Genomic DNA, 56999 nt, shown 5'->3' on the forward strand with positions numbered 1-56999 from the left:
AGGTATTTTTCTTGCAAGAATTTCTTGAATCGAAAGATAAATATGTGCTGCAATATTGATTGGATCAACACCCGTCTCTGGTAATGCTCCATGACATCCTGTTCCATTTACAAGAATACGAAATCTATTACATCGGTCGATATTTGTCAACAAAGTTTTTCAAATATTGCTCAAATATAAAAGAGGTAGCCACCATTTTGTAGTAGCTACCTCTAATCTTATCTATTTACTTGTCATAATTTATAAGCCTTATCGTTTCTTTTTTTACATCTACTTTCACAATATCATACCCTGCGTTATAAATAGAATTTCCCATAGGTCTGTCATCACTTGCATACCAATAACTTGGATATGTTTTTGCTGATTTACAAAGTTTTCTGCCTATAAGTTCTTCTACCTTTGAAAAATCAATTTCTATTTCTCTACCTTGTTGTTTCAGATAGTCTGTTATCGGTAAAAATCTGCTGTCTTTGTGAATATACTTTTTATCTTCCGTTTTCTCTATTTCAACATCTTCCTTTATTTCATCATCTTTTTCTATCTCAAACTTGCCGATAAAGTTAAAGTAAATGTCTATTCTTTGGGTAAACTTATATCTTTTAAGTTTCTGCTTTTGATATATCACTATTTTATCAATCAGTTGATTTATCATTGATGTTGTAAGTATAGAAAAGTCGGTAAAACTCTTGATAGTTTTAATAAACTGTTCTGTGTTATCACTAACAGACTGTAATTTCTCCGTTACTTCCTCAAGCTCAACTATTCACTATTTAGGATATTTTGCTCATCTGTATACTGAACAGCTATCTTATTAAAGGTTTCATCATTTATTCTTCCACTTGCATTGTCCTCATACAGTTTTACAAACAGCCTATCTATTATAGCTAATCTATTCTTATCAGCCTTTAATTTCTTTATATTTTCCTTTTGACTTTTTTCTCTTTCTTCAAGTCTTGCAAATATAACGATATTTTTAAATTCTTCCTCGTTATTCTCAATGTATTTACTAATATCTTTTAGGGCTTCTAAAATAAGTTCCCTAACTACTTTAGACCTAATATAATGTGCAGAGCATTCATTTTTATGCTTCTGATAGGTTGAGTATATATAATTATCATATCGCACATCTTCTTTGTAATGTCCTGTGCCCTTTCGATTTATTCCTCTTGAATTATATAACTTTTCTCCACAAAACAGCTTACCTGTGAGTGGATTTACTGTCCCCTCTCTTGACTGCCTTCTTGTCGTTTTCAAAAGGGAATTGGCAATTTCCCATGTTTCTTTATCAATAATAGCTTCATGAGTATTTTCAAAAACAGCCCAATTTTCTTTTTTATTAGTATATCTTCTCTTATCCTTAAAACTTGGTTCTATAGTTTTGAAATTTACAGTATGCCCTAAATATTCTTCTCTTCTTACAATACTTGAAACAGTTGTTCCCCGCCAACGATATGGAGTATCAAACTCCTTACTAATTCTATTTCCATAACCGTTCATAGCCATATAGTAAGACAGAGAGTAAACTTTTTCTTTATATAATAAGTCTGCCATCTGATACGGTCCATGTCCACTTACTACCAAAGAGTAGATCCTCCTTACTACCTTTGCAGCTTCTTCATCAATAATCCACTTATCTTTATTGTCAGGGTCTTTTTTATATCCATATATAGCATGGCTTCCTGTATGCTTTCCCTCAAGTCCTTTTGCCCTATATACTGCCTTTATCTTTCTGCTTGTATCTACTGCATAGATTTCATTGATAATATTTTTGATTGGAATACTTATATCTGTTTCCATATCGGTAGTAAAGGTGTCTACATTATCATTTATAGCAATAAACCTTACATTATGCTTTGGAAAAAACTCCGTTGTATAAATTCCTACATGGAGATGATTTCTTCCAAATCGTGATAAGTCTTTTACAACTACTGTTCCTATTTCTCCATTGGCAACCTTTGTTATCATATTTTGAAACTCAGGTCTGTCAAAATTCGTTCCGGAATAACCATCATCAATGAAAAATTCACACTGAAAAAAGCCACTCTGCTTGGCAAACTGGCTTAAAATCTTCTTTTGATTTGTAATGGAATTACTTTCTCCTTGAAGTTCATCATCTCTTGATAAACGACAATAAAGAGCTGTTTTTCTGTTAGCTTGAATAGACATATTTTCCTCCTGTCTATCAAGCCTACCTACGATATTTATATTATACTCTTTTTTTCATGATTTTTACCACCGTTAATTGTCATTATTTTTTATGACTTCCTGCTTAATGATTGATTTCATCTTATCTTTCAGCTCTTTTCCGTTTTTCTTACAAAAGATATTTACGGTATATTTTGTATTTCCAATTTCCTTTTGAATTACTTTAGTTTTTCTATTATCTGTGTTGTCAGTTTGTATATTATTCATAAGTTCTCCTTCCTGTAAAATAAAAAAACGATTAGATTTTTTACTTTTCTAATCGCTCTTATTCATCTATTAAGTTTTGTGCTTTCTTCAGTTTTTCTTTACTTTGTATTTTTCTTCTATCAAGTCCTGTTACCCTAAGTGGCAAACACATCTCTATGATCCTTAAATATATCCTACCAAGCATTATATCCTCTTGATCTTTTTCTATATCTTTGAAATTAAGATTTGTGGTTATAAGAGTCGGTCTTGCCTTTAGGTATCTTGAATTTATTACATTATAAATCTGCTCTAAGGCATATTCTGTATTTCTCTCTATTCCAAAATCATCAAGTATCAGTAAGGTAGGATTTGTTTATTTGCTCTATATATTTATTTCTATCAAGGTTAAATCCCCCTTTTTGTAAATCATTTAGTATCTGTGCAAAATTCCTCATTTTAACTGTATAGGAATACTCTTTGATGATTTCATCATCTGTATCTTCATTTGCATTTTCAAAGGTATAAGCTATTTGATTTCTTGATATAAAGCAATTTCGTCTAAGTCTATCCTGTTCAATCTGCTTTTCTCTTAATTTCCTCTCTTCTTCTCTATCCCTATCACATTTACAATTATTTCTAAAAATCATCAGCTTATCCAACATTGGAATTGCTTTACCGTCTATTCTTTCATTACAAGTTTTGCAATAGATATGTCCGTCTTTTTCATAATGTGTTTCTTCGTTGTAGATAAAGTCTGTACCTTGAATTTTTGTAGTTATCATATTTTGATTTTCTTGGTTATTCATAGTTTATTTCTCCTTTTCTGTAATAAGTGGCAAAATGCGTTTTAAGGCTTGTTTTTTAGCTTAGGTATACTTGGTGCCTCTTTTATGATTAAACCCTTAAAAATACCTTTCCACTTCGTTATATGATGTTTATAGACTGTCGCTATCCTCATAATTAGTTGAGTAGGTTCTATTACTTCCATTTTGAATATTTTTCTGTGTTAGTTTTTCTTTATCTTGCTCATACCAATTAAGGATTGTTACATAGTGATCTTTATAGTCTGTCCCTTTGCTCTTGATATACCTTGATAATTTTTCAATCATTATTTCGGTATGACCTTGTAGCTTATCCTTTAGTTTTTGGCATTCATCATCGGTTAAACGGATATTTTGATATTCTCCGTAAAAAGAAAAGTGGGTAGCCTGCTCTACTCTCTCCTTATCTATACTAACCTTATCTAATCTACCCTTACCTATACTAGGTTGACCACTTGACAACCGTTGGTTAACCAAATGACAACCAACACTTTCTTCTAAAATGTATGCTCCATTTTCTGTTTGATAAAGCTGTTGTTTCTGCTCTATATACATTGTTGGCTTATATCTGTCTTTTCTAATAAAGTTATTTATCTTCCAATGGGTAATTACAATAATCCCTCTTTCAAAGACGATTACAAAACCCTTTGTAATTAGGATTTTCAAGTCATCTTCGTTTGCTCCTATGATTTTTATTATCTTCTTTGGATTATCCACAAAGCCGTCATCATCTACCCTCATTGATAAATGAAAATATGGGCATTGACTACTTAAGGGCATATCCAAAAATAAATCGCTATCCACTATTTTTAGTGAAAACATTCTTTTATCTGCCATTTTTTCCTACCTTTATTCAAATAAAAAAGACGATAGATTTTTACTTCTACCGTCTTGCATAAATTTATTTTAGCTCATTTTCAATTTCTTCTATACTTGGTAATGCTCCTTTAAAATTTTCAGGAATTAAGTTTGATAGTTGATATTCTGAAATCCCAATAGGTTCTCTTGAACTTTCAGAAGCATATTTTGCCAATATATTATCCTTTGTCTTACAGATTAAAAGACCTATTGTTTAATTATCTCCATATCCCTTTAATATATGATTTACAGATGTTACATAAGTTCCAAGTTGACCTATGTCCGCAGGTTTAAATGCGGAAATTTTAACCTCTACAACTACATAACAGTGTAACTTAATGTTATAAAATAACATATCAATAAATTCTTCTGAATTTCCAACGACAAGCCTATATTCCCTACCTACAAAAGCAAAGCCTGTTCCAAGCTCCAATAGAAACTTCTGTATATTATCCATTAAAGCATCTTTTAATTCTTTTTCATCATAATTTTGTCTGATAGCTATAAAATCAAAATTATAAGGATCTCTTGTCATATCATTTGCTAAATCGCCTTGTGTAGATGGCAAATTGTTTGTAAAGTTTGTTATTGCTTTTCCTTGACGAGTATACAAATCTGTATCCAAAAAATTAAGTAGCACAACCCTACTCCAGTTATTTTCCAATGTCTTGGATATAAAGAAAAATGATTTATCCAAATTTACCTCACATCTATCCATGATATATCTTTGATGTCACCAAGGGATATTGAAAATCATATCAAAATTCCTACTGATTTCAGCTATCTGTAAATCGTCCACAAGCTGTGGACGATTTAATGGAGAGTATATTTCATAAAATTTTTTTATATATTTTAAGTTAGTGACAGAAAAACCTTTAACATTTGGAATTTCCTTTTTTAAATCTGAACTTAATTTTTTATAAAATCCACTTCCCCATCTGCTCTCTGCGTGTAAGTTGATGATTTCTTCTCCTAAACTATAATAAAACCTTAGCATTTCGGAATTGACAGAAACTGCTGCTTTAAGTTGCCTATCTTTATATGATTTCTTTATTTTTTCAAGCATTTGTATATATTCACTATCTCCAATGATAGACAAATCTTTTTTATCCATTCTTCTCACTCCAATCTGATTTTCTATATTTTTTATCTTAATTATCTTACAGCCTGTAAGCCTATTTTATCATTACCATTTTAGTCTAATCGATATAATTATATCAAAAATATCACTTCTTTTCTATCTCTCAGTTTCCTTATGATTATATCCTTTGTTTTTGTAATGCTCTCTTGCCCATGCTTTTTGTCTATCCTCTTTTTTGATTTGCCTTTGAAATTCCTCTAATGCCATTTTAACGCTTGGCTTTTCTCCTCTTGCAATAGCCTTTTTGTATGCTATTTCTATTTCAATGTTTATATCTATCCCAAAGTCTTTATTTACTTCCTCTACTACATATTTGATATGGTTAATTTGAGTGATTTCCTCTTTTATAAATTTTTGATTGAAAGTGAGATGATTTATATCTGCCTGTAATACGCCTTTTGCTTTCTCTCATTTCTTTATTTCTATCTTTTCACTTCCACTTAACTTTTTTAGAATAGACTTTGCTCTGATATATTTATCAATTTCATCTTTATGGGAATTATAGTATTCTTCTTTACTTGCTCTTGCTATTTTACTGAATATAGAAGTATCAGCTTAGCGTCAAAATTTTCTTTTCTCATTCTGCTGTCATAACTTAAATTTTTAGATAGTTCTTTTTGAATTTTATAGTAGGTTTCAATATATGAATATACATCAAAAAGGTCTGGGGTTAGATTATATTCTTCTTGTTTTTCTTTGGAGAACCCTTTCAATAGTCCTTTTATCATCCCTACCAAACCTAAAATCCAACTGCTTATATCTGCGATTTCTTCTTTTAATTTTTTGAACTCTTTATTTAAAGCTATGATTTTTCTGTTATGATTTCTATACCTTTTTTCTCCATCTGATAGCTCTTTGTACCTAAATGAACTTGTGGAAGTTCTTCTCTTCCTTGTTCTTCAAATGTGCGTGGGTCTATTCTTTTATCTATGTTTTCTACTTTTAGGTTTCCAATTTCCTTTTTCATCAATTTCTCTAAGGGTAAGTAAGATATGGGCATGAGGTTGTTCTTCATTATCACTTACCGTAGGATTATGAATATTACAATCTGCTATCATACCTTTAGAAGTAAAGTTTTCTTCTATAAACTCACTGATAAGATTTATTCTGTCTTGTTCGTTTAATTCTCTTGGCAGTGTAAAGAGTAGGTTTCTTGCAAGTTGTGAGTTTTTATTTTTTTCAATTTTTTCCACACTGTTCCATAGGTATTCTCTATCGGAAAATTTTTTTGGTATATGTTCCGGCAGAAATATTTTTGAAAAGACAAGGTGGTCTTTTTTAGAGTAGTCGTGGACTTTTACATAGTATTCATCTTTTAATTTATCTCTTGCATTATATGCAGCTTTAGCAATCACGCTTGCTCCCTTTGATCTTGAAACTATATCTACATGGGTATGTAGGCTTTTAATTTCCATTCCGTTTCGCTCCTTTCGTTTTTTTGATTTTTGTATTTTAGACATAATAAAAGCAGATAGATTTTCTTTAGTAATTTTCTGTCTGCTGAACTTTATCTATATTTAATTTTGATATTTTGGTATCTTTATGATGATAGGTATCTTTGTTCCCTTTTTCAAAGGGCGCAAAGATACACCGTTTTACTACGGTGCTTTGCGTTCTTGCAGAAAACTATTCGCTCCGCTAAGGAAACAAAAACGCTAAAGGATTTTTATTTGTTCAAGGGGGCTACTCCCCCTTAAACCCCTGTGTACTTTGTTTTTTCTTGAGTTTTCAAATCAACAAAAAAGCAAAGTGTTAAAATATCTCTCCACTTTGCTACATCAATCTTCATATTTACTTTTCATAAAATCAGTTCCTTAATTTATTTTTCTATTCTTCATTTTCTAAAAAGTCAGCTTCCATATCTTCATCTGAATTTTGCTCTTTCTGATTGTCTAAGCTATCATTTTCATCATCAAGATTTTCAGTTTCTTCCATATCAATTCCTCGTTCTTTCAAATGAATTTCTGTAAGTTCTTTTAACTTTTCTCTATTCCTGTTATCTGATAGGACATAATCTAAAAAAACATATATCAAATCATTATTTATATCTTCTTGCATACCTGTAATTTCTCTTTCAAAGGCTTCAAATACTCCACCTTTTTCTATTTTTCTTTTTGTTTCCGGCACTTGTTTTGAGCTTGTTTATCTTTTGATTGAGTAACTTCGCTCTATTTTGTGCCTTTTCAATTTTGTTATTCTCTTTTTTTAATTGACCCATTACTTTTTCTAACTCTTTCATTTTAATTTCCTCCGTTTAATAGTTTTTTTGTTCTCATAAAGAAAGGTTAAGCACTTTTATCTGATACTTAACCTTTCGGCATTTTTTAGAATTTATCTTCTAATGAGATATTTTTATCTTTAACAAATAGTACTCTACTTTATCATTAAAAGATTTTTCTATTTCATTGATATTTGACCACTTAAATGATATAGTCACATCATTTTCTTTAGAAATTATGAAACGAAATGTTTGCAAATTTGCTGAAACCCCATCAAGTATATTCTTATCTTCAATCTTAAGTTCGTCTTTGCTATATGAAACTAAATCTATATATTCCTTAGTTTCTACACTCCAAAGACTAATAGGATTATTTTGTGGAAGTATAACTTCCACAAAATCTTCTGCTTTATCATTTAATTTCAAATCAATTTCATGTTCTATATGAGAGTTGACTATAGCTTGTTCGATTTTATCTAAATGATACTCTTCCCCATTAATAACAACAATGTTCCCTTGTGGATAACCATTGTCATTTTTAGGAAAGTCTATCTGTTCTCCATTTTCAATTACATTACTATTGCTACATCCCACAAAAAATATTAGCATTGTGGTCAAAAACATCACTATTAAAATTCTATAGTTTTTGACCATGAATATGCTCCTCCTCCAAGGTTGTAATTAAAATTACCAGAAGAATTCAATGTAACACTTCTATGCACTCCACCATTTGGTTCAAGTAAAATTAGTATTCTTTCATTGCTTCCTCCAGGAGAACCAACCCAGTCTTCATATCCAATCAATCCAACTGAATGTCCACTTCCTCCTGAAGTTAAACGTATATGCATCGGATTGCCACCATTTATATTATTTTTTACGCTAGTAAAACTGATTACACCAGTTTGTGAAGGATATAATCCCCAATGATTGTATGCATCTTTCATATTAGTCCAAGAACCCCCTTGATTCCAATTATCGTCGAAAATATATCTTGCAACATCAATATCAGAAAGGGAATAACCTTTGTAATAATTTATAATCGCTGCACAAGTTGCCGCCCAACAGGTATTTCCAGACTGACTCACACCATTAACATTCAATGTTCTGTAGGATGTAGGTCCATCAATCGCCCTCGTTCTTAGGTTTAAATCTCTTGCTTCAGTTAATTTTAAATCTGTCCTTAAATCATCTTGGTTCAAATAATTCGATAAAGAAGAAATCAGCAAATCAAAATTATAATATAATTCTCCTACCTCAACTCCATCATCATATAATTTAAAAACATCAATAGTTCTTTCTCCGTTAAACGCTTGTAAATTAATACCATCTGTCAATAATACAAAATCATTCAATTCACGTTGTTCAAATAAATCATTCAGTTCTCTAGAAAAAGAAATGGATAGTGATGAATTATATTCACCTTGATTTTCTACCACTTCAAGTATTGCTACTATATTACCTCTTTGTAATACAGGAAAACAAATAGAATTCGTCTTTTGTTCTACATTAAACAATGTAAACGAATTTCCTATGGAATATTCGTCTACATTCCCGCTCAGATCTCCAACGCCTATAAGTGCGTTTAAATGTTTAGGAAGTACTTCAATAGCATATTCTGTAATTTCATGTTTGGTATCCAAACTTTTAATTCGTGCAGAAACATTATCTGTTGCAAATACAGATGTACTCATCCCCACAACTAATACTAAGCTTAATAAAAACATTAATATCTTTTTCATGGTTTTCTCCTTTCAATTATCAAAATTAATATTAATTAATATTTATATAAATCGAAAGAAACTAGTCTCCATTCTTGTACCTCTGAGGATTCATACTTCTCCCTCTCCTTTCTCTTAGAGAATAAATTATATAAGTTTATCTTATATAGCTATTTATCTTGACTCTATATGTCAATGAATTTGTTGAATTATTATCTATGATAACCTCATACCTACTATTATAATATGCTTTAACAGTTAATGTAGTGGCTTTGTCGAAAGTTTCTTTATATATAACATGACCATTTTCTTTTATTATAATTGCATAGTCTAAACCTCCATTACACGACATTTCACTCATCTTAACTGTAAATCCGTCATGATTAGGTTCTGTCCAAGATTCCATATTGAATTTATAGGACTTGTGTTCTAAACCATCTAATGTTACTTTGCTATCTACATTAGCAACTCTCAATTCATTCAAAGGTATTTCTCCTTGAATATGCATTTTAACTTCATTGTTCAATTTTCTTGCTAGGCAAATTGCATCCTCTGCATCGCAATAATTGTAAATCACTAAGAATTCATCCCCTCCAAGCCTACACTCAATATAAATTCTATTTATTTTAGAAAAAATAACTTATCATTCCGGCTCCAAACACATCTGTTATTGCATGTGCTAAGAAAAATGGAAATAAGTTTTTCTCTTTCATTCTTGTATATAGGAAATAATAAATTCCCCCTACTAAAAAACCTATAGCTATAGCTGAAATATTCCCTTGATAAGTATGGAAGGAATAGCGTACAAAAATAGAATAAATAAAATAATATTTTCTCTTATCTAGTGCAACGCTTAAACAAATTCCTAAGAAAAATATCTCCTCATAAAATCCATTCAAGATTGAATACAATAATAGTGATAAATCTATTGTAGAAAGCTTACTTAAAAATACATTTGTCTCCTGAGTTTCATAAAATATAGAATTATCTACATTTGGATAAGCAAATATATTGTATATCAACATAAAATATAAATCGAATAACAATGCTACTCCAATAAATAACGCAATTCCTATTAAAACCGATTTTAAATTTATTCTTATCTTCCACTTAGAAAAGTCAAAGTTTCTAAAATACAAATATATAAAAGCTAAGAGTAGTAATACAAACTGAAATATAAGAGCATACCAATTAGCACTGCTTGTAAACTCTGGTATCTGTGCTGTATTAGTATCTGGCAAATACAAAAATGATGATATTGAATTCCAAATGAAATAACCAAACATTATTATGGTAATGATTAATATATCCCACCATCTTAGATATTGTATTTTATCTTCTTTTCTCCATATTAAAATATTCATAATATTCAACCTCTCTTTTTTATTTATTTTGGGAAACTATACTTCTATATTCTCAGTTGTACTACTATACTTATTATACTTCCTTCAACTCCAAACTTACCACCAGATAAGTAGCTTGGTCCATGTGTTGTGACATGTATAAAAGCATTTCCAACACTTGTTCCACTTACAGGAATTCTCAAATATTTGGTGTCTCTTTTACTTTACAAATAAATTTTAAACGCTCTCTACTATTGTTAATACACTTAACATAATTCGAATTCTTCATTGTTCAAAAAAGCTAGTCTCACCATCAGGGAGATAGGTATCTTTTAAAAGATTATATATTTCACATTCAATTTTAAAATTTATATCCTTTTCATTGTCAGAGTTTATTCTAAAAGAATTCTGCAAAGTATAGTTCTTTTTATATCTAGCATTCTCCATTAACAATGCACGAACATCTACTAGAATTGATTCAAGAAACATGTCCTCTAAAAATATATCATCCTTAATGAAATTCTTATCTCGAAATAAAAAATAGTCCATCTTTCTTTGTATTTTTATAATCTGGTTATTATATTGCTCTCTGTATCTGCAGAATTCATTAAAATCTAAACCGTGTGCAAAAATCTCTTCTTCCATGTTTATCCTCCAATTCTCTAGAACCAAAATCAAACATTTATCTTAAACTTCTATGCCATCTATATTTTTGCCTTTTTTCGGGGTCAAAAAAGTCATTTTTCGTCCGTTTTTCGACCCCAAAATCGGCTCCAAACCAATATACGTTGTGTTCTAACTCTATTTTTTTCTCACCCGAAGCACTACGCGTCATCAGAATTATCGCTTCGACGTGCTATATGTTTCTATATTTGATAATGTAGTAGTATTCTACCCCCTTGCTAGTTTATAGTTCGTTCTTCATATATTTCTCAACCCAAAACTGTAACATATTTAAATCGAAAAGTAGGTCATAAACATCCTCTAACCTTACCATGACTAATTTCTCTATCATCATATATATATAACACATATTAGTATTATCAAAATTTAAAATATCTAAAATTACTTTTCCTTGTCCATTTTCCTACCATATTTTTATAATTGCCTAGTAAAATATTAAGCTTTGTGTTTATAACAATTTAAAATTAACCTTTGTAAACCCTTGTATATAAATACATACTATTCTTTTCTATAAATCTTCTCCCACAACTCATTTAATTCAATATCTTTTGAAAATTCTTCAATAAATTTGCTTTTTAATACCTTTTTCTCATTCTCTTTCATTACCTCTAATATATTTCTTGCTTGTTCTTTGGGTATTTTACCTTTGCTAGCATCTTTTAATATCATACTTAATTTTCCTAATACTGGACTTCCCATTAATTGCTTAGTAGTTATAATCCCTACTTCAGTAATCAATGTATTCTGCCATATATCCATACTAGTTTTTTTAATAGCTGTTACAATTAAAATACCACATAAATTTGAGTATATATAGCAATATTCAGGTTCATCATTCTCTAGTAAAGATCCAAATATACTTCTTTTGAAAAAACAGATAGGATAAAGATCTGCATGATTAATAAATGATAAATCATCAATAAAATATAAATGAGTCTCTACTCCTTTTGGAAACTCTCCCCTACCTAATAGATACTCCCTTAGTCCCATTATAACATTTGTAACTAAACTAATATTTTTATTAGAGATTTCTCTTGTTTTATTTAGATAGGACATTAATTCTATATATAGGATCCTCCAATTCACTGATGTTATAAAATACCTGATCCATTCTTCATATTCAAATTCAGATTTATATCCATTTAAATATGGTCTGAAAACTTTCTCAGCAAATATCTTTTCAGACTTCGAGAATAATCCTTCACAATCCACGCAAAGCAACTCTTCTTTAAATCCATCTTGGACTCTCCTTCGAAAATCAGTTTCTGTACCTCTCAAAAAACCTGTAGGACCCGTTTTTTTAATCCAATCAGTTACAAATCTTGGTATTATATGACTCTTCTTCAATTCAGACTTTTTATAACATAATGCACACTCTTTCATAGGTTTCCTCTCCTTATACGATTCCATATAACTTGTCTTTCTTAGAAAAAGTATTTAGGTTCTAATACATTAAAAATTCCTTTATAAACACTATCTAATTAAAATCATTCAGTCAGTTACAGTCTTTAAGAGTTATTCATAAATCTATCCAAGATATATGAACAAAAGAGCTTCAACGGAATTTGGAATTTTTATTTTAATCTTTTCTATATTTTAAAGTTCATTACCATTAAACAGATTATTACCCGCAAATAGATAATAATAAGATAGGTAACATCATTATCATTTTATAGCATTTTCCAGTATTTCTCAACTAGCAAATGTATTCTTTACTAAGTTTAAAAATTACTTTTGACTATTTCTATCTACTAAATATAACCCTCAATATTCTCTTAGGAGTTTAATCTTAGTATATTCTCACTACTTCAAATCAGTAACATTGCCTTATATCCTTGTTGCTGCTCCACATTCCTAATCATATCTACTCAATCACTACCTCTAATTCAAACTGTATCTCTAGCCTTTCTCCTTTTTAACTTTAATGGTCTTGATTAATCTTCTAACTAACTTCCCATCAAACTCTCTTACTTGTGGTCTTACAGTCTTTAATGTACTGTCCATTTCAGCTAATCGTTCTACATAGCTATTTGTGTATTTCTTCTCTTGCACCAGCCTTATTTTTGCCTGTTTTAGCCTATTAATCTCTTCTGATATCCTTTTATACTCATTATCAAAATCTTCTGTTACAACCCCTAGTTTTGCATTTTCCTCTATTAGATTTAATATTTCTTTTTGTAGAAGTTCTATCTGTTCAGCATGTTCTGTTGGGATATCTTTTGCAGAATATCCACCGATGATTCTAATAACATTCTTCCTGAATGCTCCTATAAAATCTCCATTATTTTCTACTACACTGTTTATGGCTGTCATTATAGCATTATGTAGTGGTTCGTTGGTGAATTGATTGCAATTAGCTTTGTCTTTTCGATTCAGTGAGACTTACTCGTTCATTACAACGGATTAAAAAATCAAGTGAATATGTTCCCACAAACAAAAACCACTGAATGTCATCTACACACTCAATGGGTTTAACTATCGATATTACTATATTTTATTGCTTTTCTAACTTCACGATAACTTCAACATGCCTTGAAGCGATGATAATGATGTCGTAAATAGATATTATCCCCTTGGTGGTAGGGTAAAATTATAACAATAAACTATTCTTTTCTGTCTACATTAATTGTATTATAAGGGTTATAATCTTTTGATACTTGTAACCAAATATTCCAAATAAGTAGGGGTAATCAGACTAAATTTCTCAATTTATCTTTAGAAAGTATTTTATTGTTAGTTACTCTTATTTTTTAAAATTATACATCTCCTGTACCTTCCAGTGATAGTAAATATTTAATTATTTTCACAAATAAAATATTTGGCTATTATAATTATACGTACAAAAAAATATAGCTATTCTCTAATTACATTAGTGTAAATTATCACTAGATTTACCTAATTACCATATAAATTTTTCACTTGAAATGTTTGTAATTACTATTTCTTTACCTAATGCACTCCCCCCCCCCCGCATTGTGCATAATGTTATATTCTTCCATATAAAAATCTTTATACAAATCTCTAACAAGAGAGCAGGCATCATATGTGATTATCCAGGGATACTCGATGTCATCTAAATGCTTAACAATAACATTCTTTAAATTGAGATGGTCTTCCTCTGTAAAGAAGTTAGTATAAAGCTGACTCCCTTTAATAACATAGGGAGGGTCAATATTGAGAAATATAGGTGATTTCATTTTCTTCAGATGCATTTTAATAAAATACCCTGCATCTTTGTTGTATAGCCGAATCTTACTTTTAAGTTGGGCAATACTCTCAATTCTACGGCTTATATCCTCTCTATTGAACCTACAATCAATTTTATAATTTCCAGTTTGCTTTAATCCACCAATAGGTCCGCCTTTAATTATCCCAGAAAAATTCACCCTATTTAAAAACAATGTAGCAAAACCATCGGTCAAAGAATCAACATCAGGATTCTGATAGTTCTGCTTTTGCTTTTCTCGTTCTTCTAAATTTATCGGTGTCTCCCTAATAAGTCGAAGTAATCCATCTGTATCATTCAACACCGGTCAATTATCGGCAATAGGAAAACCACTGCCGGAGGGTACGATATCGCGTAAAAGGGTAAACTATCCCCATACCTTGGGATACGATGTATACAACGGCGAGCCTGTCGAGGTTTCACTCGAAGTCTTAGCAAGCGAAACTCCAATTTATACAGAGGGTTACATGGTTTTTGTCGAGGGTATACCTGTACTTTCCAGAATTAAGGTAGACGGTGTTATGCACGAAAAAGAGAAATATATGCACATTGTTGACCATCGCGAGGAAACCACGACAAATGTGAATTTATATTTTGAGCCGCTTGGATTTCAAAAAGGAGAAATTGTGGAGTTTTATATTGCGTATATATTTACTCCTTCCTATATTCCATACGAGTATTATCCTTTATATGGAAACACACATAAGATAATGAACGCTCCTTCGAGCCCTGTTAAAATAGAAAGAGGAAGCGATTCCACAACGAAAAAAATGGCATTGTTCCCCTCAAGAACATATGAGATCCCTAATGAAATATATAAAATGTATGAGCATGAAGACGGGACGAATTATGCGATGGTAGCGGGAGTCAGATAGTACAACAAATCTGAACTTGATAGAAAAAGTACAATTATGGCAGTTGCTGCTCCTTATAGAGATACATTTCAGAGGTATATTGCATATTCTGTTCCGGTATTGCTGATAAATCTGGACAAACCACAAGCAGAAGAGGACATCGTCCCGCCTGAATATAAATATGCTGAATGAGACGACTGAGCCAGTGATTTGAAAGCCCGTCACACCAATGTTACTGAGACTTCTGTTCAACCATTCTACAACGTACGCCCGGCTTCGCTATCAACAGCTCCCAATCGTAGTTATTATTCTACGATTGGGAGCTTCTTTGCAATGGCCGTTTTTACGACGCAGTGCAAGATTACCGCAGGCTTTCTGATTGTTATGCTGAAACTAAGCAGAAACTGTTTGTTGGAATCAACCGCTTTTTAAATATCTAGGAATATCGGGTAGATGACCAATAAACCCCTGCCTGCAAATTTCTGCATCATTTCTCTTGACATCACCACACAATTGTAGTAATATGAGATTACTACATAAGTGTAGTAAAGTTATCGCAGACGTATGGCAATAAACGGAGGTGTACACATGACCAATTTTCAAAAACTATCGGAAACAGAAATGGAAGTTATGCAGATTATATGGAAATCTAACCAACCTGTGACATCTAGCGAGCTGCTTGACATTTTTGCGCGGCACAAAGGCAAGGTGTGGAAAGGGCAAACAATGGCAACCTTTCTGGCAAGGCTGGTTGAGAAAGGAGTCCTGATTTCCACAAAGCAGCAGGGTCGCACGAATATCTATGAGCCTTGCATGTCGCCGGAGGAATACCGGAGCCAGGAAGCAAAAAGCCTGCTAAAAACGCTGTATGAGGGTTCTGTCAAAAACTTCCTGGCAGCACTTTATGACGGCAAAGAACTGACAAAGGATGAAATAGCTGAATTGAGGCGCTGGTTCGCGGAAAAGGCAGGTGTGAAGAATGAGTAATCTGTTTTCAAATCTACTTGCCATGTCCATTGCGGGAAGTGTGGTTGTCGGGTTGATGCTGTTACTTCGGCCTGTAACTGCAAAAATCTTTCCTGCCAAGTGGCAATACGGAATTGGGAAAATGGCAATTGCTTTTTATCTCTTGCCTGTTTCCCTTATTGTAGGAAAAGTTTCTTTTATTTTTCCAAAGACAATAACGCCAAGGCATCCTTCTGGAACGCCACCTATGGCTATCCCTGAAGCATTAGAGCCAAACGGTTTTGTGGATGCAGTAGATACCCTGATGGAGAAACATCTTCCTGCTGCTATGGAAAAACACCTGTCTTTAGAAGTAATGGGGGCCGTTTTGCTCATTTGGTTTGTGGGCGCGATGGTATTTGCCGGATGGCATTTCTATTGCTACCACAGATTTAGCAAGCGGCTTCGGGAAAACAGTATTCCCATACCTGAGGATACGGCCGCCGCCCTGATTTCCTCACGCAAAGCTACTTTGGCTGTCCACAGTGATGTAAAACTGATGCTGAACCACAAAATTACAAGCCCTATGCTTGTGGGGCTGCGCCACCCCATGATACTGCTGCCAGCATCCAGCATATCGGAAACGGACTTAAAGCTGGTTCTGACCCATGAACTCATGCACCTGAAACGGAAGGATTTATGGGTGAAAGTGCTTGCGCTAATTGCGGGAACGCTGCATTGGTTTAACCCCTTCGTCCATGTTCTCCGCAAGGATGTAAACATATGGGGCGAGTTGTCCTGCGACGAGGCATTGGCATCCGAAATGTCCCATGAGGAAAGAAAGCATTATGGCGAAGCCATTTTGAACGCGCTGGACAACCATTCCGGCATGAACACGGCTTTTTATTCTCCCTTATGCGAGAGTAAGAAGCACATTAAAAGGAGATTGATAAGAATGTTGAACGTTAAGAAAACTAAGAAGTCTATTACGGTTTTAGCCGTTGCAGCAATCCTGGCAATCGGCGGTATAGGATTGGCATTGGCTGCCAGTTCGACAGGGAACGACATTGACAATGTTATCAATGTCAGTGCTGATAAACAGAACGATAGCAATATCGACGTGAAATATCTGTGGCCTGTAACGGGGCGTAATCGTATTACCGCTGCATATGGTAACCACATGCATCCCGTGAAGAAGGAAATGGTGTTTCATAATGGGATTGATATTCCGGCACCTGAAGGCACACCTGTACTTACTGCCGATAAGGGAACAGTCGCTGAGATAGGAGATAATGAAACGGATGGTAATTATGTCATTTTAAATCACGGTGGGGGTATTCAGACTTTTTACTCGAAATTGTTTGGATTTGCAGAAGGACTTGCAGAGGGAGATACCGTGCAGCAAGGCGACGTTATCGGCTATATTGGCTCGACAGGCGAAGCAACAGGCCCTCATCTACATTTTCGCCTGATTATTGACGGTGAGTACATTGACCCGACGAGCGTTTTTGCATCGGAAGATTGGTCGGATGGCAGGATTCGAAGGCCTGGTGATTGATTTTTCCGTAGTGTCACGGATGGTATATTTACCTGATAACCCTTCTTGAAGACATTCTGGCGATGTGGTAGTTGTTAAATATATGTGGGTTCCGTGAAAATGCGGAGCCCACATTTTTGTGTACCCAGCATCGTGTGATTTAACAAATTTTAATCAGCACCAAAAACAGTTGAAACTCCCAAGCCCTCACAGTTTTTCTTCACGGTGCTGATTATTGTGGTTATCAGAAAAAACAACTTATCAGGAATTTTAGAAAAAACCTTAGGACAAATAAGGGAGAAGAAGAAAAAGATAAAGATAGCCACTACTGGATTTAGAAACCCTAATGTACCAAATATGATCCCAACAATATTGAAGGCAAAGGAGAATACTATATTCATCTTTATTCGCTTAATGACCAATCTTGACATATCAATAAATTCAACAATCTTGATCAAATCATCTTGCATTAATACAACATTAGCTGTCTTAATTGCAAAATTAGTTCCCCCATGACCATTGCTATACCTACATCAGCTAAAGAAAGGGCAGGACCATCGTTAATTCCATCACCTATAATAGCAACTTTCTTGCCCATACTCTGATATATATTAGTTTAATCTAATGTGCTAGTAAATTTGATATTGTATGAATTTACCAATTACTTTTTTGAAAGAAAGATACCTCCTAAGAAAACAGCTCGGAAATATTATCCAAATATGAGTTCTTTAATGTGTCCTAGATTTATATTATTTCCTAACATATGATTGATGCTGTAACAGAGATTATGGGCTGAGTCCTTATCTATATTTATTTTTTCCATATTGACCTCCTTATTAATTCATAGACATAAACAGTAAATCATTGCAAATTCATTTGCTCACTTAAGTTCATATGAATTTGATGATTGTTGCATTTGACTTACATCAACTCACTATCGTTTCTTGTATTAAGTCATAAAAAAGGCAGGGAATTCTTCTCCCTGCTCACCTATTTCTATATCATTGCTTTCTAATTCAACCCTTTCTTTTTGCTCTAAAAGCTCTTGTTCTCTCTTTTTTCTTAGTCTTTCTTTTTGTGGTTCTGCTTGCTCTGGTGACTTCCAAGCAATATTTCCTTCCAGATTATCTAGAAGATGTTTTCTGGCTGTTTTAAACTCATCTCCTATTAACCCTAATCTTAAAAGCCATACTCTAAATGTATATTTTTCATTTTCTGATACAGTTTTCTTGGGACTTGCAAACTTTTGATTATATGCTTGTGCTGTTACAGCCATACAAAATTGCAGATATGCTTTCAATTTTCCTGCATGAAGAGATCCATTAAAAGCTCTGAATTCTATGGTTCCCTTTTGAAAAACAGAGTGCAGATTTAGACATCGATATCTACTGTCATGGTAATGCTGATGACTTCCATCCCCCCCTTTATACCAAAGATTTTGAATACTCCTTATTGTTTTAGGTTTCTTTTTGTTTAGTTCTTCTAAGAAATCCTTATCTATTTTTTTACAATACCGTCTTTCTCTTTCCGAATCTACTTTCAAGGCTTTATATATCATATCTTCCTTTGCAGCTACAATATTTACAAGGTTTCTAATTTGATATGCCTTAAATGGAGCTGAATTGATATGAATATGAATTCCACAAGATTTATTACAAAATGCTCCAGCCCCTCTTAATTTTCTTATGATTTCTTGAATATTTTCTATATCTTCATATCTACAAATAGGACTTACTAACTCAACACTATATTCCTTATCTGCTATTTGCTTTCTATTCCCTACTTTCTTTTGACAGGTAATACTAGCATCACTTACAAGTTTCCATTTCCTATTTTCATTATCTGTTACAGTATAAGTCCCATATCCACCTCCCTCAAAATCTACTGTCCCATTTAAATATTCACCAATAACCTGTGCTGCTCTTTTTCTTGTAATACCAGTCATCTCAACTTCTACTCCAAAATTTTGTTCCCTAAGATCCATATCCACACCGCCTTACCATAGCTTTTTTCTTTTTATTATATCTATGGCATTTTCATATCCTCTATATTTAGAAGCTAGAACAATAAGATCTGCTAGTTTTTCATCCCTCCAGGAATCAATTAATTCTCCTAAGCATTTATCGTGGAGTTCATTGATTTTAAAAATAGTATCTGCAATAATCTTTTCTATTTCTTTATCTCTTTTAATAGATTTGTTCTTTTCTCTGTATCTTCTTTTAAATATTGCTCCATAAAACATAAAAGGTCATTATCTCTATTGGGAGTATAGCTAATGCAGACTTTTAAATCATCTATAATTTCTTCTTTTTGTATCCTTAAGAACTCAAGTTTTTTATTTTCCACTACCTTCCACCTGCCTTTCCAAATAATTTTTCCTTATAGGTTGGAGCATGAACTGCTAAATTATATCTTTCATTACCACATTTATATAGACAAACTCCCCTTTGTGGAAATTTAATTAAATTGTATTCTGATTCTTCCAGCTGCAGGGTATCTATATAAAACTTTTTATCAATATTTCCTGCATTAAATAAAAAAACGTGTGCTGGAATAGAAAACAGCGGCTTAGTTAGTTCCCTAATTCCTTCAATATTGAAGTCTTCAAGGTTCTGACTGCTAAGTATCACTGCTGATTCTTTCTTTCGCACTCGCTTCATAAAATTACGAATATATTCAATTGCTGTAAGATTAGTTAAGAATAAATACAGTTCATCAATCCCTGCTGCAGTATTTCCTTCTGTAAGAAGTTTATCTGACATAAAGGATAATATATTAAATAATAAGGCATTTTTAACATTTTTGCTGGCCTGAAGTAAGCCCTTAACAATAAATCTATTGGATATTATATTAGTATGACTATTAAAGAACTTACTTTCTGCACCTTGACACATGGAGTGAAGTCCAAGGAAAATTTCCTGTAATAATTCCTTAGTATAAAGCTGATGTTTGTCAATGTCATAGCCCTTATATTCTTCCTCTATAAGCTGATACAAATCTGAAAGAATAGGGTATTCATTTGATTCTAATCTACTGAAATCTGTACTATCACTTATCTTATATTTTCTATATAGTTTTTCAAGCATGATTTCTATTACATCAATATGCTTATAATCAAAGTCTTTATATGATCGGAAAAAATCCTTTAAAAAACTAATATGCTGGCTTAGTTTAGTTGCTTGTCTAAATGCTATAGGAGCATCTTTATCTTCTGGACTTCCTCCTTCATCCCACGTTTTAGGTTCTAATGGATTTATCATATATTCTCCACTCATTAAATCTACAAAACATCCGCCTATATTTTCAGCAAGATCTTGATACTCATCTTCCGGGTCTAAGCAGATAACACTCTTTCCTGATTCTAAAATATTACATAATATTAGCTTTAACAAATAGCTTTTCCCTTGTCCAGAGTTCCCTAGAATTAAAATACAGGGATTGGTTTTGTCATCATCTCGTCTATCAAAATCTACAATAATATTTGATCCAAACTTATCCCTGCCTAAATAAAAACCATTAGTATCAGTCTTTCCCGAATAATTAAAGGGATATAAATTGGCTACTGAAGATGCTGGAAGTACTCTTTCAAACTGAATCCCAAATATATTTCTTCCACTTGGGCTGACAGATAAAAAACCTTGCTGCTGCCTAAGTATAAGTCTATCTACATTTAATTTACTTCTTACAAGTTCTGTTAACACATCAGTCTGCAGTAATTTTAAACTATCATAATCACTAGAAATAAGTTCAATATATACTGCACAATGAAATAATGGCTCTCTATTTCTGTGCATTGTTGATACTAAGGTTACCACATCCTGCAGGTTGCTTTCTGCTGTTACAGTCTGCTGCAAATCATTTGTATTTAAAGTGTTCATCCTATTTTTATTGGCTGCATTATGAATTATCTTCTTCTCTTCATTTGGAGTTCCCTGTCTTGTATATATCCTAAGAGTAACTCCATCCTTTTCCCCAAGATGACGAAGGATTGCCTGTTCATTGGTACTTGTAGGATATTCCCTTAAGGCCCATACACCTCTGTAGGTATTCCCGCAAATAAAGTGATCTGTATTAAATTTAATAATAGATGGTGCAATCATGTCTATAAAAGTTTTGATTTTTTCATCCTCTACTATAGATATTTTCTTTTTTACCATTTTATTTCTTTACCTCTCTTTCTTTTTTGACATTTAAAAAACCCTACACATTAGTGCAAGGTTTGGTAACATATATAATATATAAAGTTTCTTCTTAAGATTGCTCCATAATTCCATCGATAAATTGGATTTTTGCTAATCATTACAATAACAGCTTTCCTGCTTTTATATGGGTATTCTAAACTGTCATCATCCACATCTATTATTGCAATATATCTACATACTTTAAGCAATCATAAATAAAATTTAAAGGTACACAATATAATATGTCGCATCCATTTTTTGACACTGTCGTTTGCCCTATGCAATAGACATAATTTTCTTCATTCTGTCTCTTCTGAAACTCAGAAACACTTTTGGCTATTTGAGATTCTCTAATACATTTTGCATATATCATAATATCATTCCTCTCATAACTACTAATTTAGTAAATCAATTCATCTATTACACAAACTAAAATTTATCAATCTTTCATAAGAATCCCCAATCTATTTATCTTATGAGCGGTGATAATGGTATAACTATATGCATTAACTGTTATTTCACAATTATCTATGTCTATGTACCAGTTCTTACCCCTTCTTACTATAATAGCATTGGGACTTAGTATTTTCCTGCTACACCAATTCTCTACATCATCCGCATCTAAAGAAAGATTCTTTTTAATTCATCCAACTCCAACTCTGTTGTATGCGAATTTTTTGTCGCCATGTATTCTCCTTATTAAATTCCTATTTACCTACATCTTATATGTTTTTCTAATCCACATTATTTCTAGAATGTCCTAACTTCACTCCATCCACATTCCATCATCATTTTGCTCTAACTTAGGAAGGGGTATATGAAGGAGTCTTAAAAAATCCTTTTGTGACTCTAATTCTCTTTCAGCAATAAAATTAACAAAGGGTCTATCATCTTCATGAGCTTTTTCCAGTAATGTAATATATTCACTTCTTAGAATTGGAGGAATTAATGCAGGTAAATATCCATCTTGTATCAGTGCAGTATTCATAAGTAGCCTTGCTACCCTTCCATTTCCATCTTTATAGGGATGAATAAATACAAACTTCTTATGGAGTAATGCTGCAAATTCTACTGGGTGATATTTTTTTCTTTCTTTACTTATCCACTTGCATAGTTCCTCTATTTCAGCTTGGATATTTTCTACCTTTGTTACTGGGTAATTAGATCCTGATATAAAAACAGGAATATCACGATATTTTCCGGCAAATTCTTCTTCAATATTTTGATAAAAGAGTTTATGTAGGTATAGGATATCAGCTTCTTTAATTTCTTTATTTTCAAGTAAAGTGAACATATAATCATATGCTTTTGCATGATCTACAGCTTCAAACATATCTCTTAAAGGCCTTCCTCCAACTGTTAATCCGTCTTCTATTAAAACCTTAGTTTCACTTTCTGTTAAAGAATTACCCTCTAATGCATTAGAAGTCCATGTTAAACCAACCCGATAAAAGTCTTTTACCTGCCTCAACATTTTACCCTCAAATGGTCTTAATTCATTAATAGCACTTTGATACAAATCCAGTTTTTCTTTGTGTTCCATAGGTTCACTCCTCGTATAATAGTATTTGCAAGGAAATATTATATATTTTATAGAGATAATAGCCTTGCAACCTATTGTCTCTTTTTTTATTTCTTTGTATAGACCAATAACAATGCCTGTGGTTTAATAATGGTAGAAACCATTAAGGAAAGTTCAGTCGCTCCGTGTTTAGCCTTCGGGCTTATTCTATGAAAGTCAGTCCCCCTTGGCTGTGTGTTTTCTTCTAACCGCTAGCTGTTTTCTCCTGAACAGGTGTCCCTTGTTGCAGGAAGGGTTCGTGCATGCACCACAGGAGCTTATTCATATACGCGAGGGTGTCGCTGCCGCAGTCCCAAGGGCATTGTTTTATTGGTTTCTTAATCTATTTAGAAAGTGAGGTGAATTCTATGTTGAACACTCTCTTTGTAGGTATCGATGTTAGTAAACGTAATAATGTTGTACGTTTTACTGATTCTTATGGTGATACTTTAACTGTCTTCTCTGTTCCTAACAATCAAGATGGTGCGAATAATCTTCTTGATAAACTACGTAACACCCTTATAACTAGGGATTTCCAAGCAGTCTCTATCGGTATGGAATCTACCTCCATTTATGCTGATCATCTGGCTATCTTTCTTCGTAATGACGCATTCTTAAAGAAATGGGGTGTCAAAGTCTTTGTTCTGAACGCTAAGCAGGTTAACGCTTTTAAAGAAGCGTATCCTGAATTACCTAAAAATGATAATATCGATACTCTTGTTATTGCTGACTATCTACGCTTTGGTCGTATATCCAAAGAAGTTAATCTGGATGAAAAATTTATCGCCCTTAGAAATCTTACTAGAGCAAGATTTCAAGTTGCTCAAAATCTAAGTCGCGAAAAATCTAGATTCTTAGATTCTTTATTTTACAAGTTTTCTTCCCTTGATTCTTCAAAAGTATTTTCAGATACCTTTGGAACTACTTCCATTGCTGTAATTACAGACTTCTTCTCTACAGATGACATTAATGAAATGCCTTTAGAAGTTCTAGCAGAGTTCTTAATAGATAAAGGGAAAAACAAATTTAATGATCCCGAGGGAATTGCAAATGATTTAAAAGCAGCTGCTAGAAGTTCTTACCGCTTATCTAAAACTGTAAATGACTCTGTTAACCAACTATTAGCTGTACGTCTTATTGGAATACGCTCTTTTCAGCAACAATTAAAAGATCTTGATAAAGCTATTGAATCCTATATGCAACTGTTTCCCGCTATTTTAAATAGCATTCCTGGTATTGGTCCCGTGTATAGCGCTGGGTTGCTAGCTGAAATAGCTGATATACACCGATTTAAAAATCATGCAGCATTAGCTAAATATGCAGGTATTGCATGGACAAAATACCAATCTGGAGACTATGAAGCCTCTAATACAAGGTTGATTCTTTCGGGCAACAAATACCTAAAGTATTATTTCTTGGAAGCTTCGAATAAGGTACGCATGCACGATGCCGAATTCAAGCGCTATTACCTATCCAAGTTTAAAGAAGTACCGAAGCATCAACACAAACGTGCCCTCGCACTTACTGCAAGGAAGTTGGTTAGATTGGTTTACTCACTGCTGAGCACCAATCAATTATATATACCACCTACTAGCAAATAGTAGGTTCCTTTAACGCCTTCAAAAATTTGCAGCTTTCTGAAGGCTTATTAAAGTGTGCCTTTTTTAGAAATATTATACATATTTCCTTAAAATTTTAATCATTTATGTCTTGACATATTGCCACTAGACTTTTTTAATCTTTTAATATATTTCTTTAGCCCTTATAATCCTTTAATTATAGACATTATATCATATAGACTTTATCAAATAAACTCATATTTTCTATCACTACTTTGTTTAATCATTTGGATTATCTAATAGGTAAATTATTTCTTATAATATTATTATCTACCCCTGTTCAATTTTTTGCAAAAATAGCCCTCAACTTTATGAAGGCTATTAAAATGCTTGTTAATTTCATATCTCATATTTACTTTATAAAGGCAGTTTTTTGATTAGTTCCCTATAATATCAGTATTACCATTTACTAATTCTTGCCATCGCTTATTTCCTATCATGTAATCATATGTTTCTTTATCTCCAAAAGCTAGCAACAAATTCTTATGCATTTCAGCAATAAAATCTTCTTCAATTTCCTTAAATTCCATATGATTGTATAAGCTTGATTTGGTAAAGTCTAATATTTTATTAGCACTAGCAAGCATCTTTTCCATAGTTGCTATGGTTTCAACCACATCTTTTTCTGCTGTTACCCAATCAAGCTTACAAGATTCTTTATAGTAGTCTCCCATTTCAAAAACTTCTGCTAAATCTCTTTGTTTCTCTACAAGCTTGTAGGCCTTTTCCTTATCTTTATCTTTCATGGCCAAGATATACATATTCTGAAAAACCATACTCATCATGCCATATCCAGAGAATAACAGCTCTTCATAGGTATTATATGCTTCCTTAATCTTATTTGTTTTGCTATAAATAAAAGCTTGTTTTCTTTTTCTTTCTGGGTTTTGATTAGAAAAATAATTTAAATATTCTTCTGCTTTTTCATATTCTTCCTTCCTTAAATAAAATCCAAATAAAGAATCAGCTGCCTTAGTCCTGATATTTTCGTCCTGACTTTCTAGTGCTCTTTCATAGCAACTGTTGATATAATCTTCATATTTTTCTGCGTCTGGAACTTTCTTTGTTAAACGCCATGCATCTAAAATTAGAGCTACTTGCCAGATTAATTGTTCACAATTAGGATACTGATCAATTTTCTCTTTTGACCACTTGAAAACTTCCTCATAACTTTCACTTTTAAATTTTTCATTTATTTGATAAACAATATTATTTATTTCTTCCTCTCTTAGTTCCTCTTCAAAGGACAATAGGATATCTGGTGTTATATTAAGCAATCTAGCAATAGGAGCTAATAGCATAATGTCCGGTTGGGAATTTCCATTTTCCCACTTATTAACTGCTGGTGCTGTAACTCCAAGTCGATTTGCCATTTCTTCCTGAGTTATATTTTTCTTTTTTCTGTATTCTCTTATTACTTGACCTATCTCCATAATAAATAACCTCCTGACTATACTTTAATCAGCAATGGCCTTTGCTAGCCTAATCATATCAAGAATCCTAGTATTCAACAATTGAATAAATGTTAATTATTGCTTAAAAAATATAACTATTGCTCATATTCCACTTAATTAAATTTTTTCTTATAGGGTCCACTTACTCCCCCTGCAATATCCTTACATTTTTTTCTGTCTTCAGCCAGCTCTTTAAGTTTCAGAGGATTTTTATTAATATTTAATAATGGATTGTACTTTTCAATAAGTATACACTCTATTAAATCAAAATTGTCATCATATGCTACAATACTAACCTCTATATTCTCCTTTAGCCAATTAATAATTTCTTCTGTATCGCTTTTTGAAAATTTAAAGTTATCTTTATTTACCTTGCCAATTAAATGTCCTTTTATGGGCAGATATCCTAGAACACACCCTATAATCCTAAAAAAGGTGCCTGGTGATTTATGTTCTAGCTCTTGTTCTAATCTCTGTTTAATAGTTTTTTCAGCTTTCCCAATATAAATATACTTATAAACCCTTGATTCTAAAATTGTTTGATATCTAATTGGTAGCTTAGATTGCTCCCTTAACCTTATACAATAAAATCCTAGTTCAGATAGTATTTTATTATCCAATTGGGAGATTTCTTTGAAATTACTAGGATCAATTAAGAGTTTCTCTATTCTACTCTGAACTCCCTTGTTTAATAGATATTTAGTTTCTTTCAATATGAACTCCCCCGGCATATAGTATCTTTCTTATAATTATATCATTATATTTAAAAATAACTTCAAATAAAATTACTTTTACTCATCGCCAAATACAATCCATCTTTCCCCATCATAATCTTCATATTTTTCTGTAGTTACATTTTGTTCATAGTAAACTCCAAGGAGTCTTTTAATATTCTGATTATCTGCCCTCCTAGCTGCAAATCCTTGGTCTTTTAAATTCTTTTTTATTCTCGATAAGTATGAGAATATATTTGATTCCTTCTCATCCTTAAGTCTTATTATAATCAGAAATTCTCTAGCTGTTGCCATTTATACCTGCATCCTATCAAGATTAATGCTATCTTGCTTTAGCAAATTCCTTATAACATGGTTTTGTTCCATTTCTATTCTTCTTTTTAAATACTGCTTATTGTCATCAAAGTTTTCCTTTGAATTAAGACATAGCATTTCAATTTCTGCTATACCTTTTAATACTGTCATCAAAGCATATATCCTTGAACTTATGCTTTCATCTTATAGTACCGAAATATTAGTTGGATGGATTATAAAATATACTAACTCTCCATATGGAGTTTTGAGACTAAAATCTGTAATTTCTTCAATACTAATTAATTCTCTTGTAGATTTCTTTTGTTTTTCTTTTATTTTTCTTTTTTCTTCTCATTTTACAACCTCCACTCAAATAATTGTTGTTTTAATATAAAAAAGCTACAAGCATACTTGATAAAATTCAATATGCTTGTAGTTTCAAATTGTATGGTTAAAAAGGCATATACTGCAGTTATAACAATTGCTGGCATAAATCATAACTGGGATAAAGCAAATACAGAAATAAGAAACCCTATTCCAATAATTACAATGTCTTTTAATTCCCATAGCCATAGTGTCACTTTAGCCTTTAGATTATCAGTATACATATACATTATTTATTCATCCCCTCTTCTTTTTGTTTTCTTAAAAAATAGGCAATCCCTCGCATAATAAAATCTACACAAGGGATTGCTACACTATTACCTAATGCCTTATATCTTACAATATCTGATGCTTTCTCAATATTAGTCCATCCATCAGGAAAACCTTGAAGCATTTCACATTCAAGTGGAGTAAGCCTTATTTTCATATCCTTTCTCTGTATTGTAAACTGCATGTATATCATTTGTAGTCAGGTTATAGCTAATATCTTCTTGAAAGCCACATCCATTTCCACCATTATAGTCTTGTCTTCCTATAATATTTGCTGATATACAGTAGTCCTTCTTATCCATGCTATTTGACACTAAAGGTACATTATTTCCACCAGTTCCATAAGATGCTGAAATTGTTGGTGCCACATTTAATGGTCCATTATACCTACAATCCTTTCCATGGTTTTCAAATAATTCTTGTTGATGCTTGTGTATCTTGTTTATGTTTTCTTTATTTATAACTATAGGTGGATTCCCTACCATACCTGCTCTCAAGGTTCCTGTAATATTTTCTGTTAAATCCATCCTTTCTCCGCCTTGATCATTTAAGCATATTATTGGCTCTATATTTATGCTTTTATTCCCCCTTGAATCATCAAGGCTTTTTTCAACTGTGATGGCAGTTCCTTTCCCCTTGCCTTGGATCTTCTCAATATTCCCAAACAAGCTCTCTTGCTCAAATAATATTTTTGGTGCGGTGTGTCCTCCAAAATCTGCCACAAGAAAGATTCTTTTTCTTCTTTGGGGGACACCCCAGTATTGAGCATCGAGTACTCTCCAAGCAATGGAGAATTCATCTCCCAATATGCACCTAACAGATTTCCATAACCCTTTCGGAGGTCTAGGTATAGATATTCTGCTGTCTGCAATCTTTGCTGTTTCTTCCAGCACTGCCCTGAAATCTTCTCCTCCTGCACTTGAGAAGGCTCCAGGAACATTTTCCCAAAGGAAGTATCTAGGTCGAATAAGGTGATTTGCTTTTCCTCCCTTTCCATCTTTACACCTCATTTCTTTTGTTATTCTGACTTGTTCCATAAATAATCCTAATCGTTCACCTGCTAGTCCTGCCCTTTCTCCTGCAATAGACAGATCCTGACAGGGTGAACCACCAGTAATTAAATCAACAGAAGGCAATTCCTCCCCTTTTAATTTGGTAATATCTCCAAAGTGAACCCATATTAGGAAATCTAGCTTTTGTTACTCTAATGGGGAAAGTTTCTATTTCACTTGCCCATATAGGTGTAATTCCATTGTATATTCCAGCTAGGGGAAATCCTCCTATTCCATCAAAAAGACTCCCCAAGGTAAGCATCTTACATTCCTAACCTTAAAGGAGTCAATTCATTTTCCTTTATATCTAATTCCATTATTCTTTTAATGGGTATACCTTTACTTCTAGCAAACTCTATTTCTTCAAACATTCCACTTGAGATATGGTTGCCGAATAACCAAAGTTCATCACATTTATTTAGAAATTTTTTTCCCATGTTAATTCCCAATTTTCTTTCATCTTCTTTGTCCTCATCTAAAATCTGAGGATAAAGAAGATGAGGACAAAAAAAGGCATTACCTTCGTTTAACACATGTCGGCAGGCCTTCTTGGCAAAATCTATATTCTTTTCAATATCTCCAGCATAGGGAGATGCAACAAATATTAATTTCATAAAACACAACCTTTCCTCTTTATTTTGGTACTGCTTGAACAATTGTCCTAGTTGTATTAACTGCTGCTTGTGCAGTATAAACTGCACTCATTATATTAGCACGAGTTGATGTGTCAAGTCCGAATGCACCTGCAATTCGTGGCACTTCTCCTGCTGATAACATTAAACCTAAGCCTAGTAAAGCATGATCTTTTACCACCATTAAACCAGCCGTTAGTATGGTTGCCTGTAGGAATGTAGTTAAACAAAGACCAATTATCTGTTTAGACCATTGAATAAATCCATCTATATATCCACGAGGAACAGAAAACATATAAAGACTACCAACTGCTATTTGTATAAGGAGAATTCCCCCTCTTTTTAGGTTAGCAAAGAATACCTTAATCACTGCATATCCAATTAGGATAATTATAAATAAAGCCATAAAAGGACTTTTTATCATGTAAAGACCTCCAAAGATTTCTGAACTTCCTACACTGGTAATATCTCCCCCAGTATTTAAATTTGAAATAATATCTGAAGCCAATTCATTGATTCCACTTCCATAGCCTGTAATCCCTGCAGTTAAAGTTGCTTGTAGGTTAACAGATAACTTATATAATTCTATTGGTACAATGGTAAAGAGATTTACTGCCATAAATCCCTTTATAGCATTTAAGCCTGCATCTCTGATACCACCTCTTCCATTTTGATATTCTATTCCTGTTTCAAAAACTGATACTATAAGTCCTGTTCCATATAGGGACCAGGCAAGATAAGAGAAAAAGAGAACAATAGACTGTACCCAACTCATTTCAAAAAGTTCTACTCCCATATTTTTCATATTGGCAAAAAAGTCAGCAAGGAAACCTACAATTTGTCCATAAATCCAGTCTATTATTTGATCCATTACATCTCTTAATATAAAATCCCATATAAATATTTTTATCGCCTCCTTTCGTATCCAAGTATAAAGGCATACACTATAGAAGGTATGCCTTTTCATATTATTTTATATTCCAAGTATCCCTACAAAAGGATGGTAGACATCTTTTATTTTTTATTCATCAGTTTATATTTTATACATTCTATATACCTTAATTGTCTTTTTAACCTTTAATTTTTGTAGAAAAATGCCGATATAATTAGTACAAAAATATATTCAACCCCAAAACCTACACAGTTGAAAGAAGGTGATGCTAATGTTTATAGCAGACATGTAATATAAGTTCCATTTCATGATTCCATATTAAGAAGGGAGATTATAAATGAAAAAGTATACAAGTTTTTTCAGTTTGTCCATAAGCATAATTATGTTATTCATGGTATTTGCTTCTATACCTGTCATGGCCACAACACCCATAGCTGAGAGCGAAAACTATATTGATATTGAAGTTCCCCTTGTCCCAATTGATACTGGATTTATCACGCCATTGGCTATTAGCCCACTTACGGGTAATGCGGGTAAATTAAATGCTTTTTTCAATATTGGTCAAACATCTGCAACTACCAATATGGCAATTTTTGATTTTCGTGACAATACATTACCGGTAAATGCTAAAATCACCAAGGTAGAACTATCATCTCAACGAACTGCGGTTCCTGGTATGACATATTATGCTCAGATTGGAAAAGGCTCGACTACTACCAATTTTAATTGGGCACCCAATATTTCTTGGGCTTCAACAGTGAATACTAACTATTTTAATAACCAAAATCCCTACGACTACTGGGCACTCCGTTTTTATGCAACAAGAACAATCACTCAGCCCGATTATGGTGCAGGAGCTACAGTTTCATCAGCAATACTAAGAGTCTATTGGAAATAACCAATTAAATAAGGATGACTAAAATCGAATATTTTTACTTTGTATATTCCCTTTAGGCATCCTCAACCACATTAACAGGAGGTGATCTGATGAATATCAAGGGAATACCTTATATAAATTATTATACCGCCCCAATGGCAAAACAAACCCAGGTAAGAAATAAGACAAACAAACCTGATGAAATAACTAATCCCATTAAAAATGATATAGTGGATACCGTAGAAATTACAAATATTTCTGATGCCAATAAAATAGAGTTGGAACGTCGTGCGGCTTTAGATAAAGTTAGCCCCAAGGAAGCTCTCATGGCTGCTTTAACAACTGCTCCAAACAACGATGATGTGGAACGTAGCAAGGCATTAGCAGCCAAATTTGCACCGATTCAAAATAAAATGTTATCTGGCAAAAAATTAACCGCAGAAGAAAAACAATTTTTACAAAAATATTATCCCGAATTTGCAACCACAGCACGACGCATTGAGCAAGAAATCGAACAACTCCGTAACCAAGTCAGACATTCTAAGTCAAGAGAAGATGCAAACCGATTGATTATGGAAAAGAAAATACAGCTTATGAACTCAGGAAAAAAAGATGGTTTTCTTTTATTCATAATGCCTGCGATTGATGAAGCCTTCTAGATAATATAATACAAAATCTATTGTTCCTAAAAATTGCTTAAACCTATGATGGAAATACAATCATGTTGACAACTGACATTAAATTTTAATATCCTATTATCAGCACTTGATGTGATTTGAAGAATTAGTCCCATCCAAACCTCTTTACACAAATAAGCCGTTTCATTTCCGTTTTAATGTAACGGCTTTTGCTTCGCCTACATTCCAAGAATTTTCCAAATATATTTTGGTGCTGTTAAGGTAAATACCAAGCATGCAAACAGTATTGCAGGGGCTGCCCATTCAAATTGTCCATGTTTGCGAAAATCAAAATATGCGGTACCCAGTTTTGCAAAGAAAAATACTGCTAGAATTAAATCTATTGCTGGAAATACTACTTTATTTACTACAGTCTTAATTTGAGTTGATGCATCTTTCCAAGTCCCCTCAATTGCTCCTGCCACATCTCCTGAACCTGCTGCAAAAGTTATAGTACTGAGCATTAAAAAAGCCATTAGCACTATACAAATTACTAATATATTTTTCTTATATGTCTTCATAAAAATCACCTTTCTCTTTCTGTATTAAGGTTTTAATGGTGCAATGTGCCAGTCCTGCCATAGATTGCCCCTTATTGTAAGTGAGTCTGTAAGATTCATAGAAAGCATCCCATCAGGAGTCCATACATCTATAACCCAAGTATTTACTGTATATGCCCCGTCAGGCATCCATATAGGAGTAAAGTGGGTACGATTTTTATAGGTTGAATAATTATTTTTCTTAAATTCAAACTTTGGGCTTGAGCCACTAGATGTTTTATCCAGTAATCTCCAATAAGTTTCATATCTAAATTCTGGAAAATAGGATACAGCGTTTTGTGGATAGGTAATTGCTGAACTTTGGTTGCTGTTGATATTTACATTTACTAATTGATTAATTCCATATCCACTTTTAAAGGTACTTCCATTTCCAGTAGGATTTTTGCTATCATTTGTAATTCTCATATCTGCAGAAAGTCTTGCACTATATTGGTCAAGGTCAAATTCCCACCATCCATGGTCACACCAATATCCTGAGTCTTCCCCAGTACTATGCCATACCCAATATTCCTGCCACCAAGGACGCCATATACTCCAATTTGCATTTGTCTTTTCTTCTCTTCTTGGAATAGGTACATAAGAGAAGGAATCATTCCTGTCATCTGCTACTGGATTCGGCGGAGGATTTTTATCTAAATCTACAATTTTAATATTTATAATTGATTTAGCAGTTCCACCAGGACCATTAACATTTACATGTATTGTCATATTTTGCTCTGTACTTGGGGTTGTCCACTTTACCCAAGCAAGTTGTGAATCTCCCCTTGGATAATAGATATTACCCACATTATAGGTTCTTCCACCAATGTCAAAACTTACATAGGTTGGATTATCAGGATCCGATTGTCCCCCGCTTACCATCACTGATGTAATTACTTCAGTATTTACTCTATATTCATAATCATATGTGCTGATAATTGGTTCTTCAGGTTTTTCTTTAAATCTAACAATTCCAAGGCCTAAATAATTCTTAATATCTGAGTTTGAAGCTGGAGTTGATGTACTACCACTCCATGCATGATATCCTAAATCTCCTACCTCTAAAAACATAGCTAGAGGCAGATTTTTATGAGATAAGGATACCATTTTAGTTCTAAGTCCACCACTTAATTTCTCATCATACATGACCGCTTCCGTTGCAGTTGTAGCTATCATTACTCCTTGAAATGTGTAATAGGCTATGGGTTCTAGGAATAATTTATATTCTCCATTGATTAAGGTATCATAATTCATTCCAGTATTTGATGCTATAGATCTAATAACTTGCTCATCAGTAAAATAACTTTTTATTGCTTCAATATTATTTTTACCCTCTGTACTTACTATTCTAGGTATCGATTGAGATGGATTAATGTAAGAATATGAGCCTTGTATTGGTGACAAGTTTCTGCCTCCATTGTATTGAAGTTTCGATACTTTCCCAAAATGAAATATTGTAGATGGTGGCTGTTTATTAGTTAAATCAATCGGAGTAGTTACTATTGAATAGTCATCTACTCTTACGATACTGACTCTTACTCCATCATTCCCAGGCGACCATTTATTTTGACTAGTTCCACTCCCCATTCCACCTCCACCCGAATCTATGTTTCCATCTCCAACTGCAAACACAAAAAAAGGCATTATAAAATTAAATATTATTAAAATTGTAATAAAAAATATTATTCTTCTCTTCATCTCTTTCTCCTTTCCGTCTTTTTTGAGTTTTGAACATAAAAAAAGGAAGTATCGGCTATTTGCTTTTACTTCCTCGTGGTAGTTTATTTAATTGTGTGTTACTTTAACAAACTGAGTTTTTCTTTCAGAAAACCGACTATCATTGCACTCTTGTGTACCGCCATAATGAACAAAAGTATTAGTTATCATTCTGCCACATAATAATCCCTTTTTAAATATCAGTTATAGTGCTTTCTATAACTGTGTTGTTATTATAATCAATTTTCAAGTAAGTAACTCTATATCTATCTCTATATCTCCGTTGCAGTTTTCTTGCAGTGGTGTTGCATTGCAATGCTTTTTGATTATTTTTAATCTACCTTGATTTTCTTGAACGTCTTATAAAATCCGTTTCTACTCCGTCATAATATATTTTCCTTAGCCTTTTTATCCTCTTGTCCGTGAAAAAATTTTCTTTTAGCTTTAACCAATAATATCTTCTGTTTTCTGTTGACATTCTTTTTCCTCCTGTTTTTGAAATAAAAAAAGGCAATAGCTTTTTTCTCTACTACTGCCCACATACATTTCTATTTCGAGACGGTGAAAAGGCGTTTTTAGTCTTTTATATCGTCTTTAACAGATTTCCTTGTCCTTGCTCTTAAAGTTCGGCTCAAGGCTTTATATTGTTTTTTATGATAACTTATATTTTTACTGAAAAATTCATCGTTGACAACTGAGAAAACAAATTCAGCAATCCTTTATCCTTATTGATGGATGTATTGACCATTTCAGAGATAACACTATTTTGAATGCCGTACACAAAAAGTTGATTTGGAATTTTTTCGTAAAGAATATTAAGATTTGTTCCAATAGGGATATCAAACAGGTTTTTGCTAAAAAAGTCATCGAGAGCTTTTTTTACATCAAATTTTTGCGGCAAATTCTCATTTTGTTGATAGGTATTTTGATACGCATGGACTTTTTTAGAATCCACAAAAAAAGACTTTCCCTTGTCAATGAGTTTAATCCCGTCCTTAGAGAGTTCATAATCGTCTACACCTTTTTCTCTTGCCATATCATGTATCCAGTCATTTTGTCCTACCCCATATTTGTATTTTTGGTGCATATCCATTAGATGACCATTTTGAAACCCGATATCTATGAAGTCATTTTCTTTCAGAATTCCTTTTTTTGAAAAATATTTAATATCCAAGCCTAATAGACCGAGTACGTCCCTCTGTTCTTTCTTGGTATTGCCTTTAGTTGCTTCTTTGACACCTTCAGAGATTTTAACTAAAATATCTTCGCCATCTTTTGTAAAGAAACTGCCGTCTCTTGCTTCCAAATCTCTCATATCAAGACCTGTATATTTGAAAATTTTATCCGCTAAATTCCAAAGTCGACTCTTTTCAGGATCATATTGTTGAGACAGGCTTATCCCTGAAGAAGACTGAACCATGTGCAAGGATAAAACAAATGAATTCTGATCTTGATTTAAAATATTCTCAATATCTTGTTTTAATGCATCATCTATATTTCCTAAAACGGAGATCCTTTGAGTATATAAGTCACTTCGAAAAATCAAAGGAACATCATTCGGAATATAAATACCGTTTTCCTTAAAAAGTTTAGACACTTGAAAATCCATGTTTAGGCGATCATGTATTCGACTCCTATAACTCTCTATTTCGCCATGAATTCGAGGAACTTCATTGCCATAATATTTATAGTCCTCCACAGAATAGAAAATAGGGTTACCTCCATCCAAAACATCCATCTCATTTTGATAAGCATTCATACGATCTGCTGAAAGATATTTACCATCTAAAACCCGATAGTGGGCGTAGGTTTTATCAAAATACTTTCTTCGTATATGTTCTTTGGGATCCGCAAAAGACTTATTCTGACGATTGATTTCTGCATACATTTTATCAATTTTGTCTTTTAATTCTCCTGACGGACCCTTATATAAATTTTTAGCTGTTCGTCCTTCCAATTTATAGGGAGAACTACCAGAATTAGTCACAGTAATCCTTGCAATATTCATTGTATCCTCAATCCTCCTATCTAAAGTTCCAGCCAGAAGTTATATCATAAAGATAGTTTACTCTTAATTTCACATTACTCATAGTTGATCTTGCTGTTGCTTTAGCATTATATTTGAAAGACCACCTTTGTTTTACTGGTATTTCATCAGATAAGTCGATGTAATAATAACCGCTTGTAACACTAGAAACCCTAGATTCATACCAAGTAGATTCAGTTTGAGGCATAAGCATATGTCTTACATTTCCCTGACTTGGAGACATACGGCTACTCGTTTCTACGCTTTTTACAATAGCACCATCTGGAATACTCGATTCTCTGGATAAGTCGACTGTAATAACACTGGAATCAACTCCAGATAAAGACATACTAGAGTTGCCATTATTTCGTGCTGTTCCTCGAAAATAAAAGGTTTTTGTTGTGCTTTTCATCCTATCAGCAAAATTTAGAGAAAAGAACATATCTCCTATATAATTTCCTCTCTCTACTTTTAAGAAATAAGAGGCAGCTCTAGAACCATCGGCTCTTACTGCCAAAAACTTAATAAAATTTGACGGATTAGCAATTTGGCTCACACGCATTACTTCGTCCATAGTATTTGCATCATATAAGACAAAATTCATGCCATCGTAATCATTACTACGAGAGCAAGTAACATAAATTTGTTCATCTGAACTCATGTTAAATTTAAACCAAGCTTCTGTTTGATCTTTATCAATAGCACAAGTTTTGATATTTTTGTATTTCCAATGACCAATGTTATAAGCAGTACTTGGACTATTGTTACCAATAATAGCATGTTCTGGATTGATTTCCGCATGTACCACAATTGCATTTGTAAATAGCAATGCAAACACAAATAAATTAACAAGCACTTTCTTTAACAAACCAATTCTTTTCATAAGAAAATCTCTCCTTTTTAAAATAAATTTTTATGTGTAGTTTAGCATGACCTGTTATTAATTATATCGGATATTACCATCAAAAGTTAAGGGGATTAGTAAAAAAGCAATTAATATTTAATCCACCCCTTTTCCCTGTCAACGGTAAAATGCACGAGCTATCCCTCGCCCTTGACAGTAAAAAATTTTCTTTTAGCTTTAACCAATAGTATCTTCTGTTTTCTGTTATTTCTTCTCCTTATATAATGTATTTAAGTTGTTAGAGGTGTCAAATGTATTATTTAGGTATTGATATTGGTAAAAAACACTCGTGTTGCTTCACTTGTTGATGATAAAAAGCAAGTTGTATTCAAGGCTTTCTCGTTTTCAAACTCAGTTAGGCGAGTATGAAGCAACAATAAGGTCTTTTTGTCGTATCTAAATTTATTTAATTTTTATGAATATCAATTCCTATATTTTTTCACTTAACCCCTTGACTTTTAATAGTTAATCTTTCTCCAAAGAAAAAACACTGCATTTCTGCAGTGTCTTCATTTCATCTCTTAATTAATCCATATTTCCTATTTTATTACCATTCTCATACATATCATCTGCTTTTGTCCCTTGGTTCTCACCACTATTTTCTACCCATCCAAAACCAGGTAGATAGGTCTGTCCCTTATTGTTCTTATCTCCACCTTGTGGTTCATCCTTTTTCTTGGGGGTTTCTTCATGCTTTTTAAGCTTATCATAATCTACATTCTTAGGTGGTTCTTCCACTTTTTCTCCATTAGGTTTCCTAGTTGGATCTGTTAATTCTTCCTTGGTAGGTCCTTTTGGTTTCTTTACATCCCCTTGAATAGTTTGATTTGTACCCTTATCTATTCCATTTTTATTTTTTTGTATATCAGGTACCTTTATAGGTGGTACATTAATTTCCTTTTCACTATCCTCTATTTTTTCTTTATCTTCTTTTTCTGTATTTGCTACAGTTTCATCATCTATTTTTTCTGTAATTCCTTTATCTATATTAATTTCCTTATTTTTTTCTGCTATTACATCATCAACAATAACATCTTTTTCATTAGGCAGTGATGTTTCCTCTACTGGTTCTTTTTTAAACTGAGAGCTAATCATAAAGACCAGTATTGCACAGATTAATAATCCACCTGCAAGCACAAAACACTTTTTCATTCTATCATTAGATATTTTCATAGATTTCTGCCTCCTTCTAAATCTATTTTCCCCTTTTCTTCTACTCTATTATTAATTCCAACCCTACCATAAACAAATTAAAAAGTCTATTAATATTTTATCCTTAAAACTTAGGTGTATAACCAGCAATTGTTTTTATCCTGATTTTCATACTAGGGAGTAGCTTACCCCCAAAGAATACTGGAACCTCCAGCATAATGGTACTATCAATTTTAAACCTTGAATTAACTATATCTCTTGATGCCAAAGGTACATTTTTTATTACCACATCTAGATCCCAAATTCTAAACTCCATCTTATTATCTGATGTAGCTTTTATATGGTATCCTCCACTTTGATTTAATCCTAATATACTATCCAGTCTTCCATAAATATCCCCATAACTAAGTGATTCCTGAAAATCATCTGCTACTGGTTCATATCCTCCTGAATACCCTTCCCTAACTCCATGATAAACTCCATCATAATTGTCATTTACTGTGGAAATTACTGCATTTTGTACTGCATCACGAACACCTTGGGCAATAATCATCAGTCTAAAGTATTCAGATATGCCAGTAAATATTATTATTAAAGTTAGAGTAACTGCTATTATCAGTGGGAAAGAACTGCCACTGGTATCTTTTTGTATTAATTTTATTTTACCTATTATTTTTTTCATCATCCCACCTACTTCCAATATACTTCTGATTTGCCTGCTGCATCAGCTCTTAAGGTTATTGGGAAAAATCCAAAACCTGCAAATAACCCTATATTAGTTTCGTAGGTAATAGTTACACTTATTTCTTCATTTAATTGTATTTTCCCTGACTTGGACCACCTTATATTTGGATTAATTCCCATTTTATCTTTCAATAATGTTTCTCTATTTGTAGTCTCCCTTCCTACTCTACCTGCAATTTCTGCTTCCCTTACTAATTCTGTGGCAAAGGTATCTATCTGCTGCTTTAGAATATAAACTGGAAATACCTTTACTGCAAGGGCAATAACAAGCATGACGCAGAGGACTAAAATGGCCACATCTATATATCCCTCTCCTTTATTAGATCTTAGTATCTTAAACATATGAGCACCTCCTAAAACAATCCACTAAAGGAACGGATAATTTCGTATATAATAATAGATATATAAACACCCATAAAGCACATCAGCATTATAAAGGAGAAGACTCTTATCTTTGGTGGTATCTTCATAGCTTCTGCTTTTAATCTTTGCAGTTCTAATTGTTTCATATCATGAGAAAGCATTTGAAAGTACATTAATCCATCATCCCCACGAAGAACACCTATTAACCCTCTAGTTATGTCCGATAGCATCGGTGAATTAATTCTTGCTTCAAACCTTGTAAGGGCTGCTTCATAGGATGAAGACCTCATGTCTGCAGTTAATATATCTAATTCCTTAGTGAAATCTTCCCCTGCATTTTTCTTAAAGTTTTCTATCATAGACAATACATCCCTGCTTGCCTTTAATTCTTGGGTAATAGTTGCTACAAATCTTGGAAGTTCCCTTTCTATCCTGCCTTTTTTCTCCTTTAATTCTTCATCAGCCCTTTTTATTTCCTTAAAATAAACCATTATACTTAAGAATAAAATAATAGGTGCCAGTAAGGGAAATATTATAAGAGATGGAATTATTGCTATTCCAATTAAACCTGCCTTTACAATAGCTGATGCCATGTATTCTTCAGGAGTCATATTTATTCCAGATGCATTTAAGGTATTTTTCATCCTAGCCTTTTTATATTCATCCATGGGAATATATTTTGACAGTCTTACTGCCCATCCTAAAAGAAGTATATCTATATTCTTTGACTTTCTATTTCTTTCCCTTCCTGCTGACTGCATAGCTTTTTGTGTAGCTAATCTTGGAAGTTTAAGTAAATCAGAGATTACAAAGAATAAACCTAGAGCAAGGAGTATTCCAAAAATAAAGATTAAAAATATCATTTTATCTACCTCCTATACTCTATTGGCTGAGTTAATTTAATTACAAAAGCAGTGGATATAAAGATGGCAGTAAAACATAGGGCAAGGACTATCTGACCCATTATAGTATGCATCAAAGTATGATACCAGTTTTTATTTAAAAAATATAAAAGTGGAATATTTCCAAGGACTAAAATTTCCATAGTAATGAATTCTTTTCTCGGTTCAAATACCATGTTTTCAAGTTCCCCATTTACTACCCTCATATCAGATAATTTACTTACAATAGGTGTTAAAGTGGTTTTTAGACTTCTATCAAATTGACAAGCAATTAAGGCATCACACCATTCATGAAAGACAGCATTATCAATCTTTTGCTTCATATCCTGTAAAGATGCTGTAATATCGGGATTTATCAGCCTAACTCTAGAAATAAATTCCTTAAATACAGATAGTACTGGGGGATTTAAGTAATCTATATTTTCTTCTACTGCAGTTACAATATCTTCATTTCTTAAATATGCAGTTGTTATTATGCTAAGTGCTGTTTCTAATTCTGCCGAAATAGCTTTTTTAAAATGAGTTTGAGTAAGCCTTACATACCAAAAGGGTATAAACATAAAGCCTATCGCCATTACTGGTAGTAAAAAGAAATTATTAATTATAATAGAAATAGATGCTCCTATTGAAAAGAGCAAAAGTGATAAGGCACAGAGCATGGGAAACATTTTTTTCCTTCCAGTTATTCTTAAAATTTCTTCTACTTCAAATATTTCTTTTCTTAAAAGAGACATCTTTTTTCTTTTGGTAGTTTCATTTATTTCATCCTTGATACTTCTAGGTTTACTGGTTAAATTCTTAAAAAGACTATCAGTAAACTCCATAGGCGAAATGTTAAACAATATAAAAAGGCCTGTAATCATTCCAATACAGTCCATTAACAAGATGGTTGTCATTTTTATACCTCCTTCTTTTTAAGCTTTTCTATTGTATCTAGGGACATCCCATTTTCTAAGAATCTTTTAGATAGACTTTCAGATATACTATTAATTTGTTTATGATATCCCTTAATTACAAATTCTCCGTCTTCCATTGTATTTTCTGTAATAATGTATTGGAATAGTGATCTATAGTTTCTTGTCCCATCAGCTAAGATTTCACATTCCATAATCTCCATCATTTTTCTTTCCTTGTTTTCTAATTGTTTACAAAATACAACTATGGGATAGGCTTCAGTTACATACCCCATTAATGTTTCATCTGTCATGTCTACTGCTCTTTTACAAAGGGATACCATTCTCCTATAGGTTGCCTCGCAGGAATTCGAGTGTATAGTTGTTAAAACTGCTACTCCAGTTCTAGCTGCCTCTTGGGATACATTGGCTTCTGCTCCACGCATTTCCCCTACAACAATAATATCAGGATTGAAACGAAGGGACATATCTAGAAGGGTTATCTGATCTATTCTTTGCCTTTCATTATCACTATCACGAGTAATAGTATGAATAACAGAGTTAGTCACCCTTCCATTCTTCTCACGAACTAGTGATAATTCCCTTGATCCATTTTATATAGTAAATATTCTTTTGTTATCTGGTATTGTTGTAAGAAGCCAGCCTGCAATTGTTGTTTTCCCTGAACTGGTTGCACCTGCTACACAGACAGAAATCCCATACCTTATACATTCAGATAAAAAATCTAACATAGTATTGGTCGCAGTTCCTCCATCTATAAAGTCCTCCTTTATCATATTCTGTGGATTTACTATACGAATAGATGCTGCAACACCAACATCTTCATCTACTAATGGGGTTTTTAATACTGCTATACGAATATTTTTTGATAAATGTCCAAGGACTGCTGGACTTGCATTGTCTAGTACCATTCCTGATATATGAAGCATTCTCCTTATGACATTGATGGCATGTTCAGGTGAATCAAAATGCTCCTTAAGCTTTTCACATCTTCCATCGGAATACTGGATTTCAATATCCTTCCATGAATTTATATCAATTTCTTCTATACCATCTCCATAAATGTATTTAGTTAAAAAGCCAAACTCCGCCATCTCACTATATAAAGCATCTATAAGTTCATTTCCATCCATGCCCTTTACTGATATTCTTTTGTCCTGAACATATTTGGAGATATATCTTTTTAAATGCTCCTTAGAATCATCTATAGTATCATCTGTTATAAGGATGGAATAATTATTTGATATATATTCCTGGACATCCTTTAATACCGATGAAAAGTCCTTATCTTCTGATTCAGGAGTAAAAAATAGAGAGTGGATTTCTTTTTTCTCTAACACCCAAACACCTCCTTGGCTATCTTTTCAATTTCTTTGCGAAAGGGTCTGCTATCCTTCATTGATAAGTCTTTAAATAAATCTCCTGCAAGGTATTGTCCTTCCAATTCTTCTGAATAAGGGAGTTTAAAGGCTACTGATCCAAGTGCTTGGCTTATATGATCTAGCCCTTGCTGTGGTTTTAAATTTGATCCTATTTTATATTGCTTATCTGCATCCCATTTGCTATCTCTAAGAAGCGGCAGTTGACTTGATAAATAGCTAATACTTTTTAAATCACAGTTGGCCAATCTTAATACCGAATCAGCTTCCATTAATGCGAGAGCAGATAAGATATCATTTGCTATATAACTGCCACAATCAATAATTATAAAAGGTGCTATTTCTCTTAAGTTTTCTATAAGCTCCCTTGCTTGATTTTCAGAATATGGAGGGTAGGTATATTCATTTTCTCCTTTTAACATTCCAAGAATGGTTAAGTAGGATAACTTTTTATGGGTTATCATATTATGCTTTATTAAGGCTTCATTTACATGGGCAGCTGCTAAAATACTTCCTAAGGATTTTTCATATTCAAGATCTGATGGAGGACAAATACATGGCAGCATAGGTGCAGTCATATCACAGAGTAATAAAACCACATTTTTTCTTTTATCTGCCAGATATTTTGCTAACTTTACAGCTACTGTTGTTTTACCGCTTCCAGGACTGCCCCATACTGCTAATACTCCACCATGGAGAATATCTTCGGCTTCTTTTTCTTCTGTATTTCTTTTAAATATCCCTTTTTTCTTGAAATTCAGCAATCTATTCCACCTCACTATCCTCTGTTTCTTTGTCTTTTTCTCCACTAATATTTTCCCTATTATGATTTTCATCTTCCATGGACTCTTCCTCATCCTTTTCTGAATATATTTCTTCAATCATCTCTTCTTGTATTTCAATAAACTTCCTTGCGTTTTCAGGTGTTCCTCTATATACCAAGGATAAATGTAACTTCCCATCAGCTTCTAGTTCTGCAAGGATATTTCCTTGTTCTTGTCTTACCAAAAGAGTTACAGTAGATGGAAGTTCCCTTTCATCTTCTGCTATTTGTTCTCCAGTATTTGCATCATAGCCTGATGAGGCAGTTACAGATATTATTTCTACATATTTAAGTTCTGGTGGTATAACTGTTTCATCTAGCTTTTTATAGTCAGGTGCTATAACAGATACTATATCTCCAGATTTAAGTTTTCCAGAAAGACCATTGGCAAATGTTTTTATAGTTATGGATATGGCCTGTTTGCTCCCATCAAGATTGTATAAATAGGCATTTTCAGCTGCCGGTATATCTGATAATTTTGTATTTAAAATATAGTCTCCTATTCCTAAATCAGCTGCTGCATATTTTCCTATTACTGTTTCTTTAGTTTTAATAATATTATTAGGTAAGTTATACCCCCCTACTTCAACTATTTGAACCATATCATTTGTGATTTCATCTCCTGATTTTATCTCTTTTACCACTCGTACAATCTCTGTCTTTTGGCTTACACTTTTATTAAATAAAGGAGTGAGACCAAAACTAATAATTAGAGAAAGCATAATACAAATTACACCTATTACAGTTCTATTTTTAATAAATCCCATTTTCAATTCCTCCTAATTCATAATATATATAATCATAAAACCTATCCCTAGAAATGGAGCAAGTGGCATAGGTAAATTCCCAGCCACTTGTCTTTTCATTATTTTAGATATTAATACTAATAAGAAGTAGAATAATACTAAGAAACTAAGGCCTATTATTAATCCATATATTCCTTTCCAAAATCCAAGGATCATACCTGCTGAAGCAGTTAATTTAATATCTCCTCCGCCAATGCTATGTTCTTTTATTATTGCTGCTATTAAAAGGGGCATAGCAACAGCAATCCCAAATAAGTTCATAAAACTAAACCTCAATAAACTTATTAATACAATCAGCACACAGATTACATCTGGTATTTCCCTTCTTCTAATATCTGTATAGGATGCTGCCATAAGCAGAGAGGGAAAAAACATCCCCTGCAAAATACTCTTATCCAGCATAATTAAACATATCTTTAATTCTTTGATTAAGGGTTAGCATAACCACTTCACTAAATAATAGATAAAGTCCAGCTAAAAGCAAGGCTCCTAATACTACTGCTATTAATATTTTTACTGCCGTATCAATATAGCCTTCTCCACTGTTATTACTTACTGCTGTTCTTACGAATATTGCCTTTCTAATAATAAATGTATTTACATTTTTAATCATATTTTTCATATACTTTTCCTCCTAAAATTTATTTATAAACTCATTTTCATATCTTGATTTTGTTCTTCTAATTCAAAGTCAATTTCCTTAAAGCCAAATCTGTCTACATAATAATATTCACTGCCTGTCCTATCATAAAGTTCAACTACATCAGATATAGATAGAGAATAACCATCAAACCCTTGGGGATGATCAAGGTTAAATTTTGTATAAATCTCTTCCAAGTCATTGGTTTCAATTTCTCCATCATAGACGATTTTGTAATTATCCTTATCTGCTTCCCCAAAGTTTTTTATAAGTTCTTCATATCCTATAAACTTTCTGTCAGGGCTTACATCTGTTTTTAGCTGCCATATACGGCAATTTTTTAACACTATAACTTCTTCACTATTAATATCAACACCCTTTGACAATCTTTCAAAGATTCCATCCCTCCATATGGTCATAAGTTTTCTTTGATTTAGCCAGCTTTCTAATTCTTCACTTTTAAATATCGAATCTATGACTGCCCTTTCATCTTCTACATAACCTGCAGGATTTCCATAATAAAAAATACAGCTATTTTTCAGCTGAATCCCCTTCATATTGCACCTCCATTCTTTTGTTAATTAATAAAAATAGCTTGATTTTATCCCTTTTATAATCTTAATCAATAAAATTTTATTAATTTAAAACCTATTCATCTCCATATACGATATTTTCCATTATCAAATTTTCCTCTAATTCTCTGATACAAACTCCTGATATTTCAAAAATATCTATAACAAACTGAGGAACATCAGCCAAATCATAATTATGATCAGACTCTATAACTACAATTTCACCGCTATCTTCTTCTGTATAAGCACAAAGCTTTGCATCTGTTGGGATACCTGCCTCTTCTAACAAATATTCAGGTACTATGATTTCATCAAATTCATCATATTCCTTACAATAAGAACAATCATCACATCTGCCGTAGGCACCTGCTAAATGAGTAATTAAATCTTCTGATAGATTTTTTAATCCTTCAGCTAATTTAATTAATTCCATTGCATTCATTGTTCCTTTCAATACTACAAATCCATTTTCTACAGTTTTTAATTCTAAATCTCTGCTATCTAAAATCTTTGATTCCTTTAAAACTTCTAAAGGTATTATGATGTTCTTATTGGAACTTTCTTTAATAATTTTCATATTGTCTTTTCTCCTTTTTCTGTTTTTATATTCCGCTTTCTATTTCAAACAAATTAATCTGTGATGGGTTGCTATTTTTCCTTTCCTCCATATCGTAATTGGCTATGAGGATTTCTGAGAACTGAGCACCATTATCATAACGTTGTTTAATATTATTGATGCGGGTAAAGCTTTCAATCTGAATATTTGCACCATTATATAAATCCCTAATAAAATCGCAATCATTATAGGAAAGGAGAAACTTTCCTTCAATACTCATTAATTTATCTCTAAGTCTTATATGATCCTTTTCCTGAAACCCATTTTCTCCAATATTTTTATAATATTTTTCTGTTTCGTAATATGGAGGATCTAAATAGAAAAAACTGACAGGCCTATCATATTGCCCTATCAGATTTTCAAAATCTTTATTTTCAATTACAACCTTACTAAGTCTTCTGTGTGCCTGCTCAATTAGAGGAAAATTACTCCACATATCATGAGGCTGACTTCCAAAGCTAGTAAGCCCTGATGCATAGCTATATCGAATAAGCTGATAAAAATATGATGCTTTTATTACTTCACTTTCAGGACTATCTATTGCAAGTGTATCTTTTACTCTGTCAAAATCCTCTCTAGAGTTTAATACGAAGTATAAGGCTTCTATTAATTCCTCTGGTTTCTCTCTGACACAACGATATAGATTGGTTAAAAGTCCATTAAAATCGTTATATACTTCAAAATCATTACCAGGTGGCTTATGGAATAGTACCCAGCCTCCACCTCCAAATACTTCTATATATCTTTCATAGTAAAGGGGAAATGATGACACTATTAATTCCCTAAGTGCCTTCTTTCCGCCTATCCAACTCATAAAGCTATTTATATTCCTTCACCTCTCTTCTTCGCTACAACCTATTTGAAGGATTAACTGACCGCTGTTGTCTGGAAATCTCTTCAGTGATTTTACCAATCCATTCTTTGCTCTTGCAATCTCTTTGATTCTGCTGGTCATTTGATATATGCTATTTAAAACCTCATCTGTATCTCCTGCATAATAGTAACCATTTTCATCACTGCAAATTGGAACACCATCATTTCTTAATTGATTAACTATTTTCCTTATATTTCTGCTGCTGATGGAAAGTTTGTTTTCAAGATATGCACTGGATACTGCCTTTTCTTTTCCTACATGGTATTCTTTTAAATATTTGAGAAATTCATTTCCCACCTCCAACTCCTCCCTTTATCAATATTTGTAAAAATAAAAAAGGCCGATTGTTTAACTGTAAATTACAGTAATCAATCGGCCTTAACTGTTTTTAGGTATTAAAAAACACGGTCTTCTTTCCTACCGTGCTACACTAATATTCCAAGAGCTTTTAACAACTTAATTGAGTCTTTTATCCCTTCGATATAAATAAACTCTTGTAATTCCCTTTCTATAAAATTGGATATGTCTCTGCAATCTTCTATTTTCCTTTTTACTTCCATTGAAATATCTTTGTTTTCATATAATCCCTTACTTAATATTTTTACACTTTCTACTGCCTCCTTTACTTCTTTATTTGTCTCAATTAATTTAAAATATGCCAATTCTAATCTTTCTACTAATGCATCCTCTAATATCTCCTTATACTCTTCCATCTCTTTCCCCTCCTTCAAGGACACAATATACCACAAGTCTTAGGAGATATCGATTATAAAATCTGTTATTTTTTACTCCATTGATAAACTTATATCAGATGGTTCTTTGCTGAATTGATAATGAAATTTTTCTTCATTTCTTTTAATAAATCCATATTTGCAAGGTACTAATTCTTTCTTTTCAATATGAGCTTTAGCATATTTTACATAATCAAAATTATCTCCAAGTATTGTCCCTTCTTTGACAATTTTATCTCTATCTGCTGCAAATCTTCCATATTTTTCAAGATTAGCAGTCTTTGGCAGATAATCATAACAGTCTAGATTTTGTGAAATATCTAAAGCATAATCAAGTCTTGTGCAATTCTCTAATTCCATTGCTGATTTAAAGTGTTCTAGAAAAAAATCCTTATCATCACAGGCCTCATCTAATAAATATCCTAAGTTATTTCCATCTATAATTAATTCTTCTATGGTTTTATATTGTTCTTTTAAATCTTTAATATTTGGAAATATACATTTAGCATCTTCTAATCTGGCTTCATTTATATTTTCTATACCAAGGGTTTCTAAAACTAATGTCAATTCATCAGGTTCTCCAGTTGATAATTCATCTGCATTTATACCATCATAGATTTGTTTAATGATGCCCCTTTGAATTATATATCCTTTATCTGTAAATACTCCTTGAAAATCTTCATGATATTCTCTGCCTAGCTTTTCTGTTTTAATAAACTTTAAAACTTCATCACTTGCATTTTCTTTATACCTTGCTACATATTCTCCTAGAGACTTTTCATCATTAACTTTGTGGTAATAGTCAAATTTATATAATTGTTCTGTAAGATTAATTAAATCAGCTGCACTGTTTATTTCATTAAGTTCAACTGCTCCTTCTAGGATATATCTTTCTTTTACTGACATCTCTTTAAATCTATTATTAAGGAATTTTAACTCTTCTTGATTCTTTTCAAGGTTTTCTAATAGTTCTTCTAAGTTCTTCATAGAGTCATACCACCCATGCCTTGTGATTGTTCCTGAGTTTTTTCTTGCGGTCTGGATAATACTTTAAAACTATCTTCTCCAGGAATAAGACCAAGACTTCTTCCATTATCCCATTTCATGTGTATGGTACCAATATCATCTACTCCTATTACTGTACCTTTAATACCTTTATCAATACCTTGGATGTCATCCATTGCTGAAAGTAATTCTATTCTTGTCCCTATAGGGTACATATTTTTAATTCTTTCTACTTGATTTCTATTATTCAAATTTTATCCCTCCCATTATTTGATTTTCAGTTATTCCCATTTCTTCAGCTGATTTTATAAACCAATCCTTGCCGCTGTTCCAAAAGCTAATATAAATATCTCCTATATCTGTTTTTATTTCTCTTTGTTCGAAGCCTTCTCCCCAGCCGTCTGAAGCCTGACCTGTTATATTGCCTTTGATTTTCTCAAGCTCCTGCATAGTTAAGTCATCATTTAATGTAAGTATTGCTACTCCCAGCAACTCATCTCCTACCATTTCAACAGAGAATTCATATTTTTCTACCTTTCCATTTACACTGTCGTGTTCATTGTAGTAATGCATAAGACCCCTATGAATTTCATCAGGTAACCTATCCCTTTCTATAGCATCAAGGATTTCATCAATATAGCTGGCTATTTCATAATTTCCTAGCTCCAATGGTTCATTTAAGCTTTCACTAAAGCCATAGTCATTTTCAACCTCATAGGTTCTAACAGTTAAGGGCATATATAACTTCATTGTTTTCTGCTCCTTTGTTTTAGGAATTTCTATTCCAAGATTTTCTGATAGGATATTTGAAAGCTTTTGATTATAGCCATGGTAGACAATATATCCCTTGTCAGAAAATGCACCCAACTCATTTGCCATTTTTATTTGGCCATATCTTTTAAAGTCAATGTATTCCTCCAAATTATCATCATATTCAAAATGACCTGATTCTGAAATCATATATCTGCCATAGCTTTCAACATCCTTAATGCCATCAAAGAGTTCAAATTCATACATAGAATCAGCTAATAAGAGGAACTCATCTATAGTTAAATGATTTATATGGTCCATAAGTCTTTCAAAATATTCTACATCTCCATCCATTTCCATAAATTTATCTGAGACTTTATTTAATGTATCCAGTTTTTCTAATTCTTCAGCTGCTACTGCCATTTTTTCGGTTAGATATAAATCCTTCCCTAGCTTATTAAAATCATTAAAGTTGTTTATTAAGCTATAACAGTGCAAATTAAAACTAAGATTTATTAATTCTGCCATGGATTTAGGTTCTTCTGCAAAGGCTATTGCATAGAACTTTTCTATTTCCCTTGTAGTAAAGCTATCAAATCTTTTCATTAAATAATTTAGTTCATCTATATTAGCATTTTTATCAGCTAGTATATTTAAAAATCTTTCATCCCTACTGTTTTCCACATAGCAATTTGGTTCTGTAGTCATTTCTATTCCTAAATCATTGCATATCTCCTATAATTCTACTTCCTCCATAGGAAACCATATGGTTTTCCTTTTATTATCATTTGATTTTTTAATTGTAATATTCAATTTCAATCCTCCATTCTATTTAGTAATTAAAAATAACTCTGCACCATATCTATTGATTAAGGCAGAGTTAATAATTGCTTTAAAGGTCATATCATTGATTAATTCTTTATCTGCAAGTTCACTAATTTTAATAAACTCCTTCCCAGTTGATATGGTTCTTGCAGTTTGATATAGGGCATAAGCTTCAGTATCTATTTCTTTTAGACAGATTTGTTTAAGGTCAAACTTATTAATCTTTAGTATTGTTTCTGAATTTCTCCATAGGTTTTCATCTACAGTTAGGAGAAAAAGAATAGCAATGTATCTAGGAGATACACCATAGATATTAAGATCTTGTTTATTAAATTCATTATAGAATCTTTCTTTATGCTTATGATTTATAAATATTTCCCCTTTGAAGTTATTTGTTAGAAGCTTTAGTCTATCTTTTAAAGAATAGTCTTTTATTTTTCCAAAACATTCTTTTACTAAATCTTTATATCTACATCTATCCACATTGAACAGGATATCAGAATGAATGTATCCACCACAATCATTGCATATATTACTAATATTAATCATATTGAAATTGCAGTCTTTCCCACCTTCCTTACAATTAACATAATTGTTAATGACTATACCACTTCTCCTTGATTGGAAATTTGGAACTACATGCACTAGTTCTGTATTCCTTCTAGTGATGTACCATACATAAATAAGATTGTCTCTTTTTTTATTTCTTTGTATACATCAGTAACAATGCCTATGGTTTAATGATGGTAAAAAACCATTAAGGAAAATTCTACTCATTCCTGTTTGAACTTTTTAAATAGTATTCCTGATATTGGTCTTGCATATATGGACCCAATATCAACCTGGAGATTATCAAGATCTCAATACAAAATTAATTCCTTCAAGCAACAAATACATAAAATATTATTTCTTGGAAATCTTGGATAAGTTATACATACATGATACCGAATTCAAGCGTTACTATCACTCCAAATTTAAATAACTCCCGAAACATCAACACAAACGTACCTTCGCACTTACTGCAAGAAAATTACTTCCATTGTTTTACTCACTACTAAGTTATATACCACCTACTAATAGGTAGTAGGTTTCTTTAACGCCTTCAAAAATTTGTAGCTTTCTAAAGTCTTATTAAAGCACGGTCTTTTTTAGCAATACCATACATATTTCCTTCAATTTTTAACTATTTATGTCTTGACATATTACTGCTAGACTCTCTTTCTGTTTTTAGGCATAAAAAATGGTGAAGTTTACTTGGTCTTAATTCCCCTAAAACTTCGCCATTCATATTTTATTATTAAGTTTTTTTTAAATTTATATAAAAATAAATGTATTGGAATTTTTATATTCTAATACACTTACGATTTGTATTTTAAATCTCTATAAGCATTATTTTTAAATTGTCAGTTGCGCATAATATAAAGAATACATCATTATAAAAGAAATTATTCTTTATTTTTTAGTTCTAAAAGTATAGGTGTTATATTAAGTACAATAGATATAATCGTCAAAACCCATAACGTCATTTCCATACCAGGTACTACATCTAATAAAGCCGACCAATCTTTCACTTTTACCCACCCAGATACAAGACTGTATTCTGAACAAAGTGTTAATGCTGTAAATGATAATCCTATTGCCATAACAAGTTTATAATCCTTTCCCGCTTTATACATATAAAGATTTATAAAAGTTGCTACTATAGCAATAACCCCTAATATTATCGACATAATTACACCTCCATTATATTTTTATTTATGTCGCGTAAATCTACTAATGTTCATTTATAGTATATAATTCACCTACCATAATAGCAACCAAACTTAACCATTTACTAATAAAGATGTCACTTAGATATGTTATTTAACGCAGATTCTCATAATTATAAAAATTAACGCTTAAATATGCTAAATTATAATTTAAAAATAACTATGATAGAAAACTTCCCTATAAATTGAAACTATAATTTTCTTAGTTGAACTCCAAATTTATAATAACACGCTAATGTCTTTTCTCAGTTTATTTATGTTTTTAGACACTATAATAATTCAATGCCTTTAATCATTAGATACTTCTTTTATTCCTACACCATATGTACTTTCCCCTTCAATAGTATACAAACTATAGAAATATTTCTTCCTGTCCATAAGATCGTCAAATGTCCCTATTTCTTTGATTTCTCCGTCTTTTATTACAATTATACCGTCATATTTTTCCAGTATATTTTTTATAAGTTTATGAGTTACTACTAAAGTAGTAAGCTCATCAATGTCTATTAAAGATTTTTCTATTTTATATGTAGTTTCATTGTCCAATGATGAAGTGGCTTCATCTAATACCAAAATTGGGGTACCTTTGATTAAAGCCCTTGCTATTGCAAGCCTCTGCCTTTCTCCTCCGGATAAATTACAACCGCTTTCTCCTACTTTTGTATCCAATCCGTTGTTTAAAGAATTGACAAACAAACTCAATCCTGACTTTTCAATAATATCATTTATATGCTCATCGGAATAATCTTTAAATAAAACTATATTATTTTTTACGTTGGAATCAAATATAAACACTTCCTGCTGTATTACAGAAACCATTTCATATAAAGAATCAGGTCTTATATGCCTTATGTCCGTTCCGTCTATAGTGATTTCTCCTTTGAATTCCTCAAAATATCCTAAAAGCAACTTTAGAATTGTACTTTTCCCGCTTCCGCTAGGTCCTACTATGGCATATTTCTCTCCTTTTTTAACAGAAAAACTAATATTCTTGAGAATATCTTTGTCTTCATTATAGGTAAAACTAACATTCTTGAATTTAATTTCATCACACAATACGTCTTTTTCGATTCCTTTTCCTTTGTCTGCATTAGAAGATAATAAATCTTTAAACTTATTACTGATTTGTTTTATTGATTTTATTTTATTAATGTCTTCTGAAAAAACCCTTAAAGGATTTACTATATAATTCATTAACTGAACAGAAGCCATCATCGATCCTACTGTTAACTTTCCTTTTATAACCATATATGTTCCAAATATAATTACTACCAAAAACATCATAAATCCCGATATTGATGATAAATTGGTTACAAGAGAACTAAAAACTTTAAACCTGTATTTAGTCATTTCAACTTCTTTATTGGAATTCTTATATTCTTCTTTAATCTTATCTTCTATATTAAAACTTTTTATAACTTCATAGCCACTCAAATATTCCTTCATGGATGCAGTAAATTTACTTAAAGAATCGGAAAAATCTTTTCTGTACAGGGAAACCTTTTTGCCGAACAGATTAGGTATTATAATGGGTAAAATGCCAACTACTATTACAATCACCAATAAATAAGGACTCATAATCACTACGGCTATGGTTGCCAAAACAAATCTAAAACTCTGATATACCATATCCAAAACAGTACTAAAATAATCCTGCTCCAACATTGTCAGATCATTTGTAAACATTGATATGTAGTATGATATATTGTTTTCTCTGAAATCCATTATGTTTTTTTCTATGAGTCTTTTAAATAAATCTCCCTTGAAATTCAAAAAAGTTTTCTGTATATACTTTGCCTTCATGATATCCGATAAATAATTTACTAAAAAAGAAAATATCACAAATATAACGGAATAAATTAAAATTTCATTAAAATTACCTAAATTCTTATTTACTCCGGTATCTACAATTATCTTTAATCCTGCTGCTAACAGAATATCCATTAATGTTATTATAAATAACAATATTATATTAACTACCAGCAAACCCTTGTATTTATATATATACTTTTTCATATTAAGTTATCCCCTAACTTTAAATAAAATCCACAAATGCTTTAATTATCATAATATTCTACATCAATATTTATTTTAACAAGTTTAAAATTTCAATTTTACTTATAAATTTGTGATATTGAATAAATACTAATTTTCTTTAAATATTTTGGTCTTACTAGCATTTCAAGATTGTATTTTATAAGTTGTTTTGATAAAATCATCAAATATTCCTTTTTGTAATTCTCCAATTTTTTCCAATACTAAATATAATATAGATGCTATTTATTGCGTATTTTTGAGTATGGTGATATACCAATATCTGTTTCCGTTTATTGGTATATTTAGCTAAGGTGCCTTAAATACTACTACAAAATGTAAGATCAAAAAAGCTATTTGTCTTGCCTAAAATATATATTAACCTACAATAAAAATTGGCAAATATAAGCCAGAATCGTTAATCTTAACTTCCTTAACGGTTGTGCTGGATGAGTATATCACGAAAAATATTTTATGGTTAATTCTGTCAAACAAAATATCATAAGGACCTATAGTGAATTTATAAAATCTTGATACCTCACCAATATACATCATTCTATCTATTTCCTTTTGTATACTTTTAAAATCATCGTCAAGTTGATTAGGGTTTTCATTTAAATTCACAAGATTTTCCCTCAGAGTTTTTGAAAAGTTTTCCAGCCTTTTAAGACATATTTCCTGTGTTTTTTTCATAGCTTCTTCTGATGTTATTGAATCTCTAAAATCATATTTTTCATCAATTATGACATTTGCAAAATTTCTAACTATGGTGTCGACATGAGATACTGGTATCTGTGTATCATAGTAGTATGTGAACTCAGGAGATATTCTTGGGGAATAATGCACCGTAGCATCTAAGTTTTCTGCAACGAATCTTAACGGCACATACGTTAAGTCTTTATATATTATCGCTGGATAATCTAAATCAATTTCTATCCCGTTGACAGAAGCAACATTGCTATCAATCGTCAGAACAATCTCGTTTTGAGATTTTGTAATGTTAACTAACCTATTACTCCCGTTCCAATCCACAGAAGCACCTAATTCCTGAGCGATTAACCTTACAGGTACCAATGCCTTGTCACTTCTAATAATTATTTCATAATCAGTTATTATGGTTCCGTTCAAAAATAAGAGCGTAGAATATTCGTTCAAATCAACTTCATTGCCATTTGGTAAAATAATTCTATCTGCGTATGTTGCTGTAGGATTCCCTTTTTCTACATACGAAGCGTTTACAAGACTGACATTTATACTAAGAATTAAAATTGTCATAATTAAGCATGCAACAACTTTTTTCATAAATACTACCTCCAATTATTTTGTCTATCATTTAAAAAGCAATCCATAATATTAAGTTACTTGGTTTCCTTGGGTATTATTCCAATTTCCTTATTATTTCAGTATTCTGCTACATGGTAAATAGAACTTAAATTTTTTAAAAGCAGGGTCATTGGATGTTTGAAGAAGTATTTCTCTGCCAGATTTTTCACATCAGAGTGATCAGTGTAGGAAACACTTGATTCATCCTCATCAGTAACTAATCCAACATGACTCTTACTTGTATTATATATTATTGAGCCTGCAAATGCTTTAGTCCAGCTACTTTCTTCGTAAAAGTAACCCTTATCAAACATATATGGAGCTATTCCACCATTATTATTGTATCCTGTTCTAAACCAATTTATATATTTAAAAGCTCCTATAATAGAACCATTAGAATGGTGAACCCATTTACAGCTTATGTCTTCTGGCTAATCACTTCCTCAACGGCTTTATAGCCATTATCAAAAGTCATCTATCATTATCCTTCCCTTCCAGCTCGTCAATGTTTACAAGCCTATCAGTCCCTACAATTTTCTCTTCGTTAATATCATATGTGAAATTTTGAAAAATATATGAATCTCCACATGTATCAACTAATTGATTTTGAGATTAATTGTTCTGTATCTTGTCTAGTAATATGGTTCTAAAGATATTTAATAGTATTGCTCATTTTTTTACTTATTTAAAAGTTCATATTCGTATTTTTCAAGTTTTTCAAAAACACCATTAATCCATTCTTGGTCGTCCCATAACTCTGGATTATCAAGTTTTCTAACCTTATGGTGACCCGTTACAATGGTATCTATACCATCCTTGTTCCCAAAATATAAATCAACAATTTTTAATGACTTTTTTAAAGATTGAACTAGCATTTTGCAACTCATTCCAGATCCTTGGTTAGAAAAATATAAGTTTAAGTAGCAAAGATTTTCATTAAGAATACTGAACTCTAATTCATTAAATTCATTTTCCAAACCGAAAATCACACCATTTCCACCCTTTAACTCCTTCTTTTGCTCCAATTCTAACATCTTATTTACAAATTTAAGTAAGTTTTCATTTGAGATATAATTTTCAAATGATACTCTTTCTTGTTCTGCAACAGCTCCAGTATAAAGATTTACAAAAGCTTTCCCAAAGTTCACAATGGTTTCGTAATCATAATCACTAATTTGATCTTCTTTAATTAAAAATTTTTGATTAGCCAAATCACTTAATATTTCTGC

72 protein-coding genes and 3 pseudogenes (1 of these 75 running past the window's edge) are annotated in these 56999 nt (G+C 32.1%); 7 read left to right on the plus strand and 68 right to left on the minus strand.

Annotated features, from left to right (window positions below):
* From BUB33_RS16915 to BUB33_RS13170, 22 genes and pseudogenes are all read right to left on the minus strand, one after another.
* Positions 1-153: peptidase dimerization domain-containing protein (locus BUB33_RS16915; RefSeq protein WP_422821953.1), on the minus strand; the 153-nt coding region annotated here is incomplete at its 3' end.
* A 73-nt stretch (positions 154-226) separates the two neighbouring features.
* On the minus strand, positions 227-763 hold the full coding sequence (locus BUB33_RS13095; RefSeq protein WP_084725457.1) for a DUF4368 domain-containing protein: 537 nt from the start codon (positions 761-763) through the stop codon (positions 227-229).
* Entirely contained in the window at positions 760-2166 is a 1407-nt protein-coding gene (locus tag BUB33_RS13100; protein ID WP_072977186.1) for a recombinase family protein, read from the minus strand. Before BUB33_RS13100 ends, BUB33_RS13095 begins: the two co-directional genes overlap by 4 nt.
* Before the next feature lie 72 nt (positions 2167-2238).
* On the minus strand, positions 2239-2412 hold the full coding sequence (locus BUB33_RS16120; RefSeq protein ID WP_159429201.1) for a hypothetical protein: 174 nt from the start codon (positions 2410-2412) through the stop codon (positions 2239-2241).
* A gap of 58 nt (positions 2413-2470) precedes the next feature.
* Positions 2471-2596 carry a hypothetical protein gene (locus tag BUB33_RS16990; RefSeq protein ID WP_479694040.1) on the minus strand — a complete coding sequence of 42 codons (126 nt, stop codon included), beginning with the start codon at positions 2594-2596 and terminating at the stop codon, positions 2471-2473.
* A 142-nt stretch (positions 2597-2738) separates the two neighbouring features.
* The gene (locus BUB33_RS16925) at positions 2739-3197 is read right to left on the minus strand and encodes a P-loop NTPase family protein (RefSeq protein ID WP_422821952.1); all 459 of its coding nucleotides are present in this window, start codon (positions 3195-3197) and stop codon (positions 2739-2741) included.
* Between the two features lie 129 nt (positions 3198-3326).
* Positions 3327-4049, minus strand: coding sequence for a replisome organizer (locus BUB33_RS13110; RefSeq protein WP_072977188.1), 723 nt, complete (start codon positions 4047-4049; stop codon positions 3327-3329).
* 64 nt (positions 4050-4113) lie between these two features.
* A pseudogene (locus tag BUB33_RS16625) lies at positions 4114-4788 on the minus strand (PDDEXK nuclease domain-containing protein).
* A gap of 15 nt (positions 4789-4803) precedes the next feature.
* Positions 4804-5184, minus strand: coding sequence for a DUF1016 N-terminal domain-containing protein (locus tag BUB33_RS16630; RefSeq protein WP_234950054.1), 381 nt, complete (start codon positions 5182-5184; stop codon positions 4804-4806).
* 554 nt (positions 5185-5738) lie between these two features.
* The gene (locus tag BUB33_RS16635; protein ID WP_234950055.1) at positions 5739-5939 is read right to left on the minus strand and encodes a hypothetical protein; all 201 of its coding nucleotides are present in this window, start codon (positions 5937-5939) and stop codon (positions 5739-5741) included.
* A gap of 74 nt (positions 5940-6013) precedes the next feature.
* Positions 6014-6671, minus strand: a pseudogene (locus BUB33_RS16645) (MobA/MobL family protein).
* A gap of 367 nt (positions 6672-7038) precedes the next feature.
* The gene (locus tag BUB33_RS13125) at positions 7039-7338 is read right to left on the minus strand and encodes a hypothetical protein (protein WP_234950058.1); all 300 of its coding nucleotides are present in this window, start codon (positions 7336-7338) and stop codon (positions 7039-7041) included.
* Entirely contained in the window at positions 7295-7450 is a 156-nt protein-coding gene (locus tag BUB33_RS16650) for a hypothetical protein (RefSeq protein WP_234950059.1), read from the minus strand. Before BUB33_RS16650 ends, BUB33_RS13125 begins: the two co-directional genes overlap by 44 nt.
* Before the next feature lie 99 nt (positions 7451-7549).
* The gene (locus tag BUB33_RS13130; RefSeq protein WP_072977191.1) at positions 7550-8083 is read right to left on the minus strand and encodes a hypothetical protein; all 534 of its coding nucleotides are present in this window, start codon (positions 8081-8083) and stop codon (positions 7550-7552) included.
* Positions 8059-9120: a C39 family peptidase gene (locus tag BUB33_RS13135; RefSeq protein ID WP_172463210.1), complete on the minus strand. Its 1062-nt coding sequence runs from the start codon at positions 9118-9120 to the stop codon at positions 8059-8061. The genes BUB33_RS13130 and BUB33_RS13135 overlap by 25 nt, the downstream gene beginning before the upstream one ends.
* A gap of 184 nt (positions 9121-9304) precedes the next feature.
* The gene (locus BUB33_RS13140; protein ID WP_072977197.1) at positions 9305-9724 is read right to left on the minus strand and encodes a hypothetical protein; all 420 of its coding nucleotides are present in this window, start codon (positions 9722-9724) and stop codon (positions 9305-9307) included.
* A 49-nt stretch (positions 9725-9773) separates the two neighbouring features.
* A complete protein-coding gene (locus BUB33_RS13145) occupies positions 9774-10511 on the minus strand; it encodes a CPBP family glutamic-type intramembrane protease (RefSeq protein ID WP_072977199.1) in 738 nt (245 codons plus the stop codon).
* Between the two features lie 44 nt (positions 10512-10555).
* Positions 10556-10693, minus strand: a complete 138-nt coding sequence (locus BUB33_RS13150) for a hypothetical protein (protein ID WP_200778227.1) — start codon at positions 10691-10693, stop codon at positions 10556-10558.
* A gap of 82 nt (positions 10694-10775) precedes the next feature.
* Positions 10776-11135, minus strand: coding sequence for a hypothetical protein (locus tag BUB33_RS13155; protein WP_072977202.1), 360 nt, complete (start codon positions 11133-11135; stop codon positions 10776-10778).
* Positions 11136-11672: 537 nt separating this feature from the next.
* Positions 11673-12557: a hypothetical protein gene (locus BUB33_RS13160; RefSeq protein WP_072977204.1), complete on the minus strand. Its 885-nt coding sequence runs from the start codon at positions 12555-12557 to the stop codon at positions 11673-11675.
* 516 nt (positions 12558-13073) lie between these two features.
* Positions 13074-13487, minus strand: a complete 414-nt coding sequence (locus BUB33_RS13165) for a hypothetical protein (protein WP_200778228.1) — start codon at positions 13485-13487, stop codon at positions 13074-13076.
* A 632-nt stretch (positions 13488-14119) separates the two neighbouring features.
* Positions 14120-14701 carry a DNA adenine methylase gene (locus tag BUB33_RS13170; RefSeq protein WP_200778229.1) on the minus strand — a complete coding sequence of 194 codons (582 nt, stop codon included), beginning with the start codon at positions 14699-14701 and terminating at the stop codon, positions 14120-14122.
* A 79-nt stretch (positions 14702-14780) separates the two neighbouring features.
* On the opposite strand from BUB33_RS13170, the gene BUB33_RS13175 reads away from it, so the two are divergent.
* From BUB33_RS13175 to BUB33_RS13185, 4 genes are all read left to right on the plus strand, one after another.
* On the plus strand, positions 14781-15275 hold the full coding sequence (locus BUB33_RS13175; protein ID WP_143154900.1) for a hypothetical protein: 495 nt from the start codon (positions 14781-14783) through the stop codon (positions 15273-15275).
* A gap of 36 nt (positions 15276-15311) precedes the next feature.
* Positions 15312-15446, plus strand: a complete 135-nt coding sequence (locus BUB33_RS16795) for a hypothetical protein (RefSeq protein ID WP_268807685.1) — start codon at positions 15312-15314, stop codon at positions 15444-15446.
* 396 nt (positions 15447-15842) lie between these two features.
* Positions 15843-16241 carry a BlaI/MecI/CopY family transcriptional regulator gene (locus BUB33_RS13180; RefSeq protein WP_072977208.1) on the plus strand — a complete coding sequence of 133 codons (399 nt, stop codon included), beginning with the start codon at positions 15843-15845 and terminating at the stop codon, positions 16239-16241.
* Positions 16234-17757, plus strand: a complete 1524-nt coding sequence (locus BUB33_RS13185) for a M23/M56 family metallopeptidase (RefSeq protein WP_072977211.1) — start codon at positions 16234-16236, stop codon at positions 17755-17757. The genes BUB33_RS13180 and BUB33_RS13185 overlap by 8 nt, the downstream gene beginning before the upstream one ends.
* A 149-nt stretch (positions 17758-17906) precedes the next feature.
* On the opposite strand, the gene BUB33_RS15870 is transcribed toward BUB33_RS13185, so the two are convergent.
* The 7 genes from BUB33_RS15870 to BUB33_RS13220 all read right to left on the minus strand — a co-directional run bounded on the left by BUB33_RS15870 (position 17907) and on the right by BUB33_RS13220 (position 23460).
* A complete protein-coding gene (locus BUB33_RS15870; protein ID WP_132984339.1) occupies positions 17907-18206 on the minus strand; it encodes a hypothetical protein in 300 nt (99 codons plus the stop codon).
* A complete protein-coding gene (locus tag BUB33_RS16800) occupies positions 18206-18334 on the minus strand; it encodes a hypothetical protein (protein WP_268807686.1) in 129 nt (42 codons plus the stop codon). The genes BUB33_RS15870 and BUB33_RS16800 overlap by 1 nt, the downstream gene beginning before the upstream one ends.
* A 351-nt stretch (positions 18335-18685) precedes the next feature.
* Entirely contained in the window at positions 18686-19720 is a 1035-nt protein-coding gene (locus BUB33_RS13195; RefSeq protein ID WP_072977216.1) for an amidoligase family protein, read from the minus strand.
* 12 nt (positions 19721-19732) lie between these two features.
* Positions 19733-19978 carry a hypothetical protein gene (locus BUB33_RS13200; RefSeq protein ID WP_072977218.1) on the minus strand — a complete coding sequence of 82 codons (246 nt, stop codon included), beginning with the start codon at positions 19976-19978 and terminating at the stop codon, positions 19733-19735.
* Between the two features lie 103 nt (positions 19979-20081).
* Positions 20082-21893 (minus strand): VirB4 family type IV secretion system protein, encoded by a 1812-nt coding sequence (locus tag BUB33_RS13205; RefSeq protein ID WP_072977220.1) that lies wholly within the window; start codon positions 21891-21893, stop codon positions 20082-20084.
* Between the two features lie 463 nt (positions 21894-22356).
* Entirely contained in the window at positions 22357-22560 is a 204-nt protein-coding gene (locus tag BUB33_RS16655; RefSeq protein ID WP_132984362.1) for a DUF3781 domain-containing protein, read from the minus strand.
* 123 nt (positions 22561-22683) lie between these two features.
* A complete protein-coding gene (locus BUB33_RS13220) occupies positions 22684-23460 on the minus strand; it encodes a Fic family protein (RefSeq protein WP_072977225.1) in 777 nt (258 codons plus the stop codon).
* Between the two features lie 386 nt (positions 23461-23846).
* Between BUB33_RS13220 and BUB33_RS13225 the strand changes: the two genes are divergently transcribed.
* Positions 23847-25079, plus strand: a complete 1233-nt coding sequence (locus BUB33_RS13225) for an IS110 family RNA-guided transposase (protein ID WP_218564850.1) — start codon at positions 23847-23849, stop codon at positions 25077-25079.
* A gap of 395 nt (positions 25080-25474) precedes the next feature.
* Here BUB33_RS13225 and BUB33_RS13230 read toward each other — a convergent pair whose 3' ends face one another.
* The 9 genes from BUB33_RS13230 to BUB33_RS13260 all read right to left on the minus strand — a co-directional run bounded on the left by BUB33_RS13230 (position 25475) and on the right by BUB33_RS13260 (position 30884).
* Complete coding sequence (locus BUB33_RS13230; RefSeq protein ID WP_072977228.1) at positions 25475-26530, minus strand: helix-turn-helix domain-containing protein; 1056 nt, start codon at positions 26528-26530, stop codon at positions 25475-25477.
* Between the two features lie 134 nt (positions 26531-26664).
* A complete protein-coding gene (locus tag BUB33_RS13235) occupies positions 26665-27264 on the minus strand; it encodes a GIY-YIG nuclease family protein (protein WP_072977230.1) in 600 nt (199 codons plus the stop codon).
* A 78-nt stretch (positions 27265-27342) separates the two neighbouring features.
* Positions 27343-27579, minus strand: coding sequence for a hypothetical protein (locus BUB33_RS16415; RefSeq protein WP_200778231.1), 237 nt, complete (start codon positions 27577-27579; stop codon positions 27343-27345).
* Positions 27580-27750, minus strand: coding sequence for a hypothetical protein (locus tag BUB33_RS16420; RefSeq protein WP_200778232.1), 171 nt, complete (start codon positions 27748-27750; stop codon positions 27580-27582). It abuts the gene before it with no gap.
* 442 nt (positions 27751-28192) lie between these two features.
* Entirely contained in the window at positions 28193-28390 is a 198-nt protein-coding gene (locus BUB33_RS16425) for a DNA cytosine methyltransferase (protein WP_200778233.1), read from the minus strand.
* The gene (locus tag BUB33_RS13250; protein WP_200778234.1) at positions 28365-29369 is read right to left on the minus strand and encodes a DNA cytosine methyltransferase; all 1005 of its coding nucleotides are present in this window, start codon (positions 29367-29369) and stop codon (positions 28365-28367) included. Before BUB33_RS13250 ends, BUB33_RS16425 begins: the two co-directional genes overlap by 26 nt.
* Positions 29356-29547 carry a hypothetical protein gene (locus BUB33_RS16430; protein WP_234950060.1) on the minus strand — a complete coding sequence of 64 codons (192 nt, stop codon included), beginning with the start codon at positions 29545-29547 and terminating at the stop codon, positions 29356-29358. The genes BUB33_RS13250 and BUB33_RS16430 overlap by 14 nt, the downstream gene beginning before the upstream one ends.
* Position 29548: 1 nt before the next feature.
* Positions 29549-29899, minus strand: coding sequence for a DUF7768 domain-containing protein (locus BUB33_RS13255; protein ID WP_072977233.1), 351 nt, complete (start codon positions 29897-29899; stop codon positions 29549-29551).
* 19 nt (positions 29900-29918) lie between these two features.
* Positions 29919-30884: a conjugal transfer protein TrbL family protein gene (locus BUB33_RS13260; RefSeq protein ID WP_268807687.1), complete on the minus strand. Its 966-nt coding sequence runs from the start codon at positions 30882-30884 to the stop codon at positions 29919-29921.
* A 262-nt stretch (positions 30885-31146) separates the two neighbouring features.
* Here BUB33_RS13260 and BUB33_RS13265 point away from each other — a divergent pair, with 262 nt between their 5' ends.
* Together BUB33_RS13265 and BUB33_RS13270 are read left to right on the plus strand one after the other, a co-directional pair.
* Entirely contained in the window at positions 31147-31707 is a 561-nt protein-coding gene (locus tag BUB33_RS13265) for a hypothetical protein (protein ID WP_072977236.1), read from the plus strand.
* 89 nt (positions 31708-31796) lie between these two features.
* Positions 31797-32345 carry a hypothetical protein gene (locus BUB33_RS13270; protein ID WP_072977238.1) on the plus strand — a complete coding sequence of 183 codons (549 nt, stop codon included), beginning with the start codon at positions 31797-31799 and terminating at the stop codon, positions 32343-32345.
* A gap of 197 nt (positions 32346-32542) precedes the next feature.
* On the opposite strand, the gene BUB33_RS13275 is transcribed toward BUB33_RS13270, so the two are convergent.
* The 30 genes and pseudogenes from BUB33_RS13275 to BUB33_RS13420 all read right to left on the minus strand — a co-directional run.
* A complete protein-coding gene (locus tag BUB33_RS13275; RefSeq protein ID WP_072977240.1) occupies positions 32543-32884 on the minus strand; it encodes a DUF3852 domain-containing protein in 342 nt (113 codons plus the stop codon).
* A 24-nt stretch (positions 32885-32908) separates the two neighbouring features.
* Entirely contained in the window at positions 32909-34600 is a 1692-nt protein-coding gene (locus BUB33_RS13280) for a DUF8193 domain-containing protein (protein ID WP_072977242.1), read from the minus strand.
* 273 nt (positions 34601-34873) lie between these two features.
* Positions 34874-35096 (minus strand): annotated as a pseudogene (locus BUB33_RS15750) (hypothetical protein); the annotation flags it as partial.
* Positions 35097-35279: 183 nt separating this feature from the next.
* Complete coding sequence (locus tag BUB33_RS13285) at positions 35280-36626, minus strand: DUF4885 family protein (protein WP_072977245.1); 1347 nt, start codon at positions 36624-36626, stop codon at positions 35280-35282.
* Between the two features lie 16 nt (positions 36627-36642).
* Positions 36643-37527, minus strand: coding sequence for a hypothetical protein (locus tag BUB33_RS13290; RefSeq protein ID WP_072977247.1), 885 nt, complete (start codon positions 37525-37527; stop codon positions 36643-36645).
* 546 nt (positions 37528-38073) lie between these two features.
* Positions 38074-38721: a DUF6550 family protein gene (locus BUB33_RS13295; protein WP_072977249.1), complete on the minus strand. Its 648-nt coding sequence runs from the start codon at positions 38719-38721 to the stop codon at positions 38074-38076.
* 103 nt (positions 38722-38824) lie between these two features.
* Positions 38825-39382 carry a hypothetical protein gene (locus BUB33_RS13300; RefSeq protein WP_172463211.1) on the minus strand — a complete coding sequence of 186 codons (558 nt, stop codon included), beginning with the start codon at positions 39380-39382 and terminating at the stop codon, positions 38825-38827.
* 8 nt (positions 39383-39390) lie between these two features.
* Positions 39391-39786 carry a DUF4320 family protein gene (locus BUB33_RS13305; RefSeq protein WP_072977251.1) on the minus strand — a complete coding sequence of 132 codons (396 nt, stop codon included), beginning with the start codon at positions 39784-39786 and terminating at the stop codon, positions 39391-39393.
* 11 nt (positions 39787-39797) lie between these two features.
* Positions 39798-40670, minus strand: coding sequence for a secretion protein F (locus BUB33_RS13310; RefSeq protein WP_072977253.1), 873 nt, complete (start codon positions 40668-40670; stop codon positions 39798-39800).
* Between the two features lie 5 nt (positions 40671-40675).
* Positions 40676-41605, minus strand: a complete 930-nt coding sequence (locus tag BUB33_RS13315; RefSeq protein ID WP_072977255.1) for a type II secretion system F family protein — start codon at positions 41603-41605, stop codon at positions 40676-40678.
* A 2-nt stretch (positions 41606-41607) separates the two neighbouring features.
* On the minus strand, positions 41608-42171 hold the full coding sequence (locus BUB33_RS16995) for an ATPase, T2SS/T4P/T4SS family (RefSeq protein WP_200778237.1): 564 nt from the start codon (positions 42169-42171) through the stop codon (positions 41608-41610).
* 45 nt (positions 42172-42216) lie between these two features.
* On the minus strand, positions 42217-42963 hold the full coding sequence (locus BUB33_RS17000; RefSeq protein ID WP_200778238.1) for an ATPase, T2SS/T4P/T4SS family: 747 nt from the start codon (positions 42961-42963) through the stop codon (positions 42217-42219).
* Positions 42957-43766, minus strand: a complete 810-nt coding sequence (locus tag BUB33_RS13325; protein WP_072977257.1) for an AAA family ATPase — start codon at positions 43764-43766, stop codon at positions 42957-42959. Before BUB33_RS13325 ends, BUB33_RS17000 begins: the two co-directional genes overlap by 7 nt.
* Position 43767: 1 nt before the next feature.
* Positions 43768-44592 (minus strand): Flp pilus assembly protein CpaB, encoded by an 825-nt coding sequence (gene cpaB / locus BUB33_RS13330; protein WP_072977259.1) that lies wholly within the window; start codon positions 44590-44592, stop codon positions 43768-43770.
* Positions 44593-44604: 12 nt separating this feature from the next.
* Positions 44605-45033 carry a prepilin peptidase gene (locus tag BUB33_RS13335; protein ID WP_084725461.1) on the minus strand — a complete coding sequence of 143 codons (429 nt, stop codon included), beginning with the start codon at positions 45031-45033 and terminating at the stop codon, positions 44605-44607.
* The gene (locus BUB33_RS13340) at positions 45023-45253 is read right to left on the minus strand and encodes a DUF6133 family protein (RefSeq protein ID WP_072977261.1); all 231 of its coding nucleotides are present in this window, start codon (positions 45251-45253) and stop codon (positions 45023-45025) included. Before BUB33_RS13340 ends, BUB33_RS13335 begins: the two co-directional genes overlap by 11 nt.
* A gap of 23 nt (positions 45254-45276) precedes the next feature.
* Complete coding sequence (locus BUB33_RS13345) at positions 45277-45828, minus strand: YodL domain-containing protein (protein WP_072977263.1); 552 nt, start codon at positions 45826-45828, stop codon at positions 45277-45279.
* 91 nt (positions 45829-45919) lie between these two features.
* Positions 45920-46420, minus strand: coding sequence for a hypothetical protein (locus BUB33_RS13350; protein ID WP_084725463.1), 501 nt, complete (start codon positions 46418-46420; stop codon positions 45920-45922).
* Between the two features lie 25 nt (positions 46421-46445).
* On the minus strand, positions 46446-47273 hold the full coding sequence (locus tag BUB33_RS13355; RefSeq protein ID WP_072977265.1) for a DNA adenine methylase: 828 nt from the start codon (positions 47271-47273) through the stop codon (positions 46446-46448).
* 18 nt (positions 47274-47291) lie between these two features.
* Positions 47292-47630: an HTH domain-containing protein gene (locus BUB33_RS13360; RefSeq protein WP_072977268.1), complete on the minus strand. Its 339-nt coding sequence runs from the start codon at positions 47628-47630 to the stop codon at positions 47292-47294.
* Positions 47631-47758: 128 nt separating this feature from the next.
* Positions 47759-48046 (minus strand): hypothetical protein, encoded by a 288-nt coding sequence (locus tag BUB33_RS13365; protein ID WP_072977270.1) that lies wholly within the window; start codon positions 48044-48046, stop codon positions 47759-47761.
* A gap of 72 nt (positions 48047-48118) precedes the next feature.
* Entirely contained in the window at positions 48119-49051 is a 933-nt protein-coding gene (locus tag BUB33_RS13370; RefSeq protein ID WP_072977272.1) for a hypothetical protein, read from the minus strand.
* Complete coding sequence (locus BUB33_RS13375; protein ID WP_233242616.1) at positions 49048-49320, minus strand: DUF4314 domain-containing protein; 273 nt, start codon at positions 49318-49320, stop codon at positions 49048-49050. The genes BUB33_RS13370 and BUB33_RS13375 overlap by 4 nt, the downstream gene beginning before the upstream one ends.
* Positions 49313-50527: an antirestriction protein ArdA gene (locus BUB33_RS16665; RefSeq protein ID WP_234950061.1), complete on the minus strand. Its 1215-nt coding sequence runs from the start codon at positions 50525-50527 to the stop codon at positions 49313-49315. Before BUB33_RS16665 ends, BUB33_RS13375 begins: the two co-directional genes overlap by 8 nt.
* A 120-nt stretch (positions 50528-50647) precedes the next feature.
* A complete protein-coding gene (locus BUB33_RS13395; RefSeq protein WP_234950062.1) occupies positions 50648-51193 on the minus strand; it encodes a hypothetical protein in 546 nt (181 codons plus the stop codon).
* Between the two features lie 896 nt (positions 51194-52089).
* A complete protein-coding gene (locus BUB33_RS13400; protein ID WP_072977275.1) occupies positions 52090-52374 on the minus strand; it encodes a hypothetical protein in 285 nt (94 codons plus the stop codon).
* Positions 52375-52701: 327 nt separating this feature from the next.
* Positions 52702-54429: an ABC transporter ATP-binding protein gene (locus BUB33_RS13405; protein WP_072977277.1), complete on the minus strand. Its 1728-nt coding sequence runs from the start codon at positions 54427-54429 to the stop codon at positions 52702-52704.
* A 396-nt stretch (positions 54430-54825) separates the two neighbouring features.
* Positions 54826-55749, minus strand: coding sequence for a stalk domain-containing protein (locus tag BUB33_RS13410; RefSeq protein WP_072977278.1), 924 nt, complete (start codon positions 55747-55749; stop codon positions 54826-54828).
* A gap of 98 nt (positions 55750-55847) precedes the next feature.
* On the minus strand, positions 55848-56084 hold the full coding sequence (locus tag BUB33_RS13415; protein ID WP_072977279.1) for a hypothetical protein: 237 nt from the start codon (positions 56082-56084) through the stop codon (positions 55848-55850).
* Positions 56085-56447: 363 nt separating this feature from the next.
* Positions 56448-56999: the 3' portion of a hypothetical protein gene (locus BUB33_RS13420; protein WP_115322183.1), read on the minus strand. It continues 93 nt past the right edge of the window; 552 of the gene's 645 nt are visible here — the last part of the coding sequence; the start codon falls outside the window, past its right edge; its stop codon occupies positions 56448-56450.

Source organism: Tissierella praeacuta DSM 18095 (assembly GCF_900128955.1).
Lineage (GTDB): Bacteria > Bacillota > Clostridia > Tissierellales > Tissierellaceae > Tissierella > Tissierella praeacuta.

Excerpts from the sequence above, each read along its gene's own strand:
- BUB33_RS16630 (WP_234950054.1), bottom strand. The coding sequence starts at position 5,184 with ATGGATAAAAAAGATTTGTCTATCATTGGAGATAGTGAATATATACAA.
- BUB33_RS13285 (WP_072977245.1), bottom strand. The coding sequence starts at position 36,626 with ATGAATATTGCAAGGATTACTGTGACTAATTCTGGTAGTTCTCCCTAT.
- BUB33_RS13165 (WP_200778228.1), bottom strand. The coding sequence starts at position 13,487 with ATGACAGCCATAAACAGTGTAGTAGAAAATAATGGAGATTTTATAGGA.
- BUB33_RS13260 (WP_268807687.1), bottom strand. The coding sequence starts at position 30,884 with ATGAAAAGGCATACCTTCTATAGTGTATGCCTTTATACTTGGATACGA.
- BUB33_RS16425 (WP_200778233.1), bottom strand. The coding sequence starts at position 28,390 with ATGAAAATAAGGCTTACTCCACTTGAATGTGAAATGCTTCAAGGTTTT.
- BUB33_RS13280 (WP_072977242.1), bottom strand. The coding sequence starts at position 34,600 with ATGAAGAGAAGAATAATATTTTTTATTACAATTTTAATAATATTTAAT.
- BUB33_RS13195 (WP_072977216.1), bottom strand. The coding sequence starts at position 19,720 with ATGGATCTTAGGGAACAAAATTTTGGAGTAGAAGTTGAGATGACTGGT.
- BUB33_RS16795 (WP_268807685.1), top strand. The coding sequence starts at position 15,312 with ATGGCAGTTGCTGCTCCTTATAGAGATACATTTCAGAGGTATATTGCA.
- BUB33_RS16120 (WP_159429201.1), bottom strand. The coding sequence starts at position 2,412 with ATGAATAATATACAAACTGACAACACAGATAATAGAAAAACTAAAGTA.
- BUB33_RS13265 (WP_072977236.1), top strand. The coding sequence starts at position 31,147 with ATGAAAAAGTATACAAGTTTTTTCAGTTTGTCCATAAGCATAATTATG.
- BUB33_RS13350 (WP_084725463.1), bottom strand. The coding sequence starts at position 46,420 with ATGAAAATTATTAAAGAAAGTTCCAATAAGAACATCATAATACCTTTA.
- BUB33_RS16990 (WP_479694040.1), bottom strand. The coding sequence starts at position 2,596 with ATGCTTGGTAGGATATATTTAAGGATCATAGAGATGTGTTTGCCACTT.
- BUB33_RS13340 (WP_072977261.1), bottom strand. The coding sequence starts at position 45,253 with ATGAAAAATATGATTAAAAATGTAAATACATTTATTATTAGAAAGGCA.
- BUB33_RS13110 (WP_072977188.1), bottom strand. The coding sequence starts at position 4,049 with ATGGCAGATAAAAGAATGTTTTCACTAAAAATAGTGGATAGCGATTTA.
- BUB33_RS13300 (WP_172463211.1), bottom strand. The coding sequence starts at position 39,382 with ATGAAAAAAATAATAGGTAAAATAAAATTAATACAAAAAGATACCAGT.
- BUB33_RS13275 (WP_072977240.1), bottom strand. The coding sequence starts at position 32,884 with ATGAAGACATATAAGAAAAATATATTAGTAATTTGTATAGTGCTAATG.
- BUB33_RS16415 (WP_200778231.1), bottom strand. The coding sequence starts at position 27,579 with ATGGCAACAGCTAGAGAATTTCTGATTATAATAAGACTTAAGGATGAG.
- BUB33_RS13305 (WP_072977251.1), bottom strand. The coding sequence starts at position 39,786 with ATGTTTAAGATACTAAGATCTAATAAAGGAGAGGGATATATAGATGTG.
- BUB33_RS16925 (WP_422821952.1), bottom strand. The coding sequence starts at position 3,197 with ATGAATAACCAAGAAAATCAAAATATGATAACTACAAAAATTCAAGGT.
- BUB33_RS13255 (WP_072977233.1), bottom strand. The coding sequence starts at position 29,899 with ATGAAATTAATATTTGTTGCATCTCCCTATGCTGGAGATATTGAAAAG.
- BUB33_RS16420 (WP_200778232.1), bottom strand. The coding sequence starts at position 27,750 with ATGACAGTATTAAAAGGTATAGCAGAAATTGAAATGCTATGTCTTAAT.
- BUB33_RS13155 (WP_072977202.1), bottom strand. The coding sequence starts at position 11,135 with ATGGAAGAAGAGATTTTTGCACACGGTTTAGATTTTAATGAATTCTGC.
- BUB33_RS13225 (WP_218564850.1), top strand. The coding sequence starts at position 23,847 with ATGTTGAACACTCTCTTTGTAGGTATCGATGTTAGTAAACGTAATAAT.
- BUB33_RS13230 (WP_072977228.1), bottom strand. The coding sequence starts at position 26,530 with ATGGAGATAGGTCAAGTAATAAGAGAATACAGAAAAAAGAAAAATATA.
- BUB33_RS16430 (WP_234950060.1), bottom strand. The coding sequence starts at position 29,547 with ATGCTTACCTTGGGGAGTCTTTTTGATGGAATAGGAGGATTTCCCCTA.
- BUB33_RS13395 (WP_234950062.1), bottom strand. The coding sequence starts at position 51,193 with ATGATTAATATTAGTAATATATGCAATGATTGTGGTGGATACATTCAT.
- BUB33_RS13100 (WP_072977186.1), bottom strand. The coding sequence starts at position 2,166 with ATGTCTATTCAAGCTAACAGAAAAACAGCTCTTTATTGTCGTTTATCA.
- BUB33_RS16650 (WP_234950059.1), bottom strand. The coding sequence starts at position 7,450 with ATGAAAGAGTTAGAAAAAGTAATGGGTCAATTAAAAAAAGAGAATAAC.
- BUB33_RS13310 (WP_072977253.1), bottom strand. The coding sequence starts at position 40,670 with ATGATATTTTTAATCTTTATTTTTGGAATACTCCTTGCTCTAGGTTTA.
- BUB33_RS13415 (WP_072977279.1), bottom strand. The coding sequence starts at position 56,084 with ATGTTTGATAAGGGTTACTTTTACGAAGAAAGTAGCTGGACTAAAGCA.
- BUB33_RS16635 (WP_234950055.1), bottom strand. The coding sequence starts at position 5,939 with ATGATAAAAGGACTATTGAAAGGGTTCTCCAAAGAAAAACAAGAAGAA.
- BUB33_RS13185 (WP_072977211.1), top strand. The coding sequence starts at position 16,234 with ATGAGTAATCTGTTTTCAAATCTACTTGCCATGTCCATTGCGGGAAGT.
- BUB33_RS13220 (WP_072977225.1), bottom strand. The coding sequence starts at position 23,460 with ATGGAACACAAAGAAAAACTGGATTTGTATCAAAGTGCTATTAATGAA.
- BUB33_RS13135 (WP_172463210.1), bottom strand. The coding sequence starts at position 9,120 with ATGAGTACATCTGTATTTGCAACAGATAATGTTTCTGCACGAATTAAA.
- BUB33_RS13315 (WP_072977255.1), bottom strand. The coding sequence starts at position 41,605 with ATGACAACCATCTTGTTAATGGACTGTATTGGAATGATTACAGGCCTT.
- BUB33_RS13405 (WP_072977277.1), bottom strand. The coding sequence starts at position 54,429 with ATGAAAAAGTATATATATAAATACAAGGGTTTGCTGGTAGTTAATATA.
- BUB33_RS13130 (WP_072977191.1), bottom strand. The coding sequence starts at position 8,083 with ATGGTCAAAAACTATAGAATTTTAATAGTGATGTTTTTGACCACAATG.
- BUB33_RS13180 (WP_072977208.1), top strand. The coding sequence starts at position 15,843 with ATGACCAATTTTCAAAAACTATCGGAAACAGAAATGGAAGTTATGCAG.
- BUB33_RS13295 (WP_072977249.1), bottom strand. The coding sequence starts at position 38,721 with ATGAAAATATCTAATGATAGAATGAAAAAGTGTTTTGTGCTTGCAGGT.
- BUB33_RS13370 (WP_072977272.1), bottom strand. The coding sequence starts at position 49,051 with ATGAAGAACTTAGAAGAACTATTAGAAAACCTTGAAAAGAATCAAGAA.
- BUB33_RS13160 (WP_072977204.1), bottom strand. The coding sequence starts at position 12,557 with ATGAAAGAGTGTGCATTATGTTATAAAAAGTCTGAATTGAAGAAGAGT.
- cpaB (WP_072977259.1), bottom strand. The coding sequence starts at position 44,592 with ATGGGATTTATTAAAAATAGAACTGTAATAGGTGTAATTTGTATTATG.
- BUB33_RS15870 (WP_132984339.1), bottom strand. The coding sequence starts at position 18,206 with ATGCAAGATGATTTGATCAAGATTGTTGAATTTATTGATATGTCAAGA.
- BUB33_RS16800 (WP_268807686.1), bottom strand. The coding sequence starts at position 18,334 with ATGGGCAAGAAAGTTGCTATTATAGGTGATGGAATTAACGATGGTCCT.
- BUB33_RS13410 (WP_072977278.1), bottom strand. The coding sequence starts at position 55,749 with ATGAAAAAAGTTGTTGCATGCTTAATTATGACAATTTTAATTCTTAGT.
- BUB33_RS13205 (WP_072977220.1), bottom strand. The coding sequence starts at position 21,893 with ATGGTAAAAAAGAAAATATCTATAGTAGAGGATGAAAAAATCAAAACT.
- BUB33_RS13335 (WP_084725461.1), bottom strand. The coding sequence starts at position 45,033 with ATGCTGGATAAGAGTATTTTGCAGGGGATGTTTTTTCCCTCTCTGCTT.
- BUB33_RS13355 (WP_072977265.1), bottom strand. The coding sequence starts at position 47,273 with ATGAGTTGGATAGGCGGAAAGAAGGCACTTAGGGAATTAATAGTGTCA.
- BUB33_RS13365 (WP_072977270.1), bottom strand. The coding sequence starts at position 48,046 with ATGGAAGAGTATAAGGAGATATTAGAGGATGCATTAGTAGAAAGATTA.
- BUB33_RS13290 (WP_072977247.1), bottom strand. The coding sequence starts at position 37,527 with ATGAAAAGAATTGGTTTGTTAAAGAAAGTGCTTGTTAATTTATTTGTG.
- BUB33_RS13345 (WP_072977263.1), bottom strand. The coding sequence starts at position 45,828 with ATGAAGGGGATTCAGCTGAAAAATAGCTGTATTTTTTATTATGGAAAT.
- BUB33_RS13400 (WP_072977275.1), bottom strand. The coding sequence starts at position 52,374 with ATGTCGATAATATTAGGGGTTATTGCTATAGTAGCAACTTTTATAAAT.
- BUB33_RS13145 (WP_072977199.1), bottom strand. The coding sequence starts at position 10,511 with ATGAATATTTTAATATGGAGAAAAGAAGATAAAATACAATATCTAAGA.
- BUB33_RS13270 (WP_072977238.1), top strand. The coding sequence starts at position 31,797 with ATGAATATCAAGGGAATACCTTATATAAATTATTATACCGCCCCAATG.
- BUB33_RS16665 (WP_234950061.1), bottom strand. The coding sequence starts at position 50,527 with ATGACTACAGAACCAAATTGCTATGTGGAAAACAGTAGGGATGAAAGA.
- BUB33_RS13200 (WP_072977218.1), bottom strand. The coding sequence starts at position 19,978 with ATGTTTTATGGAGCAATATTTAAAAGAAGATACAGAGAAAAGAACAAA.